This window comes from Yersinia sp. 2541 StPb PI (assembly GCF_052217145.1).
GTDB lineage: Bacteria > Pseudomonadota > Gammaproteobacteria > Enterobacterales > Enterobacteriaceae > Yersinia > Yersinia enterocolitica_E.
The window spans coordinates 3,978,216-4,035,886 of sequence record NZ_JAZGQB010000001.1; the positions used below are offsets into that span (position 1 = coordinate 3,978,216).

Below are 57,671 nucleotides of genomic sequence, written 5' to 3' on the forward strand. Positions count from 1 at the left end.
CCCAGACGATTTACCGCCTGTTGGAAACGCTCACGGTCTTCTGCACGGTCGATAGCATCCGGGCTGGTACCGATAACAGGAACACCGGCAGCTTCCAGTTCACGTGCTAATTTCAATGGAGTCTGACCACCGTACTGCACGATAACGCCTTGCGGCTTCTCAATACGCACGATTTCCAACACATCTTCCAGGGTGACAGATTCGAAATAGAGGCGATCAGAGGTATCGTAGTCGGTCGAAACCGTTTCAGGGTTACAGTTCACCATGATGGTCTCGTAACCGTCTTCACGCAGCGCCAGTGACGCATGTACACAACAGTAGTCGAATTCAATACCCTGGCCGATACGGTTCGGGCCGCCGCCCAGTACCATCACTTTCGGACGATCACTGGTTGGGTTGGATTCACACTCTTCCTCGTAGGTTGAGTACATGTAGGCGGTATCGGTAGAGAATTCAGCCGCACAGGTATCTACACGCTTGTAAACCGGATGCAAACCCTGCTTGTAACGCAGCTTACGCACTTCACTTTCCGCCGCGCCGACCAATTTTGCCAAACGGGCATCGGCAAAGCCTTTGCGCTTCAACTGGCGCATAAAATCAGCATTCAGGCCATTGATACCGCACTCTGCCACGCTCTCTTCCAGACGAACCAACTCTTCAATCTGCACCAGGAACCAGCGGTCAACGTTAGTCAGATTGAAAACGCCATCAACCGACATGCCTGCACGGAAAGCATCGGCGATATACCAGATACGATCAGATCCGGCCTCTTTCAATTCGCGGCGAATTTTTGTCAGTGCTTCTGGGTCATCCAAACTCACTTTCGGGTCAAAACCGGTCGCGCCCACTTCCAGACCGCGCAAGGCTTTTTGCAGCGATTCCTGCAAGGTGCGGCCAATTGCCATCACTTCGCCAACCGATTTCATCTGTGTGGTCAGACGGTCATTCGCACCGGCAAATTTTTCGAAGTTAAAACGTGGGATTTTGGTCACAACATAGTCGATAGATGGCTCAAAGGAGGCCGGCGTGCGACCACCAGTGATATCATTCATCAACTCATCCAGCGTGTAACCTACTGCCAGCTTGGCGGCAATTTTAGCAATCGGGAAGCCGGTTGCTTTAGAGGCCAGAGCGGAGGAACGGGACACTCGCGGGTTCATTTCAATAACGATTAAACGGCCATTTTTCGGGTTAACCGAGAATTGCACGTTGGAGCCACCGGTTTCTACGCCGATTTCACGCAGCACTGCCATCGAGGCATTACGCATGATTTGGTATTCTTTATCAGTCAGCGTCTGAGCTGGCGCAACAGTGATAGAGTCACCGGTGTGGATGCCCATCGCATCGAAGTTCTCGATGGAGCAGACGATGATGCAGTTGTCGTTTTTGTCACGCACAACTTCCATCTCATACTCTTTCCAACCAATCAGCGACTCATCGATCAACAGCTCTTTGGTTGGCGATAAATCCAGCCCACGTTCACAAATCTCTTCAAACTCTTCACGGTTATACGCGATACCGCCGCCGGTGCCGCCCATAGTAAAGGAAGGGCGGATAATACAAGGGAAGCCCACATCAGCCGCTACGGCCAGTGCTTCTTCCATATTGTGCGCGATACCAGAACGTGCAGTGTCCAAACCAATTTTCTTCATCGCGATATCAAAGCGACGGCGGTCTTCTGCTTTATCGATAGCATCGGCAGTGGCACCAATCATGGTGACACCAAACTCAGCCAGAACGCCCTTGCGTTCCAGCTCCAGCGCACAGTTCAGTGCGGTTTGGCCACCCATAGTGGGCAAAACGGCATCTGGACGCTCTTTTTCAATAATTTTGCGTACCACTTCCCAGTGGATTGGCTCGATATAAGTGGCGTCGGCCATTTCCGGGTCAGTCATGATGGTTGCCGGATTGGAGTTCACCAGAATGACACGGTAACCTTCTTCACGCAGTGCCTTACAAGCCTGAGCCCCTGAGTAGTCAAACTCACAGGCCTGGCCGATAACGATTGGGCCAGCGCCCAGAATCAGGATGCTTTTTATATCTGTACGTTTTGGCATGGTTTGAGGCTCCTGATTATTTATTGGTATGGCTACTGTTACGGCTTGCAGTTGTTGCGCGGTAAGCTTCAATCAGTTCGATAAAGTGATCAAACAATGGCGCTGCATCATGCGGACCTGGGCTGGCCTCTGGGTGCCCCTGGAAGCTAAATGCGGCTTTATCAGTGCGGTGAATCCCTTGCAGAGAACCATCGAATAAAGAAACATGTGTCGTTCGCAGGTTGGATGGCAATGTGGTTTCATCTACCGCAAAACCGTGGTTCTGTGCGGTGATCATCACGCAATCGGCATCTAAATCTTTCACCGGATGGTTGCCACCGTGGTGACCAAACTTCATTTTTACCGTTTTTGCACCACTGGCCAGCGCCAGTAATTGGTGGCCTAAACAGATGCCGAACACCGGAATGTCGGTTTCCAGAAAACGCTTAATGGCCGCGATAGCATAATCACATGGCTCTGGGTCACCTGGGCCGTTGGATAAGAAAATGCCATCTGGGTTCAGCTTCAGCACCTCTTCTGCCGGTGTCTGTGCCGGAACTACCGTCAGGCGACAGCCTCTATCCACCAGCATGCGCAGAATATTGCGCTTCACGCCGTAGTCGTATGCCACCACATGGAATGGCAAATCTTCTGGTGGCGTTGCCGCAGGTAAGTCACCTTCCAGAGTCCAGCTACCTTGCAACCAGTCATAACGCTCTTTCGTGCTCACTTCTTTTGCCAGATCCATCCCCTTCAGGCCCGGGAATGCTTTCGCCTTTTCTAGTGCTAAAGTGGCATCAGACAAGTCACCCACAATAATGCAGCCGTTTTGTGCCCCTTTCTCACGCAGCAAACGTGTCAGCTTACGCGTATCGATATCAGCAATCGCAACAATGTTGTGGCGCTTGAGATACTCAGCTAAGCCTTCTTCATTACGGTAGTTGCTGGCAATCAAAGGCAGGTCGCGAATAACAAGACCTTGGGCGTGTACTGCGGAGGATTCTTCGTCGGAAGCATTAGTGCCGACATTGCCGATATGAGGATAAGTAAGAGTAACGATCTGGCGGGAGTAGGAAGGATCAGTGAGGATTTCTTGATAACCGGTCATCGACGTATTGAAGACCACTTCCCCCACTGCCGTACCCTCTGCCCCGATGGCCCGACCGTGAAATTGGGTTCCGTCTTCGAGAACCAATAGCGCTGACTTAATCAAAACATCCTCCAAGGAATAAACAGTCACATTATTTGCATATTAATTCATATCTAGCGATCTAAATCAATGCAAAAACCGCCCTCAAAGCTAATTTTTGGCAAATTGGGCGCATTTTAATGATGAGTGACGCTTTTGTCTAGCCAAAGTGCCATTTTTTCTCTGTTTTTTACCGTCCTCATTAAAATGAGTGGATTATAGCGGTAAAAACACATGCTAACTTAACATAGTAAACGGTTGCGAGGTGTAGTGACTGAGAAATATCGTTCCAGAGCAGTAAAAATCAGAACCAATGACCAAGGAAGGGATTAAAAGATAAAAAAATAGACAAAAACATAGATAAATAAAGGTTATATCAATAATTATTGATGAAATAATTATTTATTAAAACAAATAAAAAAGGACAATAAAATATTGCCCTGTTATCAAACGATTATGATAAAAACAACCACATCACTGGCTGTGCTTTACACCTTTAAAGTTCATTCAAATTCAATACATCACGCATATCAAACAAGCCATTATCCCGCATTGACACCCAAATAGCCGATTTAACCGCACCATTGGCAAAAGTCATACGGCTGGTCGCTTTGTGTGTGATCTCAACGCGCTCGCCAATATCAGCAAACATAGCCGTATGCTCTCCAACAATATCGCCAGCACGCACGGTTGCGAAACCGATAGTGCCGGGTTTGCGTTCGCCGGTATGACCTTCACGGCTATAAACCGCGCAATCTTTCAGTGAACGCCCTAGTGAGTCAGCAATTGCCTCCCCCATCGCCAGCGCAGTACCTGAAGGTGCGTCAACTTTATGCCGATGATGTGCCTCGATTATTTCGATATCGGTATAGTCGCCCATCACTTTCGCTGCCTTTTCTAGCAGCTTTAGCACCACATTAACCCCAACACTGAAATTGGCAGCGAACACAATAGCAATGTCCGTTGCCGCAGCCCTGATGGCTTCTTTACCTGCATCATCAAAGCCAGTAGTGCCAATTATCATCGCCTTACTATATTGACGACAAATGGCTAAATGCTCCAGCGTGCCTTCAGGCCGGGTAAAATCGATCAACACATCAAAATGATCAACTACGTCAGATAAATCATCACTTACTGTGATGTTTAACAACCCCGCTCCGGCCAGTTCGCCGGCATCGCTCCCCACTAATGTGGATCCGACACGTTCAACAGCAGCCCCCAGCACCACACCTTCAGTGTGAGTAATTGCCTGGATAAGTTGTCGGCCCATACGGCCACCCGCGCCGACAACAGCGATACGAATTGTTGAATCAGTCATACTTCCTCTCATATTGTGTCATCTACCCTGACCAAGGTTCAGATTAGCCGCCCGCTATGGACTCTGCCAGCCTATTTAATCTGTATTAGAAAAAAATGATATACGCATGCTTTTATCAGTGAAACCACTTAATTCCTTACATACCCGTCATACTTCAAGCTGCATGTGCGTTGACTGCGTTCGTTACTCGGCCCACCCTTGGGCCTCGCCTCGTTAAGGCCGCCGCAAGCCGCCTTCCTGCAACTCGAATTATTTAGGGTAAAATACTCGGAAACACTTCATCTGACATAGTGCGGTTATTTCGCATATTCATGCAGTTATGGTGAAATACACCCATAAAAAAGCAGCCACTGAGGGCTGCTTTTTAACGCTGAAGCACGATATCAATCAGTCGATCTGTTTTACATCGACACGTAATTCTTTAGGTACTTCGAAGACGATACTCTCTTCACGGCCACTAAGTTCGATAGACCCACCAGCACCGAGAGCTTGCAAGCGCGCAATAACTTGCTGTACCAGAATATCGGGAGCAGATGCGCCAGCGGTAACACCGATACACGCAGCCCCCTGTAACCATAACTCTTGTATATCGGCCGCTGAATCAATGAGATAAGCAGGCTTACCCATCCGCTGTGCCAACTCAGCCAACCGATTAGAGTTAGAGGAGTTTTTCGAGCCAACCACTAAGACCACATCGGCATCATTAGCCAGATTGCGCACCGCCTCTTGCCGGTTGGTCGTGGCATAGCAGATATCATCTTTGCGTGGACCGACAATCTTCGGGAAACGCTGGTGTAAGGCATCGATAATTGCAGAGGTATCATCAACCGACAAGGTCGTCTGTGTCATAAAACACAGATTGTTCTCATCTTTAACCTGCAAAGCCCATACATCATCAGGTGATTCAACCAGATACATCCCCCCTTTCGGGTTGCTGTATTGCCCCATGGTACCCTCCACTTCCGGGTGACCGGCGTGGCCTATCAAGATGGCTTCTTTACCCTTGCGACTAGCACGTGCGACTTCCATATGAACTTTGGTCACCAATGGGCAGGTTGCGTCAAACAGCATAGTAAGCTTGCGCTCACGAGCTTCTGCTCGCACAGCCTGCGACACGCCATGGGCCGAGAAAATCAGAATAGAGCCATCTGGCACTTCTGAAATCTCCTCGATAAAGATAGCACCACGTTCACGCAAGCTATCAACCACATAACGGTTGTGTACCACTTCATGGCGCACATAAATTGGCGCGCCATACATTTCGATCGCGCGTTCAACAATACTGATAGCCCGATCAACTCCGGCACAAAAGCCGCGTGGATTAGCCAGCAATATCTGCATGCATTGCCTCCTGTTGCGGGTCAATCTCCAACACTTCAATTTCAAAGCTAATGGAATGCCCTGCCAACGGGTGATTAAAATCAACAGTAATAGACTCTTCCGCCACTTCCCGCACCACACCTGGCATTTCACTGCCATCACGGGAGGTAAATAGCATAATAGTACCGGCATCTGGCACGCCAGTTTGAGCAAAGTCACGCTGGGTGAAGTACTGAATCAAATCAGGGCTTTCCAAACCAAACGCATCTTCAGGTTGTAAAGTGAAAGCATGCTTATCACCTACTTTCAAACCAATTAACTGCTGCTCAAGTGCATCAGAAAGGCTGTCATCACCTAAACGAAACAGCGCAGGTTTACCGTGAATATGTGTTGATTCCGCCGTTGAACCATCTTCCAGTTTCAGAATGAAGTGCACCAATACGGCGCTTTTGTCTTGTATAACATGGTCTTGTACAAAATGGTCTTGTACTTGATTAGCTGGTACACGCTCGGACATCTCATTCACCTTTATTCATGGCCGTTTTTTCAGCAGGGCTTAAAAAACCCTCAAAGATAACCAACGCAGCACCGATACAGATAGCGGTATCGGCGATGTTAAAGGTTGGGAAATGCCAGTTATTGACGTGGAAATCGATAAAATCGATCACCGCACCATGCACCATGCGATCAAATAAGTTACCTAATGCCCCACCAATAATCAGAGCATAAGCACAATTGAGCAGGCGTTGTTTGGCAGTAGAGCGATACATCAGCACCATTAATACCACTGAAATACCGATAGCTATGCCCGCAAAGAACCAACGCTGCCAGCCACTTTTATCGGCAAGGAAGCTAAAGGCTGCGCCAAAATTCTGTGCGTAGGTCAGGTTAAAAAACGGGATCACCGGCACTGACTCATACAGGGCAAAGTGGGTCATGACCCACTGTTTGCTGCTGAGATCCAAAATAACCACCAATACCGCCAGCCATAACCAGCGCAATCCGGTCGAACAAATAGGTTTACTCATTAGGCGAACTTACGCTCTTCACCGTCTCCGGCAACGTTAGTGACACAGCGGCCGCACAATTCAGCATGTTCCGCTACCAAACCGACATCTTGAGTGTAATGCCAGCAACGCGGGCACTTCTCACCATCAGCCTTATTAAAGGTGATTTTCAGCCCGGCAATCAACTCACTTTGCAGCGCATCATCACCCGCATCAGCATAAGGGGCAACTTTCGCAGCTGAGGTCAACAGCACAAAACGCAATTCATCTTGCAAACTGTTCAATCGCGCAGCCAGTTCAGGTTCGGCGAACAAAGTAACTGCCGCCTCCAATGAACCACCGATACGCTTATCACTACGGGCCTGCTCTAACACCTTGTTGACTTCGCCACGGACTTTTAACAGCTCGGCCCAGAAAGTATCGTTCATACTTTCATCACCCGCCAACCCGAACAGACCGTCATACCACTCTTCGGTGAAGACATACTGTGGACGACTGCCTGGCAGTTGGTTCCAGATCTCATCTGCGGTAAAGGACATAATAGGTGCCATCCAGCGCACCAATGCTTCTGCGATATGGAACAACGCAGTCTGGCAACTGCGGCGGGCAACACTGTCGCCTTTCGCGGTGTACTGGCGGTCTTTAATGATATCCAAATAGAAGGATCCCATTTCAACCGAGCAGAACTGCATCAAGCGCTGCACCACCAAGTGGAAATCGTAACTTTCGTACGCTGCCATGATCTCAGCTTGAGCTGCCTGGGCACGGCCGACTGCCCAGCGGTCCACTACTACCATATCTTCCGGTTTCACCTGATGCAGCGCAGGATCAAACCCATTTAGATTCGCCAGCAAGAAGCGCGCAGTGTTACGGATACGGCGATAAGAGTCAGCAGAGCGTTTGAGGATTTCGTCAGAAACCGCGATCTCACCGGTGTAATCGGTTGATGCCACCCACAGACGCAGAATGTCACCACCCAGTTTGTTCATCACATCTTGCGGGCTGATCGTGTTACCGATGGATTTGGACATTTTGCGCCCTTGCCCATCAACGGTAAAACCATGGGTCAGCACTTGGCGATAAGGCGCTTTGCCTTTCATCGCGGTTGCTATCATCAGTGAAGACATAAACCAGCCACGGTGTTGATCAGAACCCTCCAGGTACATATCCGGGCTATGACCACCAAATTCAGGACGCACGTCAACCACCGACGAATGAGTTGAACCGGAGTCAAACCATACGTCCAAGGTGTCTGGCACTTTGGTGTAATCGGCGGCATCAGCACCGAGGATTTCCGCAGGATCCAGATCCCACCATGCCTGAATACCGTCTTGCTCAACGCGTTTGGCGACTTCTTCCATCAGCTCAGTGCTACGTGGATGTAGTGCTTCAGTCTCTTTGTGCACAAACAGGGACATCGGCACGCCCCAAGTACGCTGACGCGAGATACACCAATCAGGGCGGTTTGCCACCATGGTTTCGATACGCGCCTGACCCCAATCGGGGATCCATTGCACGCCTTTAATCTCTTCCAGCGACTGCTTACGCAGGCCTTTCTGATCCATGCTGATAAACCATTGTGGTGTAGCACGGAAGATAATAGGTGTTTTATGACGCCAGCAGCACGGGTAGCTGTGAACCAGTTTTTCAACTTTCAGCAGTGCGCCTTTTTCACGTAGCAGCTCAACAATCACATCGTTGGCTTTAAACACGAACATGCCGTCCAGAGTAGGATACGTCCCCGCCAAATAACAGCCATTCGGACCAACCGGGTTGGCAACTTCTAAACCGTATTTCTGACCGATAACAAAGTCATCCGGGCCGTGACCAGGTGCTGTGTGAACTGCACCAGTACCGGCATCCAGTGTAACGTGATCACCTAAAATTGCCGGCACATCAAAGCCCATAAACGGATGATTGAAACGCAGCAGTTCCAAATCAGAGCCTTTGCAGCTCCCCAATACCGCCCATTCAGCAATCCCTGCGCGCTTCATGACGCTTTCAACCAGCTCTTCTGCCAGAATCAGGCATTCGCCATTGACCTGGACAAGTTGGTAAATGTATTCAGCATTCAGTGAAATCGCACGGTTAGCGGGCAAGGTCCACGGAGTTGTCGTCCAGATAACCAGTGAAATCGGGCCGTTAATCGCCGAAACATTAAATTTGGCAGCAACAACCGCTACATCAACGGCATTAAAGCGCACATCAATAGAAGGTGAGGTTTTATCGTAATATTCAACTTCTGCTTCAGCCAGTGACGAGCCGCAATCGGTACACCAATGCACTGGCTTCGCGCCTTTGTGCAGGTGGCCGTTATCAATTATTTTGCTTAATGCACGAATGATATTGGCTTCAGTTTTGAAATCCATCGTCAGATAAGGATGGTCCCAATCGCCCAATACTCCCAAGCGGATGAAGTCTTTCTTCTGGCCTTCAACCTGCTCAGCCGCATATTTACGGCAGGCAGCACGGAACTCTGCGGCACTGACTTTCTCGCCCGGCTTACCAATTAACTGTTCAACTTTTAACTCGATCGGCAAACCATGGCAGTCCCACCCTGGAATATAAGGGGAGTCGTAACCCGCCATTCCTTTCGATTTAACAATAATGTCTTTGAGAATTTTGTTAACAGAGTGACCAATGTGAATGTTGCCGTTCGCATAAGGAGGGCCGTCGTGCAAAATAAAGGTTTTTTTACCTTTCTTGGCCGTACGAATAATCCCGTACAGATCCTGCTCATACCAACGTTTCAGCATGTCAGGTTCACGCTTAGCCAGATCGCCGCGCATCGGGAACCCTGTTTCAGGCAAGTTCAGGGTATTCTTGTAGTCACTCATTAGATTCTCGGTTCCGTTTCGGCTAGAAATATTAAACCGGTGTCTTTAGCCCGAAAAATGTTCGGGCCGTCACCACATCATGGGCGATTTGCTGCTTCAGGGCATCGAGCGAAGCAAAACGCTGTTCGTTGCGCAGTTTCGCGCGGAGCACCACGTCAATATGGCACCCATAAAGATCCATAGTTACATCCAGCAGATGAACCTCTAGTTGCTGGCGAACACCAGCAACGGTAGGCCGGGTACCAATATTGGCAACTCCGGGTAATGGCTTTGGACCCAAGCCATACACATCAACCGCATACACTCCTTTCACCGGAGCGACTAAACGTTTTAATGGCAAATTCGCCGTGGGGAAACCAATCGTACGCCCCAGTTCATCACCATGAACCACTCGGCCGGAAATGCTATAGGGGTGGCCAAGCAACGCCTCAGCCAACACCAAATCGTCATTATAAAGTGCCTGACGAATTGCGGTGCTGCTAATGCGTAACCCACCATCACAAAAGCTATCTGTGCTGATAACATCGAAACCAAATTCAGCACCGGCTTGCTGTAACAGTTGAAAATCCCCCTGACGCTCTGCGCCAAAGCGGAAGTCATCACCAACAGTTAAAAACTTAACACCCAACTTCTCTACCAGCAACTGAGCAACAAAAGCTTGCGCAGTATTAGCTGCAAAACGCGGATCAAATTTTACGCACAACAGATAATCAACGCCGGCCTCAGCCAGATATCTGGCTTTATCCCGCAGGCGCGTTAGCCTTGCTGGTGCTTTGTCCGCTGCAAACAATTCCAGTGGTTGCGGTTCAAATATCATAACCATTACGGGCAAACCCAAGCGCTGACCTTCACACTTTAGCTGCTCCAATAAGGCCTGATGTCCACGATGGACACCATCAAAGTTACCGATAGTTAGCACGCAACCATGGTGGCGTGCCCGGATATTATGTATACCGCGAATTAGCTCCATAGCTGGCTCAAAACAGTGGAAATCGCCGGATTATACCTTGTACAGCCGTTAAGGTTAACCCGCGATTGGCACCTTTAACCGAAAGTCATACCATTTTGCCAATATTGTGCAGGTAAAATCCCTTTTACTGACTTTATCCTGTAGAATGCGCACGGAGTTTGAATACAGAAGCAGGCTGAGATTTTTACAAGAACCACCGTCGAATCCCTTCAAGGCAGTGAACTGTGGATTTTTCTTTCGAAAGACTGTATTCCGCAGCGCGAAGCTGGTAAAATCCCGCTCCATCACAACGTAGCAAGTGCCGCCCGTACAAACGGCGCTTATTTGCACAAATCCATTGACAAACGAAGGCTGAAAGGGCATATTCCTTGGCCTTTGAATTGTCCTCAATAGAATATATTTGGGAGTTGGACCTTGGCTAATATCAAATCAGCTAAGAAACGCGCCGTACAGTCTGAGAAACGCCGCAAGCATAACGCTAGCCGTCGCTCAATGGTGCGTACCTTCATTAAGAAGGTGTATGCGGCAATCGCAGCTGGCGATAAAGACACAGCGCAAAAAGCATTTAATGAAATGCAACCAATCGTGGATCGTCAGTCCTGTAAAGGTCTGATCCACAAAAACAAAGCAGCACGTCATAAGTCTAACTTAGTCGCGCAAATCAACGCAATGCAGTAATTGCATTACGTCGACTGCTTAGTAAAAAGACCGGCCCAGGCCGGTTTTTTTATATCTATTTTTTGAATTGCTTATAATTTAGCCTATTCACGGCAAGACCCATTTATAGCCTATAGACTTCAAAACGCAGAAAGTCAGCCATCAAATGACAAATTGGTATAAGCCCGATGTAACAGCATTTATGTCAGCCCCTAGGGTGGCACTCATTAATCCCGATAAGCTGACATATTTATCAACGAGTGCAATCAACACAGCTGTAGTTTGCAAGGTAACGTGGCTATTTAGCCACTAAAGAGCGCGGAAAAATCTTTGTTACATACCCGCTGCACTGCCGGATGTTGGATCATACGCTCGGCAAAAATCACATAATATTCTTCCTGCACACTGTCTAAGCGGCCAATTTCGACTATCTGGTCATCTTTAGCGTAGGTATCAGCAGCGTACATTGTCGGTGCAACAAAAATAGCATTGTTATAAATAGCGAAAGCATTCATCAGGGCCGCGTCATCAAACTCACCCAAAATCTCTACCTGTAGCCCTTTACTGTTAATCCAGTTCAGCAATTTGCGCCCAAGCATGGAACGACGGCCCGGTATCAACAAACGCTTTTGCTGCAAACAAGCAGGGAAAGGTAAATCAGGGATGGGCTGACGACAATAAAAACTCACACTGCATTCGCCCAGTTTGACAGAGAACAACCCTTCTTGTTGGCTGGAGTCAACCGGACAATCGGACAGAATCATATCCAGTTTGTGCTGACTCAACTGCTCCAGCAGCATTTCGTGGGTCGATTCAAAACAGCGCAGATGAATCTTTTCGTTCTCAACGACAGCCGTTTCCAGAACCTGGCTCACCAAACGCTTGGATAATGCATCGGCAACACCAACATCGAAAAGTAGATTAGATTCTTTGCGATAATTAACGATATCCAGCATTTCATGGCTAAGCATGAACATTTTATCCGCATAACGAAAGACCAACTGCCCCAACTCTGATGGCACCAAGCCTCGCCCTTGTCGCTTAAATAACTTCCCCCCCAGACGCTCTTCCAACGCTTTAATTTGCCCGGTAATTGTTTGTGGCGTCAGGAATAATGCTTCTGCTGCACCGACGACTGAACCTTCTTTACAGACCTGCCAAAAGTAATAAAGATGATTGAAATTGATATGTGACATTCGCATGTTGTTATCCCCTTAACATATCGGCGAGCCAGATATACCCGTCCTACTTCAAGTTGCATGTGCATTGGCAGCGTTCAAAATGGTTTACAACCAATCTGCCTTTCACTTGCCGGCTTCCTGCAACTCGAATTATTTAGGGTGTATATAACCTCATGCACGACTAAACGTTCCCTGTTCTGACGGTAAGCCTAGAAATCCATCAGGTAGAACACCAGTACCTTTATGAGCGGCACTGGTCATTCAAATATTAATCAGCGAGTTATTTTTCTTGTTGCTGGCAAGGCCATACGCAACAAGCTATAACCCACAATGGCTGCGGTGGTGGAGCCTAATAATATGCCCAACTTAGAATAGGTAAGCAAAGCGAGATCGGCGCCATCAAATGCCAGCGACGCGATAAATATCGACATAGTAAAACCGATACCGCATAGCACCGACACCGCAAAAATCTGCTTAAAGTTTATCGCGTCAGGTAGTTTAGCCACCCCTAACTTAACCGCGAGCCAACTAAAGAGGAAAATCCCCAGTGGCTTACCAATAAACAGACCGCTCGCAATCCCCAGAGGCAATAGCGATGTCAATCCAGCGAGTGAAACGCCTTGCAGTGAAACCCCCGCATTGGCAAACGCAAACAGTGGCAAGATCAAATAAGCAACCCATGGGTGCAAACCATGTTCGAGCGATTCTGACGGTGAACGCTTATCTTTAGTGTGCAGCGGTATCATAAAGCCGACAATGACCCCGGCTAAGGTCGCATGCACACCTGATTTGAGGATGCAGACCCACAATACCAATCCCACCAGTAGATAGGCAGAGGTTTTCCCTACCCCACGCCAATTCATGTAAGCCAGTAGCGCAATAGCCGCAGCAGCTATGCCTAAGGCTTGCAGTGAAACCTCGTGGGTATAGAACAACGCAATAATGATGATGACACCCAAGTCATCAATAATGGCCAGTGCCAGTAAAAAGACTTTAAGACTGGTTGGAACCCGATTTCCCAACAGAGCCATCACCCCTAACGCAAAGGCGATATCAGTAGCCGCAGGAATTGCCCAGCCCTGGCGGGTAACCTCATCAGCACCGTTAAATAATAGATAAATCAAAGCCGGTGCCAGCATACCACCTAATGCTGCTATGGCCGGAAAAACCGCTTTATCGCGGCCAGCTAACGAACCTTCCATCAATTCGCGCTTAACCTCCAACCCAATCATCAGGAAGAATATCGCCATTAAACCGTCATTAATCCACAGTAATAGTGGCTTGCTGATATCCAGCGAGGCTATCTTTACCGATACCGGTACATCAAGAAATGATTGGTAAATGCTAAATAGGGGGCTGTTAGCCATAAATAAGGCGACGGTGGCAGCTAAAATTAGAATCAGCCCACCTGCGGCCTCTTGGCGTAAAAATTGACGGATCATGTTTGTCACAATGAATAACTCCTTACATCGGACAGTGAGCCTGTGCTCGGCGAATCAATGCATCAATTTTAAGATAGTCTTCAACTCGAAAAAAGTCGTTTTTATGGCATCAAATGATCGAAAAAACCGAGCTATTAATGATTTACTTCACATATATATTTAGTTGGCGATGAAAAAAATCCCCGACGTTAATCGAGGATTTTTCGTTTTCTTGCACGTTCTTAGCCGATTAACAACTCATTGGTCAGCGAGTCAAATCGTCAAAGAATTTCTTAACGCCATCTAAGAAGCTTTTAGATCGGGGACTATTTTTCTCACCCGCAGCACCGACGAAACTCTCTTCCAGTTCGCGCAGTAGCTGTTTCTGTTTTTCGCTCAGATGGACTGGTGTCTCAACCACAACACGACATAACAGGTCACCCTGACTTCCGCCACGCACAGATTTAACACCCTTGCCACGCATGCGGAACAGCTTGCCGGTTTGGGTCTCTGCTGGGACTTTCAGCTTAACCCGGCCATCCAGCGTTGGGACTTCAATCTCGCCGCCTAAGGCTGCCATAGCAAAGTTAATTGGCACTTCACAATACAGGTTATTGCCTTCACGTTCGAAGATTGGGTGCGCTTTAACTTGCACCTGAACATATAAATCACCTGCTGGCGCGCCATGTTCACCCGCTTCACCTTCGCCACTTAAGCGAATGCGGTCACCGGTATCAACACCGGCGGGGATCTTAACCGACAGTGTTTTGGATTTTTCAACACGGCCATGCCCATGGCACTTGTTGCAAGGATCTTTAATGATTTGACCATTACCCTGACAAGTAGGACATGCCTGCTGGACGGTAAAGAACCCTTGGCGCATATGTACCTGACCTGCACCACGGCAAGTCGAACAAGTGACTGGCGAACTTCCCGGCTTAGCGCCACTACCGTGGCAAACATCACACTCATTCAGCGTTGGGATGCGAATTTCTTTAGTCACGCCGCGTACGGCTTCTTCCAGTGTCAGATCCATGTTGTAGCGTAGATCGGAACCACGGGAAGCACGCTGACGGCGGCCACCACCAAAGATATCACCGAAAACATCACCAAAAATGTCGCTAAAATCAGCACCACCGCCACCACCAAAACCGCCGCCGCCCATGCCACCTTGTTCAAAGGCTGCATGACCATATTGATCATATGCTGCACGTTTTTGTGGGTCAGTCAGAATTTCGTAAGCTTCTTTAACTTCTTTAAAATTTTCACCGGTATCGTTCTCGTCCTGATTACGGTCCGGGTGATACTTTACTGCCAGGCGTTTATAGGCCTTTTTGATTTCACGTTCATCGGCGCCCTTACTGACGCCTAAAACCTCGTAATAATCTCTCTTCGCCATTCTCTTTTTTTCCTACCCTTAACATGCGTGCACGGGCGTAGAGTTTCCTCGACGCCCGTGCTGGTTTCCAGCAACAGTAAGGCCTACCACTGCTGTGCCCGCTTAAGGGCGATTATTTTTTGTCTTTCACTTCTTCGAATTCGGCGTCTACCACGTCGTCTTCTTTCTTGGCACTGGTGTCACCAGCATCGCCGCCTGCGGCTGCTTGCTGCTGCTGAGCCATTTCTAGCAATTTGCCAGAAACCTGCACCAGAGCCTGAGTTTTCGCTTCAATTTCAGCTTTGTCTTCGCCTTTCAGAGCAGCTTCCAGCGCTTTCAAAGCATCTTCGATCGCAGTTTTGTCTTCTGCTGGCAGTTTGTCGCCGGCTTCTTCCAACTGTTTACGGGTGCCGTGAATCAGATGGTCAGCCTGGTTGCGAGTCTGAACCAGTTCTTCAAACTTACGGTCTGCTTCTGCGTTAGCTTCTGCATCACGTACCATTTTCTGGATCTCTTCCTCGTTCAAACCAGAAGATGCCTTGATGGTTATCTTCTGCTCACGACCGGTATTCTTGTCTTTAGCAGACACATGCAGAATACCATCGGCGTCGATATCGAAAGTCACTTCGATTTGCGCCATACCGCGAGGAGCAGACTGGATACCGTCCAAATTGAACTGACCCAGAGACTTGTTATCCTGAGCACGTTTACGCTCCCCCTGAAGCACATGGATGGTTACCGCAGACTGGTTGTCTTCTGCAGTAGAGAACACCTGGCTGTGCTTAGTTGGGATAGTGGTGTTTTTAGTGATAAGTGGGGTCATCACACCACCCATGGTTTCAATACCCAGTGACAGTGGGGTAACGTCCAATAACAGAACGTCTTTCACTTCACCAGACAGAACACCACCCTGCACTGCCGCACCAATGGCTACAGCTTCATCTGGGTTAACGTCTTTGCGTGGTTCTTTACCGAAGAAATCAGCAACTTTCTTCTGAACCATTGGCATACGAGTCTGACCACCAACCAAGATAACGTCCTGGATATCGGAAACAGAAAGGCCAGCATCTTGTAAAGCCACTTTCAGTGGTTCAATAGAACGATTAACCAAATCTTCTACCAGTGACTCCAATTTAGCGCGGGTCACTTTGATGTTCATGTGTTTTGGACCGCTGCCATCAGCCGTGATATACGGCAGGTTAACGTCGGTCTGTTGAGCTGAAGACAGCTCGATTTTTGCTTTTTCAGCGGCTTCTTTCAGGCGCTGCATTGCCAGTGGATCGGTACGCAGATCCATACCCTGGTCTTTCTTGAATTCGTCAACCAGATAGTTGATCAGACGGCTATCAAAGTCTTCACCACCCAAGTGAGTATCACCATTGGTTGCCAGAACTTCGAAGGTTTTTTCACCGTCAACTTCGTCGATTTCGATGATAGAGATATCGAAAGTACCACCACCGAGGTCATAAACCGCGATAGTACGGTTGCCGACTTCTTTGTCCAAACCGTAGGCCAGTGCCGCTGCGGTTGGTTCGTTGATGATACGTTTTACTTCCAGACCGGCGATACGGCCAGCATCTTTCGTTGCCTGACGCTGAGCATCGTTGAAGTAAGCCGGTACAGTGATAACCGCTTCAGTTACTGGTTCACCCAGAAAATCTTCCGCTGTTTTCTTCATTTTCTTCAGAACTTCAGCAGAAATCTGTGGTGGTGCAACTTTCTGGCCTTTTACTTCAACCCAAGCATCACCATTGTCGGCTGCCACGATTTTGTACGGCATGATATCTTTATCACGCTGCGCTTCTTCATCCTGGAAACGACGGCCAATCAAACGTTTGATGGCAAACAGTGTGTTTTGTGGGTTAGTAATAGCCTGACGTTTAGCCGGTTGACCAACCAGAATCTCACCATCTTGGGTATAAGCGATGATAGAAGGCGTAGTACGGTCGCCTTCGCTGTTTTCCAGCACACGAGCTTTAGTGCCATCCATAATTGCTACACAAGAGTTGGTAGTACCCAAGTCGATACCAATAATTTTACCCATCTAAAACGCCTCCACTAAAAAGTCATATTCGGTCAAGTTACTAATCTATATGTGGGCGGATTGTTTGTTTTCAACTGCCCGTATTTTGTTAATCAATGTTTTCATGCCCAATATTTTACTGATGCATGTGTCCGCTGATCCACGATTAGTCCCTGCGGTTGGGAATAAGATGGGGCCACGAAACGCAGCATCAAGGGGGGAGATGAAAAAAAATTACTTTTTATCACCCTCGAGATCATTGTTTCCAACCGCGTGGATCATTATGATGCGGCGCGCACTGAGGGAATCGACGACTTTTTGGTCATTCAGGCGTTTGATACTTATTCGGATAACTATCCATTTTTTAGCATTCTGTTAATTGCAGAGGACTTATGAACACCACCAAGTTGGCAAATCCTGGCCCGTTAGGCCTGATGGGTTTTGGGATGACAACCGTCTTGCTCAACCTACACAATGCAGGTTTCTTCCCCCTGACCTCTGTTATTTTGAGTATGGGGATTTTTTACGGCGGTCTGGCACAAATTCTGGCGGGTATGCTGGAATATAAGAAGGGTAATACTTTCGCGGCCACTGCATTTACCTCCTATGGCGCATTTTGGCTGAGCCTGGTCGGTTTGCTGATGTTACCTAAGATGGGTATGGCTGACGCAACTGATGCACAATTCCTCGGCGTTTATTTAGGTTTATGGGGCATCTTCACACTGTTTATGTTCTTCGGGACTTTGCCCGCTAACCGTGCTTTGCAGTTTGTTTTCGGTAGCCTGACGCTGCTGTTTGCGCTGCTGGCCGTCGGTAACTTCACCGGCAACCATTCACTGCTGGTGTTCGCCGGTTTCGAAGGCATCATTTGTGGTGCAAGTGCAATTTACCTGGCAATGGCAGAAGTATTGAACGAACAATATGGCCGTACCGTATTGCCTATTGGTGAACCAAGCCCAACTTTACAAGCGCAACATGTAGTTTAATTAGGAAATTTAGATTTAAAGCCCCCTGGAGCATTCATGTTTCAGGGGCTTTTTTATGTTTACTTATTACGTCTAAAAAAATGGATTACTTGATTAAAATTAGCATTACAAAATAATTAAATAGAAGAATTAAAATAGATAGAGTAAAGAAAAAACAAATCATATAACATCAAGATGAGGTAAGTAACATGAAACATTCAAGTTAATAGACTTAAGGGCTAGCCTATGAGAATAGTCACAAAACTATTGATAAACGCTATATTAATAATATCAGAATCAGTCTATTCAAGTGAGGGGAAAGTCTGTTTTTATGAGCTAGCAGATTTTAGTGGGGAATCATTTTGCTCAGCAGAGAATGAATCAATGTCTGCTTATAATGATGCATTCAATAATAAAATAGAATCAATTTCGGTCCCGCTGGGCATGATTGTAACCCTTTATGATGATATTGATCTTTCTGGTAAAAAAATAACATTAAAGAATGATATTAATCTACGGCAACTAAAATCATCAGGGTTTTATAAAAGAATAAAATCATATCAAATAGCACCGGCAATCTGTTTTTATACAGAAGATCAGTTTCAGGGTGACACTACTTGTTTAGCATCCAATCAACAAATAGATTTTTATCACGATACAGAAAACATCCTTGAGTCGGACAGAGAAGTACTACCTATTCATAATGATAGTATTCAATCCATAACCATACCCCAAGGAATGATAGCAACAATCTACAAGAATGATAATTTCAATGCTCCTTTTTTTAAGTTAACAGAAAGCATTACTGATAATAGTTTAAAAGCACTGGAAATGAGTAATGCAATTACTAGCATCAAGGTAGAAGAAATAAAAGGCCTTAATTGTGATCAACAATGTGTCATTATAAATAGTTATACCATAAAAATCTCTAATGTATTTAAAAAATACTGGAATGATGAACGCTTGAAGAATAAGCAAATTTTATTGGTTTTTAATACTATGAATTTAGGCGAAGGTGATAATTATGTTCTATCGCTATTTAACGGCGCTAACATTAACATTAATAATAGTAGAATTGAATTCTACAACAAAAAAATGAACACTAAGTTTTATTTTGAACATTATAAACGCAGCGACAACCTATCTTTTATTATACAAATGAAAAAAGATATTGTACAAGTACAATATATTCAAACATTGCGAAATAATTTAGTAAATATATCCCCAATAATTTTATTTGATTGGGATAATGGCATTAGTGCAACTCCAGAGATAGTAATAACCAACTACAATAAAGATAAACCTTTAGTTATCGCAAAAACCATACTTACCGCAGATACAGGAGATAAAGATTGGGAAAAAAGAGATTTAGTACAAACAAGTAAAATACTCTGTGCTTTTACTCCTTTTTTAAATATTTATAATTATATTGTTCGAGGTAAATGCCAACAATTGAATAGCATTGTATTCAGTGCAGATGATTTTTTTAACCATAATACAAAAGGAAAAACATTACATATTGCCGGAAACAGTCCCCCACTAAAACCAAAGTCCGCCAAAGAAGAAGAGTTACAGATGCCTGATGATGTCGATAACTACATGACATTAACTTATATGGATAACAGCCAACGTAGACAATCTCTCAGTCTCCCAGCGGTAGCCAAAGCCTGCATGGTTTCGTTCCACTCGTTACTTAACTCTCGTCCAATACGTCAAATAAGGCCCCATTGTATTGATTGGACATTGGAAATTATGACTGACTTTACCTTGTTGTTTGGTAATAGCTTAGCAACCTGGAATACTGCATTTTTTGGCCAAATAGTAGATTCAATAATAAGAACAGGAAGTACCGGCGTCACCGTCGAACATGCAGCAGTAGAAAATAGGTTCATCCATGCTATAACAGAAAAAATAACCGATAGAACCACTAATAATGCCTTTGCCGATATTAAAACCGCTTTTGATTATGCTCAGCTTAGTTATATATCTTACAGTTCTGTTTCTTCATCTAATGAATCACCATCACAGGTGGAGCTCTTACCATTAGGCATTTATGAGTTGTTATTAGAGACTTTCGTCTTTAGACCGACGACTCCAATAATCATTTCACAAGGTGAACCCGTCGAGCAAACTGAATTGGAATTCGAAATAGAAGTGCTCCCAACACCAACCCCCGAGGAGGAGGAAAAACTTTCAGGTGTAGCAGTGAGTAATGCCCAAGCGATGCGGAAAAAGCTGAAAGAAACCATTACTCACTGGGAGCAGCAGTATGACCGAAGTTACCCCGACCTCGCTGCTAGTGCAGATGCAGCTACAGATGAAATGAATGATGCCCGCATAAAACTGCTTCGTGCAGGAAATATTGTGACGGGTATTATCAATCGAAGGCTCACTCTTCATCGCCCCAGTGAAATATATGTAATTGTTAAACTGCAGGGAAGAGTTATCGCGATAGTACTTGCTGACCGTTTTAATAACCTGGATGAAGTTGAACTGGTCGCATCTGCAACCCTGCCAGACTATGTCTTATTTCCCGGCCGAGAAGGAACCGTAAGAGGTGCTGGTACAGCGGCAGTCAGAGAACTGAGCCGATATTTACAACAACAGGGTGCTCGTACATTGTACTCTGAAGTCATTTCTCAACCTTCTGCTCGCGTCAAACAGAAGGTCGGCTTTAATTTTAAGAATGAATTTTAAATTGTATGGGCTATTTTTGAAGATGAGATCTATTTACCCGCTCTCTTACTCAACCAAAACCTTCTTTGGCAGATGCACTTTCACATCGCTATTAATATCATTACGCAGATAAATCCCCAGCAACAATCCTACCAGCGATAACAACAGCATGTAATAGGCCGGGGCCATCGGTGTCATTTTCATTAATAGGGTCACCACAATCGGTGTCAGACCACCAAAAATGGCATAGGCCACATTGTAAGAGAAGGATATCCCGGTAAAACGGACCTCTGCTGGGAATGCACGGACCATCACATAAGGTACCGCACCGACAATGCCGACACAAAATCCAGCCATCATATAATGCGTAATGAGTTGAGTTGGATCAGTTAAATTAGTGTGGTAGAACGACCATGTCGATGCCGCCAACATCAGGCTGCCAACGATAAAGGTTTTACTGGCACCAAAGCGGTCAATGACCAGCCCGGCAATCACGCAGCCACACACCAGTGCGACAATCGCCAAACTATTGGCCTGCAATGCCAGCGCGGGCAGTACACCGAACTGCTTTTGTAAATACGTCGGGGTCATCAGGATAACCACCACGATCCCGGCAGAGAGCAACCAGGTCAACAGCATGGAAACAAACACTTCTTTCTTATGGTTAACCACGACAGATTTCAGTGGCAACTCATCAGCTAAAGTTTTACGTGCCTGCATCTCTTTAAAAATAGGTGTTTCTTGCAACCAACGGCGCAGATACATCGCGAACAGACCAAAAATCCCCCCCAGGAAGAATGGCACGCGCCAGCCACCGTCTAAGATGGCTTGATGACTTAAGGCGGTATTCATAGCAGTAGCCACCAGCGACCCCAGCAAGATCCCCGCAGTCAGGCCCGCCGTTAACGTACCGCAGGCAATCCCAATGCGCCGACGCGGTACATGTTCAGCCACGAAAACCCATGCTCCGGGGACTTCACCGCCAATTGCCGCACCTTGTAACACACGCATCAAGAGCAGCAGTAATGGGGCCGCGATACCAATCGAAGCATAAGTCGGCAACATACCGATCGCCAGTGTAGGTAAAGCCATTAACAGAATACTGAGAGTAAACATTTTCTTACGGCCAACCAGGTCGCCAAAATGCGCCATGATGATACCGCCCAGTGGGCGGGCCAGATAACCGGCCGCAAAAATACCGAATGTCTGCACCTGGCGCAGCCACTCAGGCATATCTACCGGGAAGAAAAGATCGCCGATAACCGCAGCAAAGAAGACGAAAATAATGAAGTCATAAAATTCCAAAGCGCCCCCTAATGCAGCCAGAGTGAGCGTTTTATAATCTTGCTTATTCAATCGACGGTTAGGATTATGCTCTTGAGCAACATGAGGTTGCGATAAGTCGACTTGAGATGAATTGTGTTCTTGAGACATATGACACCGTAATAAACCAGAGTTGGGGAAGAAAAATATTTTCAGCTTTTTGTAAAGTTAATAGGACTATACCGTACAAAATTCCCCACACGGTTAGAATGGTGCCTTATGTTGTAAAAAATTTTAATTTAGTTTTTTATATCGATAATGGCATTCTTCGGGCGAAAAGCCGCTACCACTTCAGCATTGGTCTCTATATAAGGCCCGTCCAGTAGTTGAATGCAATAAGGCACACTGGCAAAGATACCGGGGACGACCACTTTCGATTCAGCATCTTTAACCCCTTCAAGGGTTTCTTTGATAGATTTAGGTTGCCCCGGTAAGTTGATAATCAATGCTTGCTTACGGATAACCCCTACCTGACGGGATAAAATAGCAGTGGGAACAAAATGTAAGCTAATTTGGCGCATTTGTTCGCCAAAACCAGGCATCTGCCGATCCGCGATTGCCAGCGTGGCATCAGGGGTAACATCACGTCTTGCCGGGCCGGTACCGCCAGTGGTCAGCACCAAGTGGCAGCCCATTTCATCGACTAACTCACACAATGTCTGCTCAATCAGAGTTTGCTCATCGGGGATAAGGCGAGTTTCTATTTCAAAAGGGGTGGTTAACGCACTTGCCAGCCACTCTTCCAGCGCCGGAATGCCTTTATCTTGATATACCCCACTCGACGCCCGATCAGAGACGGAGACTAAACCTATACGTAATGTATTCATGCGACTACCTCGACGAAATGCCTGTTATCCAGGGCGAATAATAGCATATCCAACGTAATTAGCGTGGGGGTAGGCGCGCAAACCTGTCTGGTTAACGGGCAATAAAAAAGGCGGCTTACGCCACCTTTTATCTGACACACAACTCGAATTACAGCAGATCAGAGATCATTTTCTCAAGCTTGCCTTGGTCGATAGCAAACTTACGGATACCGTCAGCCAGTTTATCGATAGCCATTGGATCCTGATTATGCTGCCAGTAGAACTCAGCTTCAGTCAGTGGTGCAGGCTTCGCCTGAACGTCACCGGTATAAGCGAGTTTACGCTCGATCGGGCCTTCGCTTTCTGCCAGTTCTTTCAGCAGAGAAGGTGCGATAGTCAGGCGATCACAACCCGCCAGCTCAATGATTTCGCCCAGATTACGGAAGCTTGCGCCCATCACCACAGTGCTATAACCGTGTTTTTTGTAATACTGATAAATCTCGGTTACTGAAACGACACCTGGATCTTCGTGTGGCGCGAACTCTTTTTTGTCGCCATTGGCTTTGTACCAGTCAAGAATACGGCCAACAAACGGTGAAATCAGGAACACACCCGCTTCAGCACAAGCACGCGCCTGAGCGAAGGAGAACAGCAGAGTCAGGTTACAGTTAATGCCTTCTTTTTCCAGTTGTTCCGCAGCACGGATACCCTGCCAGGTCGAGGCCAGTTTGATCAGAATACGATCATTGCTGATGCCAGCTTCGTTATACAGTTTAATCAGGCGCTTGGCTTTTGCCACGCTGGCAACGGTGTCATAGGAAAGACGAGCATCAACTTCGGTAGAAATGCGCCCTGGGATCAGTTTCAGAATTTCCAAACCGATATTCACAGCCAATTTGTCAGTGGCATCAACAATCTGCTGAGCATGGTCACTGCTTTGCTCGCGTGCCCAAGCAATGGCTTCATCGATCAGTTTGCGATATTCAGGAATTTGAGCCGCATTCAGGATAAGTGATGGGTTAGTGGTTGCATCTTGCGGCTGGTACAGCTTCATTGCCGCGATATCCCCGGTATCTGCTACTACTGTGGTAATTTGACGTAGGGAAGTAAGTTTATCGGTCATGTTGTCGTTTCTCGTCGTTTGTGCATGAACTTTTGGCATGTCAAAACTGTTCATTTCCTAAAGAACGCATGTTCTCAAGAATCTGTTTTCTCAAGCTGCTTTCTGCTCTTTCGAAATGTTAGCCATTTCGCAATAGTGGCTATCTGGACGCACTGCCTTGTCTTGATAATAACATGCGTAAGCCTTGGTGCAAGGCAGTTAAACTGATTAAAAAAAGCGCAAAGACACGCTTTTTGCTTAGCAACCGTTTTCGCCGTGCAAAACAGCCAGAAACCGGTTGGTTAATAGCAATTTCGTCCATTCTTATCGTGCTGAGACGATTTAGCCAAGCTCTATCATCGCTGACAACCCTACAACGTCATGTCCGATGGGGATACCTATCTTAGCAATCGCCCAATCTTTTTTTTGCTGACGTGCGCTTTTTGCTACAGTGTCTCATCTGGATTAACAGGATATCGTTATGCTTATTATTATCTCTCCGGCTAAAACCCTTGATTATCAAAGTCCATTAGCGACCAAGAAGTTTACTCAGCCTGAAATGTTGGATAAGTCACAAGCGCTTATTGAGATTTGTCGTGAGCTGACGCCAGCCCAAATCAGCAGTCTGATGGGGATTAGCGACAAGCTGGCCGGTTTAAATGCTGCCCGCTTTAGCGACTGGCAGCCTGATTTTACCCCAGACAATGCACGTCAGGCGATTTTGGCTTTTAAAGGTGATGTCTATACCGGCATGCAAGCACAGAATTTCAGCGCCGCCGATTTTGATTTTGCGCAAAAGCATTTGCGTATGCTTTCTGGCTTGTACGGCCTGTTACGCCCGCTGGATTTAATGCAACCTTACCGCCTGGAGATGGGGATTAAGTTGGCTAATCCCCACGGCAAAGATCTCTATTCGTTCTGGGGTGACCAGATAACTGAAAAACTGAATCAGGCATTGACGCAGCAAGGTGATAATGTGCTGATTAATCTGGCTTCTGATGAATATTTTAAAGCTGTTAAACCGGCCAGCCTGGCAGGTTCACTGATTAAACCGGTATTTTTAGATGAGAAAAACGGTAAATACAAAATCATCAGTTTCTATGCCAAGAAAGCCCGTGGCCTGATGAGCCGCTTTATCATCCAGAATAAGTTAACCAAACCAGAACAACTGGTTGATTTCAATCTGGAAGGCTATGAGTTTGATGCCGGGCTGTCGGCAAAAAATGAACTGGTGTTTAAGCGCGCTGAGCAGTTTTAACAACGTCAAGTAGAAAAAGCATTACCCTAAGTAATTGGTGTTGCAGCTAGGCAGCAAACGGGCACATCCCGAATCACTTACTCAAGTAAGTGATTCGGGTGAGTGAGAGCGGCTAACAACGCTGCAACACCAAGTAAGACGGGTAATTATTTTGGCAAAGCCATCAAGAAAGCCCGCAATTGCGCAAAATCGGCTGGTAAATCATGGGATAACAAAGGCAGTTGCGCCCGAACAGCCAGTGGTTTCGGCAACGGAAGTTCCTGGCCGAGGATCTCTTCCACGCTCTCTTTGAATTTCGCCGGATGAGCGGTACCGATGAACAACCCAAACTCGCCGTCCTGCAACTGATCACGCAAAACACGATACGCAATCGCCGCATGAGGTTCAGAGATATAACCCAGCTCCGCCAGCTCACGCATGGTCTCTTTGGTCACTTCATCACTCACCGCACCGTGGCCTAAATCCTTCAACTGCCAGATTTTACGGCGATATAACTCTTCAACACGTGGCCAGTTGTTCGGCTGGCTGACATCCATTGCATTCGAGAGTGTCGCAACAGTAGGTTTTGGCTGCCACTGGCCGTTAACCAAGAAGCGCGGCACTGTGTCGTTGGCGTTGGTGGCAGCAATAAAGCGCTTAACTGGCAAACCTAATGACTTCGCTAACAGCCCGGCGGTCAAATCACCAAAGTTACCACTGGGTACCGAGATAACCAGTTGATTACGTGCTTCTTGTGGCAACTGGGCTACCGCTTCAAAGTAATAGCAGATTTGTGCCAATAAGCGGCTGATGTTGATCGAGTTGGCGGAGTTAAGGCTCAGTTCCTGCTTCAGCTCTTCATCATCAAAGGCCTGTTTCACCAAGGCCTGGCAGGCATCAAAATCGCCCTCAATTGCCACGGTGTGGATATTGCCACCTAATGTACAGAACAGTTTTTCCTGCAATGGGCTGATTTTGCCACGTGGGTAGAGAATAACCACCCGCACGTTTTTCAGGCCATAGAATGCATGTGCTACCGCCGCCCCAGTGTCACCGGAAGTCGCCGTTAAGATTGTCACCGGCTGGTCACCCGCCACTTCAGCCAACATTTGCGCCATAAAACGCGCGCCGAAATCTTTAAACGCGAGTGTCGGGCCGTGGAACAGCTCCAGTGCGGCGATATCATTCTCAACCTGAGCCACGGGTGCTGGGAATTCAAATGCGGCCTGAACGCGTTTGGTTAAGGTTTCAGGGGCAATCTCACTGCCAATAAAAGCAGACAGAATACGGCTACTGCGGGTAACAAAATCCAGATCCAGCAGTTTATCAATTTCTGTCAGTTCAAATTCTGGCAATTCCAGTGGGAAGAACAACCCCTGATGCTTACCCAGGCCTTGTTTGATCGCTTGCGCGAAGCTGACCTGCTCGTTGTGATCTTTAAGGTTATACAGTTTCATGCGTTATCCCAGTAGTCGTGCGCCTGCGGTATCCAGACGGCAAATATGAACAAAACCTTCGTCGTTTTGCAGGTAATGATTTTGTAGCCATCCCGCCATGCGTTGTGCGGTTTCATGATCATTGCAGACAGCAAATAGCGTCGGGCCAGAGCCGGAAATACCACAAGCCAATGCACCAATATCATGGGCGGCTTGGCGGGCGGCAGCAAAGCCCGGCAACAGTTGGGTGCGGTAAGGTTCGGCGATAACATCTTTCATCATCTTAGCGGCCAAATCAGGTTGCTGAGTGTGACAAGCGTGAATGAATCCAGCCAAATTACGACCATGAGCGATACAATCCTGACGGCGATATTGCGCCGGTAAAATGGCGCGCGCTTCAGCGGTCGAGACCTTAATACCCGGATACGCCATGACCCACAGCCAATCATCAAAGCCGGGAACATTCTGGCTGATGTAACCTTCCTGTTCGAGGATCAACTGCATCCCACCCAGATAGCAAGGTGCAACATTATCATAATGCACACTGCCGGAAACACGCCCTTCCAACTCCCCCATCAGGCCGAGTAACGTGACTTTATCCAATGGATTGCCACAGAACTCGTTCATCGCCATTAACCCGGCAACCACCGAACAAGCACTGGAGCCTAGCCCAGAACCAATCGGCATATTCTTTTCCAGCACCATAGCCACCGGGATCTGTTTGCCCATTTCCTGACAAAAACGCTCCCAGCATTGATAAACAATATTCTCTTTCGGGTCATCAGGCAGTTTGCTGACAAAGCGGCCTTCATTGCGCAGACTGAAACGGTCTGCCGCCGTCACGCTGACACAATCGCCGAGTAAGGTGCCATCTAGCGGCGAAACCGCCGCACCCAACACATCAAATCCAACGCTGACATTGCCAATCGATGCCGGAGCATAGATCTTAACCATATTTAAACTCCCAACTTCCAGGATAATGTGCGTAAAAGATCGGCGAATACCCCGGCAGCAGTCACGTCATTACCCGCACCGTATCCGCGCAGCACCAACGGAATAGGCTGATAATAGTGGGTATAGAAAGCCAACGCATTCTCACCATTTTTAACTTTATACAGCGGGTCGTTACCGTCAACAGCATCCATTCTGACGATACAACGCCCTTCTTCGATAACCCCAACATAACGCAGCACTTTGCCCTGCTCCGCCGCATCTGCCACCAAACGGGTAAACTCGGCATCCAGTGACGGTAAACGCGCCAGGAAGCTATCTACATCACCAGAAGCATCAAAACTGGCTGGCAGAACAGATTCAACTTCAATATCCGTCAACTCAAGTTTGTAACCTGCTTCACGGGCCAAGATCAACAATTTACGCGCAACATCCATGCCAGAGAGGTCATCGCGTGGGTCAGGTTCAGTGTATCCCATCTCCCTGGCTTGCAAGGTTGCCTGTGACAATGTCATGCCTTCATCCAGCTTGCCGAAGATAAACGACAGCGACCCTGACAGAATGCCAGAAAAACGCATCAGTTCGTCACCAGCATTGAGCAGATTCTGTAAGTTTTCGATTACCGGTAAACCCGCACCCACGTTAGTGTCATACAGGAATTTGCGACAAGATTTCGCCGCCGCCGCACGCATCTGACGGTAGTAATTCATCGACGAGGTGTTGGCTTTCTTGTTTGGCGTCACAACATGGAAACCATCGGCCAGGAAATCAGCATATTGATCGGCAACAGCCTGACTGGAAGTACAATCGACAATCACCGGGTTGAGCAAGTGATACTCTTTTACCAACCGAATCAAGCGGCTTAAGTTAAATGGCTCCTTCACCTCAGCCAGTTCCTGACGCCAGTTATCCAACGCAATGCCATGGACATTGGTCAGCATGGCTTTGGAATTAGCAATACCACACACCCGCAGATCGATATGGCGCTGTTTCAACCACGGCTGCTGGCGATAGATTTGTTCGATTAATGCCCCACCGACACCGCCAACACCTATTACAAACACTTCAATCACCTGGTCAGTGTTAAACAGCATTTGATGGCAGACACGCACACCGGTGGTAACCGCATCATTACTCACCACCACCGAAATAGAGCGCTCAGACGAGCCTTGCGCAATCGCAATGATATTAATATTGGCACGCGCCAACGCCGAGAAGAAGCGAGCGGAGATGCCACGCAATGTGCGCATACCATCACCCACCACGGAGATAATCGCCAGATGCTCCATCACATCCAGAGGTTCCAAGAGGCCATCTTTCAATTCCAGATAGAACTCGTCTTCCAATGCTCTACGGGCACGCTCTAGCTCCCCCTGCGGCACACAGAAGCTAATGCTGTATTCAGAAGAAGACTGGGTGATAAGTACCACTGAAATGCCACTGCGTGACATCACCGCAAAGACACGGGCAGCCATACCGACCATGCCTTTCATCCCCGGACCTGAGACGTTAATCATCGCCATGTTATTCAGGTTGGTGATACCTTTAACTGGGAAGCCATCATCACTGCTTTCCCCGCCAATTAGGGTGCCAGGTGCCTGTGGATTAGAGGTGTTTTTAATCAGGCAAGGGATCTGGAACTGGGCAATGGGGGCGATAGTGCGGGGGTGAAGAACTGAAGCGCCAAAATAGGACAGCTCCATCGCCTCTTGGTATGACATCGATTTCAGTAAACGGGCATCGGGTACAGTACGCGGGTCACAGGTATAAACCCCATCAACATCCGTCCAGATCTCACAACAATCAGCGCGTAAACAAGCAGCCAGCACCGCGGCTGAATAGTCGGAGCCATTACGCCCCAGCACCACTAACTCACCTTTGTCGTTACCGGCCGTGAAACCTGCCATCAAGATGATGTGGTTGGCCGGAATGCTGCTGGACCCGATACGGCGGGTAGATTCCGTGATATCAACAGTGGATTCGAGGTAATGGCCTTGAGCCAGCAACTTCTCGACCGGATTAATCACAGTAACTGGATAACCTTTGGCCTGAAATAGCGCCTCCATGATGGCAATGGAGAGTTTTTCGCCACGGCAAATGATTGACGCATTGATGCTATCCGGGCACTGGCCAAGCAATGAGATACCATGCAGGACATGTTTGAGTTGCGCAAACTCATGCGCCACCAGCGCTTTCAAGCGTTCATAGTCAAACCCGGGTTGAGTGTCGGCCAACCCACGCAACAGCTCGGAAAAAATCCGCTCCGCATCGCTGATATTCGGCGAGATATCTTGCCCTGCGACCATTTTGTCGATCATCGCAACCAGATGATTGGTAATTTTAGCGGGAGCGGATAACACGGTAGCCACTTGTCCCTGACGTGCATTACTTTCGATGATATCGGCAACACGCATAAAGCGTTCTGCATTTGCTACTGATGTCCCGCCAAATTTCAACACTCGCATTTCTGATTCTCTCCCGCTTTCGCGCTTTTTTATCGCAAACTTTTTTTGCAAAGATTTGATTGAAAAAAAAAGCCCGCACTGTCTAGGTGCGGGCTTTTTTCTGTTGTTTCCTGTACGCGTCAGCCCGCCCCGTAACCAGTGGTTTCGGTGGTGGTAATAATTGTTGTGTTCAGGCTGATATATCGCATGTCGTCTGTCTGTCTCATAAATGAAGCTGTCCCTCTATTGGTTAAAGCAATCGCCCCCTCAAGTCAAATTTTTTCATCCAATTTCCTGAAGAAACGCCCCCACCCACAATGGGGAATCAACTAATTCAATAGGGGTAATCAGCAGATACAAATAAAAAATCCCGCGATAAACCAGATAATAAATCTGTAATATTAATTTTAATCACTACTATCCACTGTAAGATTTTTTTCGACTAAATGACAGAAAACACGCCAACGAACAATTGATAGGATCGCGATAGCAAAATCCAATTGAAGCCATAAAATGGCAAATTAATCATCATTGATTTGCATAAGTGACTTAAAAAACAACAAATATGAAAAGTTTCCTCTATTACTTTACATTTAACTAACATTGACGATAATTCTTCTTATGCTTTTAGGCGAAATAGGACGCTGACAAGAAAAATCCCTTGATGGCTGTAATGCTGAAAGAATATTGATTTTAAACAATAAAAATCAATAGATTAGAAAAATCATTTTTTTGTTACGTTTGACATTCAATTTTTAATATTAATAACACTGAATCGATCACATAATTTAACCAACTCGCGCATAAGCTGGTATTCTTGTAAGTCTTTTTCACAAAAGTGTTAACGTGCTACAATTGAATTTGATATATGTCAACAAAGCGTAGTTTTGTTGGGTGGTAGATTCGGCTCACACTGTTATATTGCTGTTAATAGGGTTAGGATATGCGCCGCTTTTGTCACCTTTGGGGCTGTAGGGAGTAACACCCCGACCAAGCTAGTGATGTTGTTGACCTTGATGGAAAGTGCATCAAGAACGCGTTTACGTACTTTAGTCATGTGATGAACGGGATGACGAGTAACAAGTCAATAAAAATCCTAATATAACAAAGACTTCTGTACTTCCTATTTCTATTTTGTTGGCAATTTTAGGTAGCAAACATGCAGACCCCGCACATTCTGATCGTAGAAGACGAGATAGTTACTCGTAACACCCTGAAGAGCATTTTCGAGGCGGAAGGCTATGTAGTTCATGAGGCCAATGATGGCGCAGAAATGCACCACATTCTGTCTGAGAATGATATCAACTTAGTTATCATGGACATCAATCTGCCGGGCAAGAATGGCCTGTTGCTAGCACGAGAACTTCGTGAACAAGCAAGTGTTGCCCTAATGTTCCTGACAGGTCGTGATAACGAAGTAGATAAGATCCTTGGCTTGGAAATTGGCGCTGATGATTACATCACCAAACCTTTCAATCCGCGCGAATTAACCATTCGGGCACGTAACTTACTGTCACGTACCATGAATTTGGGTAGCGTGGGTGAAGAGCGCCGCTTGGTTGAAAGTTACAAATTTAATGGCTGGGAGCTGGATATCAATAGCCGCTCACTGATAAGCCCTGCTGGCGAGCATTATAAGCTGCCACGTAGTGAGTTCCGCGCCATGCTGCACTTCTGTGAAAACCCAGGCAAGATTCAATCTCGTGGCGAATTGTTGAAGAAAATGACCGGCCGTGAGCTGAAGCCTCATGACCGTACTGTTGACGTGACTATCCGCCGCATTCGTAAACATTTTGAATCCACGCCGGACACACCAGAAATCATCGCCACTATCCATGGTGAAGGTTACCGTTTCTGTGGTGACCTGGAAGAGTAAACCTCTGGCTGCTATCCACAGTAAAAAGCCAGCATTCTATGCTGGCTTTTTTATATCTATCCAATTTTTACCACGGCATAATCGGAACGGCGCTGATCGCATTTTTCGGCGAGCCGTCGACAACGCGATCGGAATAGGTCAGATAGATTAAGGCATTACGCTTTTGATCATAGAAACGCACTACCTGTAACTTTTTAAACACCAAAGAAGTCCGTTTCTGGAAAACCACTGTACCTTCAGATTTTTTATTCTTAATTTTGTCACTCAGCTCAATCGGCCCCACTTGCTGACAGGAAATTGCTGCATCAGACGTATCCTCTGCCAACCCCAATCCACCTTTGATGCCCCCGGTTTTAGCGCGGCTGATATAACAAGTTACATTTTTAACATCGGGGTCGTCGAAGGCCTCAACCACTATTTTATGATCTGGCCCGAGCAGTTTAAAGACTGTATCGACGGAGCCAATTTCCTCTGCATGAGCAGTTATGGCCCCAAATGAAAGCAGACAACCAAGGAATATCCAATTCTTTTTCATACACTTACTCCATTCCGCTGAATAACGTTACTCAGCGTTAACTATTTGTACTAAAAATAAAATATTCGTTAAAAAGATATTTTATAAATCTTAGGTTCTTTTTTAACACACTATGCCACAAAATTCTTAAGCAGTCGGGAACATAAAAAGTTGCTACTATTCGCCAGAGCTATTCTTTTCATATGACTAACACCCTAAATTTAGGCCGCTTTACGAGGAAGATCTATGGATCAAGCCAGTATCATTCGTGATTTGCTTAGCTGGCTAGAAAGTCATTTAGACCAGCCTTTAGCACTGGACAATGTTGCTGCCAAAGCCGGCTATTCTAAATGGCATTTGCAGCGAATGTTCAAGGATGTCACCGGGAATGCTATCGGTGCCTATATCCGTGCCAGAAGGTTATCTAAAGCCGCTGTAGCGTTACGATTAACCAGCCGTCCTATTCTGGACATTGCCCTACAATATCGCTTTGATTCGCAGCAAACCTTTACCCGGGCATTTAAAAAGCAGTTTGCACAAACACCGGCGCTGTACCGACGGGCAGAAGATTGGCACTCGGCTGGGATTTGCCCACCGATTCGGCTGGGGGAATATACGCTACCTCAACCTGAATTCATCACTTTGCCTGAACAGCACCTGATTGGTCTGACACAAAGCTACTCTTGTACGCTTGAACAGATATCAACTTATCGTACTGAACTACGCTCGCATTTTTGGCAACAATATCTCGGTGATGCCGATCACTTGCCGCCAGTGCTCTATGGTTTACATCACTCCCGCCCTAATCAGGAGAAAGATGATGAGCAGGAGATTTTCTATACCACCGCCATTGAGCCACAACATGTTCCGGGCAATGTGCCGGAAGGGCAACCGGTTATCTTGCAAGGTGGCGAGTACGTGCAGTTCAGCTATGAGGGGCCGCTGGAGGGATTGCAAAACTTCATTCTGACACTCTATGGCACCAGTCTGCCGCAATTAGGGCTAACCCGCCGGCGAGGGTACGATATAGAGCGCTTCTTCCCGCAGGGGAGGCCGAAAGATCAGCCTCCAACCTCGTTGAAATGTGAATATCTCATTCCTATCCGTCGTTAACGCTGTAGCTCATCAAGTGCTGGCATATCCAAGTGAGCGGTATCGCCAGCACTTTCAATGACCCAGCCAGAGGCCAGCCAAGGGCTTTCTTGATAATCAACCCGAGATAACGAACAGTTGCGCAAACGTAGACGCCGTTCGGCATGCGCGGGCAGACCCAGTAATGTACTCAACAAACATCCCAGCGCCATACCATGGCTAACTAACAGCGGCTTGCTGCCAGCAGGTAACTTCAGACAGCTATCCAGCGCTGCATGCATACGGCTACCCAGTTCAGTCATCGACTCACCTTCAGGAATACGCCCGCCCTCGGTACCATTAACCATCTGCTTACGCCACTGCTCTTCTTCCACCGATAAGCTTTCAATGGGGCGCGCCTCCAACACGCCCATATTCAGCTCACGCAGGCGTGAGTCTGTCACCATGGTTAGGCCGCAAGCATCAGCAATAATTTTAGCTGTCTGCTGTGTGCGGCCAAGGTCGCTGGTAATAATATGGGTGATGCCCTGGCTACTAACCCGTTGCGCAACCAAGTTGGCCTGACGGATACCGATGTCGGTCAGAGGACTGTCTGATTGGCCCTGAATGCGGCGTGAGGCGTTCCAGAGGGTTTCACCATGACGCACGAGATATACCTGTAACATGTCGTTTTTCCGTTATACTGCGTAAAATAGGCACAAAAACCATTACTTTAGATAAACCCAAAGACGTTGGCGTGGCAGATAGACAGCTAACAGCCCTGCTGCTTCAAGTCCCAAGGGAATAGGATACTAGACTCATTATGTACCATGTTGTTGCCGCAACTACCAACCCTGCAAAGATTAAGGCTATCACCCTCGCCTTCGATGATGTTTATGGCCCCGGCCAGTATCGTATTGAAGGTGTCAATGTCGATAGCGGTGTTCCCCTGCAACCCATCGGCAGTCTTGAGACACACAGTGGCGCCAGACAGCGTGTGAGTAACGCACGTAAGATTCGCCCTGAGGCTGATTTTTGGGTTGGGGTTGAAGCCGGTATTGAAGATAATATGACCTTTGCCTGGATGGTAATTGAACACTTACAGTTACGGGGAGAATCCCGTTCTGCCAGCTTAATGCTGCCCGATATTATATTGCATGGGATTCGCCAAGGCCGTGAGCTGGGCGACGAAATGGCAGTTTTAACCGGTATATCGAATGTAAAACATCAGGGTGGTGCCATCGGTATCTTTACCGACGGTAAATTGACCCGCACCAGTGTTTATCACCAGGCACTGCTGTTAGCGCTGGTACCATTTCACAACGAAATATATCAACGCCCGGCACCGTGATACTAAACTCAGGAAGGCTTTACATCATTTGTCAGTAATTGGGTCTCAAGCCAGCTTTTGAGCTGTGGCGGGGCCGTTTTCAAGCTGTTAGAGCCACGGGTAATGGTCGCGATACCTGCACCTAACTGGGTTTTCAATTCACGCTGACTTAATTCCCCGCGCATTAACTCCTCAATGATACGTACCCGGGTGCCCAGAGCCGTACGCTCATCCGGTGTCAGCATCAATTGCAGCAAGGGCAAATGCAGGTCTTGCGCAATCGCGTTTTCCAACAGCGCAACAAAGCTCAGCCAGTGCTGATTATCTGCAGGGGATAACGCCGGATCTGGCGCGAAAGCAGTATTAACCGGGCTGTGGATATTAGGCATGTTTATTTCGTCAGCCGACAAATCATCGGTCAATCGTAGTTTTGTCATGATAGATACCCAAGGTACTATTTAACTAGTACGAGAGCATACCATAACGTGAGATATAGCCAAAGAACTTGGCGTTGTAGGGCTGCCAGTAAACAGCCTGCAACGCCAAGGTCGTAAGCGCCGCTAACACCGCCGCAGCGCCCAGAACAAAGGAATATCCTCAACGCCATTGGCGTCGCAGGTAGGCAGCAAGCAAACGCATCCCGATGAGCTTACACCAGTAAGTGATTCGGGTAAGTGCGCGTAGCTAACACCCCTGCGGCTTCAAGTACAAAGGGGGATCAGTAACGCCGCTGCCACTCGGCATCACTCAACACCTTCGCTGGGCGATTCATAAAGTGCCGATAAAAGGCATCGTATGCCAACACATTTTTCACATAGCCACGGGTTTCTGAGAAAGGAATACTCTCGATGAATGCCACTGCATCCACTTGCCCGCCACTGTTACCCAACCAGGTATTCACCCGCGATGGGCCGGCGTTATAGGCGGCACTGGATAAGATACGGTTGCGCCCGAACTGCTGGTAAACCTCTTCCAGATAGCTGGTACCGATCTCAATGTTTGTAAGCGGATCCAGTAATTGGCTGCTATTGACATAACCACTGATATTATTGAGTTTTACCGTATGTTCAGCGGTACGCGGCATCACCTGCATTAACCCCGTCGCCCCTACTGGTGACTGTGCTTTCGGGTTCCAGGCACTTTCCTGACGGGCAATAGCCATGGCATAACTTGGGGTTATCCCTTTGCCTTCTGTCGCCTGACGGAACTCCTTTGGCCATGCCAGCGGGAAGCGCTCTTCCAGATGGTCCCACAATTTGGCAACGATGGTAGCCTGTACGCTTAAGTCCGCCCACTTCTGGTTAAAAGCGTAGCGCGCCAGTGCTTCCTGCTCCGGCTTACTGCGGCTGGCGACCAGATAGCTCCACTCGTTACGGGCCAGATTGTCCATATTCCAGTACATCAATTCACGCACCCGGATAATTTCCGGCCGCTGTGCTAACGATGCATCCGGTTTGGTCGCTACCTCAACATTAATAGGGTAAGGAACGCCCAACTTTTGAGCTGCAACCATCGGGTAAAAGCCACGTTCCTGCATCAGGCTGCGCAGGATAGCTTCACCCTCGGTTTTTTTACCTTGTTCCAATAACAGCGATGCACGCCAGTAGCGCCATTCATCTTTATCTTGCGCATCGGCCGGTAAGCGTGCCAGCCAGGTCGCTAACCCCTGACGATCGCCACTGCCCAGAGACATGCGAATACGCCGCTCCAGCAATGACGTTGAATGGCTACGCAAGGTGACTTGATCTCGCCATTTAGCCTGATCGTAAGTCGCATCGGTCCCCATCAAACGCCAGGCCACCGCCTCTTCCAGCTCCAGCTTTTCGCTATCACTCATTTTTTGTAGCCGGGCCAAGGTCGGGATCATCGCTCGCGCGTTCTCCACGTCTTGACGAGCCAAACGGGTAAAAGCAATGATAGTGGCAGAACGGGTAAAATCTGTCGGTCCGACCGTACGGGCGAAGCTTTCAACACTGGCCGGGTCACTTTGCAGTTTCGCCAGTGCAGTACCCATGGTCTGATAATCCGCTGGCAGTTGTTTAAGTAAATAACTCACTAAACTGGCATTGCCCTCTTTCAAGGCTAACTTCATCCGCGCCAGTGTTGCCAGTGGGGTTTGATGCCCGGCTTGTTGCCAGACACTGAATAATTTAGTGCAACTGCCCGGGAGTGTCTGGCCGTTCAGCCAAATTTCACTCGCACCATCCCAGGCCACCTGCTGTTCGCCAGTGGCCCATTTGGCATAGTAATAGTTACAACGGGCTGCAACCGGCTTCGGTGCTGTCGGGCTGAATGCCAATAATCCCCGCCAATCTTCCCGGCGAGCCAGTTCATTAACAAAACGGGATGACAGTGAACGTGCTGGCGGCAAGGTTGGATTACGGCTAAGGAAATCGTTCACTTGCACCGCGCTCACCTGGCTCAGGTCTTGCGTTAACTGGCGGTACTCCAGATATGGGTACAGGGGATAATCACGCAACGTGGGCATCAGTTGTGTCACGGTGTCCATCTGATTGCTGTCCCAGGCCAGTTTAACTTGCTGATAGCGTTGCCGTTGGGCATCAATGGAGTCAGCGAATGCCACTCCTGAAGTCGTCACCAGACACACGCCAATCGCCAGATATCGCCACTTGTCCATACTTACTATTTCCTCACTGGTTGTTGGCTACTGCACTTTACTTATCGCCACATCATTATATCGCTTACCGCAACCTCTGATTAGCATATGCCCGATTAGTTCCGGCAGCAGAACATACTAACGAAGAGTTTCACCTGATAGCCAGTAATAACATAAAGCAATAGGAGCTGAAGATTAATCACTTTGTGTTATCACTTAATACCCGCGAAACATTCAACACCAGCAAGAAGATCAACAGCAGAATAGTTCAGCCTGTAACTACTTACTATTCACAAGGTTACCAACCATATGTTGCTAAATGTTTCTTGTTTATTATCTAAGATCAAGGCGCTGCTTTGATAAAAATCGACTATCCTTGCTTAATATAACTATGTTGTTGTAAATATATCCTTCAAAATATTTTTTTGCTTTTTAATCAAAATCAAACCATTAAGGAATTGGCACTGTTCACGGAAGAAATGATAAAAACTTTCTCTGCCCCGTCCCACCATGAAACGAATAGATAGATTTTAGATTTATTAATTTTTAAGAAGGTTCTTTCAATGCAAAACTCATCAGACCATAAATCCGCCTCCCCGCCCCCAGAGGGTAAGGCCTGGTATCAACTTACTGCGGAAGAGTCTTTGCAGCATTTAAATAGCCGCGAAGAAGGGTTAACGCCACAAGAGGCGGAGGAACGCCTTAAACAGTACGGTCCCAATGCGTTACCGGCCAAAAAAAGCAAACATCCCCTGCTACAGTTTTTAGCCCACTTTAATGATGTTCTGATTTACATTTTATTAGCGGCGGCATTGGTCAAGGGACTGATGGGTCACTCGGTTGACACTATTATTATCCTTTGTGTGGCGGTTATTAACGCCTTAATTGGTTATGTTCAGGAAAATAAAGCCGAGAAATCTCTGAAAAGCATACAGAATATGCTTTCCAGTAAAGCGGTGGTCATTCGTGATGGTAGCGCCCAGATTATTGATGCTCAGGATCTGGTCCCTGGTGATATCGTCACCTTGAAACCAGGAGATAAAATCCCCGCAGACCTGCGGTTGCTGGAAGCCCACAATCTTCAGATTGAAGAAGCTATCCTGACCGGTGAGTCAACGGTAGTCGAGAAGCAAATCGGCGTGATTGAGAACGAGTCGGTGATTGGCGATCGCAAAAACCTACTATTCTCAGGGACGACCATTAGTGCCGGTACCGCGAAAGGTTTGGTGATTGCCAGCGGCGGTGATACCGAACTGGGCCATATCAACCAAATGATGTCGACGGTTGAATCAACCCGTACCCCGCTACTGCAACAGATGGATCGTTTAGGCAAAGCCATTTTCATCCTGATCCTGGTCATGATGGCATTCCTGTTCGTCTTCGCCTTTATCCTGCGCGACCTCCCGGTCGATGAGCTGTTACTGGCGTTGATAAGTCTGGCAGTGGCCTCGGTTCCCGAGGGCTTACCGGCGATTATTTCGATCATCCTCTCCCTTGGTGTACAAGCGATGGCGCGCAACCGCGCGATTATCCGCAAGCTGCCAACGGTAGAAACCTTAGGTGCTATGACTGTCGTCTGTTCCGATAAAACCGGCACACTGACGATGAACGAAATGACCGTTAAAGCAGTGATTCTGGCAGACCACTGCTATCGCGTAGAAGGTGAAAGCTACGAACCGGTTGGCAACATTTACCCGGAAGGGAGTGACCAGCAAGCCTCGCTCGATACCAACGGCACGTTAAAGACATTTATCACTGCGGTGAATTTGTGTAATGACAGCCAGATTCAGAAGAACGACCAAGGTCATTGGGCCATTACTGGCGGCCCGACAGAAGGCGCACTGAAAGTATTAGCCGCCAAATCCGGTATTGAGCTGGGTCAAGTGACTCAGCACGGTAAAATTCCTTTTGATTCTGCCTATAAATACATGGCTACCAGCCATCAGGTTCAAGCAGAAAATAGTATCTTCCTGACCGGCGCACCTGATGTGTTGTTTACGTTCTGCCAACAAGAACTGACCGACCAGGGTGTTGCACCGTTCCGCCGCGATTACTGGGAAGCCGAGATGGCGCGTTATGCCAAGCAAGGTCTACGCATGGTAGCAGCAGCCTTCCGCCCAACAGAACAACCTGTCAGTGAGTTGGACCACAGTGATATCCAGCAGGGCATGGTGTTTGTTGGTATCGCTGGCATGATGGACCCACCACGTCCTGAAGCCATCGACGCCATAGCGACCTGCCAGCAGGCTGGTATTCGCGTGAAAATGATCACCGGCGACCATCAGGAAACCGCGATGGCGATTGGTGCCATGCTGGGAATTGGCAATGGTAAAGACTCCATTACCGGTGGCCAACTGGAGCATATGGACGATAAAGAACTGGCACAAGCTGCCGTTCATTATGATATTTTCGCCCGTACCAGCCCGGAACATAAACTGCGTTTGGTTAAAGCTTTACAAGAGAAAGGCGAAATTGTCGGCATGACCGGTGATGGTGTGAATGATGCGCCAGCGCTGAAACAGGCCGATGTGGGTATCGCCATGGGTATCAAAGGCACCGAGGTGACAAAAGAAGCCGCCGATATGGTGCTGTCAGACGATAACTTCGCGACCATTGCCAGTGCGGTTGAAGAAGGCCGTCGTGTCTACGATAACCTGAAGAAAACCATTCTGTTTGTATTGCCCACCAACCTGGCGCAAGGGTTGCTCATTATCTTTGCCATCCTCGCGGGGGCTGTTATTCCATTAACGCCATTGCAAATCCTCTGGATAAACATGGCAACTTCTACCACGCTCTCTTTCGGTTTAGCATTTGAACCGGCAGAAAGAGGCATTATGCGCCGCAATCCACGTGACCCATCAAAACATGTGTTAGATGGCCATGCCATCTGGCGTATCGCGTTTGTTGGTACCTTGATTGCCTTAAGTGCTTTTGCCTTGGAAGCCTACATGGAGCCACGCGGTTACAGCACTGAATTTATCCGTACAGTATTGATGCAAACACTGGTTACCGCGCAGTGGATTTATATGTTTAACTGCCGAGTGATGGACCGCTTCCCACTGAACAAAGAAGTCTTTGTTAACAAAGGGCTGTGGTTAGTGTCAGGTGTATTGATCGTATTGCAGTTAGCCATCATCTACCTGCCATTCATGAATACTGCTTTCGGTACCGAACCATTGCCGGCCTATTACTGGGGCTTAACACTGTTGGTTTCTATCGCCATCTTCTTGGTAGTAGAGATCGAAAAGTGGGTTATCGGTCGCTTTAAGCGCGGATCGAATCCGGTCTGATATCAATACGTTGCGATACATAAAACCCGGCTAATTAGCCGGGTTTTTTTATCGCCCATAAATATGATTTAAGATAAATCGCATATTGCCGATAGCATGACTATTATTGCATCAATTAAATCTTATAATAGAATGGCGGCGATTTATTATGCGATCGCTGCAATGAACATGTGAACCATGCCGCCCTACAGGAAGCGCAAAAATGAACACCGCAACTTGCGCAATTAACGGCGTCAGCAATTATGAACGCTACTATCCGCTAAAACTAATGACGCTATGGCGTGTCTGGCGGGCCTGTGCTTCTATTTTATTACTTCTCTCTGGCTTACTTGCCCCCTTACCATCAATGGCTGCGGATAACATCAATGAAGCCCTTATCCATGAACGCAGTAATGCCGCCACCAAAATGGTGTTGGGTATTATCAGCTATGCACGCTGGCCCGTGGCCCCCGTCGTAACTCGCTTGTGTGTGGTGGCCCCGACAATTTATGCAGAAGAGCTGTTTAATCCCGCGTTTATGGAAACCACACATCCCATTAAAACTCAGCGCTATTCCCTCTCGGATAGCTCGATTGCAACCAATTGCGATGTCGTTTATCTGGGGCGTACCGAGCTACAACAGCGTCAGGAGTTGACAGCCCGACTGTCGGGATATCCGATTCTTACCATCAGTGAAGATTATGACGAATGTACATTTGGCAGTGCATTTTGTTTGTTACTGGAAGGTAAGCAGGCTTCTTTCAAAGTCAATATGGATGCATTGGCACGCGGTGGGGTAAAGGTTCATCCCAGTGTGTTGCAACTTGCGCGTAAAAAGACAGACGCATTATGAATTCAACACAGAATAAGTCAGTCAAACAGACAAAAAATCGGCCAAACATCGCGAAGCTCCCCACACTGGGACGGGTACTCGGTCGCATACATCTGACGGTGGCATTGGTCTCGGTCGCAACGGCAGGTATTTTTCTCACACTGGCGGCACTGTTTGCCTTGCGGGTGTATGCCGACCATAACCTACATTTAATTGCCCGTTCAATCAGTTACACCACTGAAGCTGCCGTGGTGTTTGGTGATAGCGTGGCCGCTAACGAGGCGCTGTCCTTGATTGCGGCAAATGAAGAAGTTGCCCAAGCTAAAATTCTCGATGTGAATGGCCGAGAAATAGCTAACTGGACGCTACCAAACGATAGTCCAATGTATGATATGGAACAAAAAGTCGCCCGTTGGGCTTTGCCTGAGCCGGTGGTACTCCCCATGATGCATGCCGGTAATGAAGTCGGCAGCATCGTGATTATTGGTCATGGTGGTAGTCTGCTACGTTTTCTGTTGCAAGGGTTGATGGGCTTATTCGTCTGCCTAATTCTCAGCACGTTAGTGGCACTATTCCTGTCGCGCCGGATGCTGTTTGGCATTATCGAGTCATTGAACAAAATCACCGAAGTTGCTCATAGTGTTAGCCGCCACCGCAGTTTTGGTCAGCGAGTGCCGTCAGCGAAAATTGCCGAACTTAACGAGTTAAGCAATGACTTCAATGGCTTGCTGGAAGAACTGGAGGTTTGGCAAGACCATTTAACGCAAGAAAATGACTTCCTCGCACACCGTGCTGCCCATGATAGCCTGACTGGATTGGCTAACCGTGCTTTCTTTGAGGGCCGGCTAAGCCGCACGTTGAGTGATTGCGCCGATGATGAACAACTGGCCGTGTTATTTATTGATGGTGATCACTTCAAAGAAATCAATGATAACTATGGTCATGCAGCGGGAGATCTGGTGCTGACCTCGATTGCCGATCGTATCCGCGCACTGTTACGTGAAACCGATTTGGTGGCACGTTTGGGCGGCGATGAATTCGCCGTATTACTGGCACCGATCCACGACACCGATGATGTTGTAACCATCGCTAATAATATTATCGACAGTATGAATCAACCTATTGATTTGGTAGATGGTAGTGAGATAACCGCCTCTATCAGCATCGGTATTGCGATTTACCCAGATCATGCGCTGACCCCCGAAGAGCTATTACAACGGGCCGACGAAGCCATGTATCAAGCAAAGAAACGTTTCCAGTTCGGTGGCAGCGTCATTGCCTACCAATCGGATATTACTCTTACTGAAAGCTTAGGATAGGTGACATGCAGGTATTGAAAAACAACAGTCTGATAAGCCATATCTGGATGAGTTTTTTCGCCATGAGTTTATTGATATTGGCGGGGTGTCAGGCAACCAAACCACCAGGATTAACACCCGAGCAGATTGCAGCCTTACAGGAACAAGGATTTAAATTAACTGAAAATGGCTGGGAATTTGGTCTGGCAAACAAAGTGTTATTCGATAGTGACGTGAAAAAATTGAATCCGTCTGGCGGGCAGACAGTACAAAACATTGGCCGTGCGCTATTGAGTGTGGGCATTACTCATCTGCGGGTTGATGGGCATACTGATTCCATCGGTAAAGATGAGTATAACCAACAGTTATCGCTGCAACGTGCCTCTGCAGTAGCGGATGCACTGGCAACCATAGGTATTCCACGAGCCAATATTGAGGTACGAGGTCGCGGTAAGTTAGAGCCGGTCGCCGATAACCGTACCCCTAAAGGACGAGCAGAAAACCGCCGAGTAGCCATGATAGTCACCGCACCCTAACCTTGTTGCGTTCCCGACTAGTGCGACAGGGAGATATAAAACGACTCTCACCGAATCACTTAAGTGATTCGGGCTAGCGACAGCAGCGAACACGCCTGCGACTTGAAAGATGACGGGTATAGTAAAACGGGCTACACTCCGCACCAGATATCCTAATAAAAACTGATCTAGAGAGGCAGACGCAACGTGGCTCAATACGTCTATTCTATGCATCGTGTCGGCAAAGTCGTTCCGCCGAAACGTCATATTCTGAAAAACATCTCCTTGAGTTTCTTCCCTGGGGCCAAAATTGGTGTGCTGGGCCTTAACGGCTCGGGTAAATCTACCCTACTGCGTATCATGGCTGGCATTGACACTGATATTGAAGGCGAAGCCCGCCCGCAGCCTGGTATCAAAATTGGTTACCTACCGCAGGAACCTAAGCTAAATCTTGAGCAAACCGTGCGTGAGTCGGTTGAAGAGGCGGTGGGTGACGTTAAACGCGCGCTGACCCGTCTGGATGAGGTTTATGCACTGTACGCCGATCCTGATGCTGATTTTGATAAGTTGGCGAAGGAACAAGGCGAGCTGGAAGCGATTATCCAGTCTCATGATGGCCATAACCTGGATAACCAGTTAGAGCGTGCTGCCGATGCTCTGCGCCTGCCACCGTGGGAGGCCAAAATTGCCAATCTGTCCGGTGGTGAACGTCGTCGCGTGGCAATTTGCCGCCTGCTGCTGGAAAAACCCGATATGTTGTTGCTGGATGAACCCACTAACCACTTGGATGCCGAATCCGTGGCTTGGCTGGAGCGCTTCTTGCACGACTATGAGGGCACTGTTGTCGCCATTACCCATGACCGTTACTTCCTTGATAATGTGGCGGGTTGGATTCTGGAACTGGACCGTGGCGAAGGCATTCCGTGGGAAGGCAATTACTCTTCATGGCTGGAGCAGAAAGATGCTCGTCTGGCACTGGAAGCCTCTTCTGAAGCCGCACGTCGCAAGTCTATTGAGAAAGAGCTGGAGTGGGTTCGTCAGAATCCAAAAGGCCGTCAGGCGAAAGGTAAAGCACGTCTGGCCCGCTTTGAAGAACTTAACAGCGTTGAGTATCAAAAACGTAATGAAACCAGTGAATTGTTCATTCCACCGGGTCCACGGTTGGGCGACAAAGTGCTGGAAGTTGAGCACCTGAGCAAGTCTTACGGTGACCGTCTGCTGATTGATGATCTGACCTTTGCGCTGCCGAAAGGGGCGATTGTGGGGATCATCGGGCCAAACGGGGCCGGTAAATCAACCCTGTTCCGCATGTTATCTGGGCAGGAACAACCTGATTCTGGCACGATTTCACTGGGCGATACCGTGCAATTGGCATCGGTTGATCAGTTCCGTGACAACATGGACGACAGCAAAACCGTATGGGAAGAAGTCTCCGGCGGTCAGGACATCATGAAGATTGGTAACTTTGAAATTCCAAGCCGTGCTTATGTAGGCCGCTTTAACTTTAAAGGGATTGATCAGGGCAAGCGTGTGGGTGAGCTGTCTGGTGGTGAGCGCGGCCGTATCCATTTGGCCAAACTGCTACAGGTTGGCGGTAACATGTTGCTACTCGATGAACCGACTAACGACCTGGATATCGAAACGCTGCGCGCGCTGGAAAACGCCTTACTGGAATTCCCAGGTTGCGCGATGGTTATTTCCCATGACCGTTGGTTCCTTGACCGAATTGCTACCCATATCATCGACTATCAGGATGAGGGCAAAGTGGCATTCTTCGAAGGTAACTTTACTGAATACGAAGAGTGGAAGAAACGCACTCTGGGTGCCGAAGCACTGGAACCACACCGTATCAAGTATAAGAAGATGACCAAGTAATATGACATCGGCTCATCACGTGAGCCGATTAAAGCCGCTATTCGGCTCATCAAATGAGCCGAATACTCCGGCGATTCTCTCCCCCCAACAAGCCGCCAACCACCAGAATTCCATTCTGTGATCGTTATCATTCTTACCCACTGAATTTTGCCAGTATTCCTTGTCCTAAGGCAGTCAGCCGAAGGTGACAAGACTGCACACTATTTAGACTCCTTCGTCATCAGCGGTTTATGCGCCCTTCTGGTTCTGCGCCTACCCGCACCATCACAACGAAGGATAATAAGATGAACAATGCGATTATATTGGGGATAATTTGGCATCTGGTGGGCGCTGCCAGTGCGGCGTGTTTCTACGCGCCGTTTAAGCAAGTTAAAAAGTGGTCATGGGAGACCATGTGGTCGATTGGTGGCCTGGTGTCATGGCTTATCCTACCGTGGACGGTCAGCTATTTGTTATTGCCTGATTTTTGGCAATATTACGGCTCCTTCAGTATAGCAACCCTACTGCCAGTATTTCTGTTCGGTGCCATGTGGGGGATTGGTAATATCAACTACGGCCTGACCATGCGTTACCTCGGCATGTCGATGGGGATTGGGATTGCCATCGGTATCACCCTGATTATCGGCACATTAATGACCCCCATACTGCAAGGGCGCTTTGATGTACTACTCGGCACTGCTGGCGGCCGAATGACCCTGCTGGGTGTCGTCGTGGCACTGATCGGGGTAGCTATTGTCAGTTACGCTGGATTACTGAAAGAACGCGCCATGGGCATTCAGGCGGAAGAGTTCAACCTGAAGAAAGGGCTTATTCTGGCGGTGATGTGCGGTATTTTCTCAGCCGGTATGTCATTTGCCATGGATGCCGCGAAACCGATGCATGAAGCCGCCAGCGCATTAGGGATTAACCCTCTGTATGTAGCGTTACCAAGTTACGTCATCATCATGGGCGGTGGGGCCATCATCAACCTGAGTTACTGTTTTATTCGTTTAGCCAGCCTCAAGAATTTGTCGGTCAAAGCCGATTTTTCTATCGCCAAGCCGCTGTTGATCACTAATATTTTGTTCTCAGCCTTGGGGGGATTGATGTGGTATCTGCAATTCTTCTTCTATGCCTGGGGTCACGCCAAAATCCCACCACAGTATGACTATATGAGCTGGATGCTGCACATGAGTTTCTATGTGTTGTGTGGTGGTATTGTGGGTCTGTTACTCAAAGAGTGGAAATGCTCAAGCAAGAAACCAGTGACGGTGCTGTGTATTGGTTGTCTGGTGATCATTCTGGCAGCAAATATAGTCGGTTTGGGTATGGCAGCATAATCGCAAAACTAAAGATAAAATGGTATTGGCGGGTGACGTTAAGCAACGTCCTCGCCAATTGGCATCGCTAAATGATGGTTGTACCCTGAGGCTGTTCTGCTTCCCGCCTATTCTTACCCGCGAATAACGGTGCTCGAACAAAACGCTGGCGATAGTCGCGTGGTGTCATGCCAGCTTCACGCGTAAAAACGGCAGAGAAATAATTACTGTCCTCAAACCCGCAACGTGCAGCAATATCACTGATGCGATGCTCACTTCCCCGCAGCAAACATTTGGCATGACAAAGGCGAATTTGGCGTAAATAATGGCTGATACTCATTCCGGTCTGTTGGCGAAACAGTTGTTTAAGTGAACGTTCAACTAACTGATTTTTATGGCAGAACTCCGCCATATCAAAATGCGTTGCCAGGCTTTGTTGTACGGCAGACATCACGAGATCTAGCTGTTCACCATCGGGCAATAGATGTGCCTGTTCAGCTCGGTAGCGATGGCGTTTTAGTACGATGGCGAGTTGCAATAATAGCGCTTCCGTCAGTTGTATCGACCAGGAATCTGTCTTACGTGACTCCTGTGCCAACTGATGAATAATCGGCCGAGCCTGTGCCATGCCCTGCGTGGTTAACCGCCAGTATCCTTGATTCTGCTCATGCCCAAATAGAGGTAATAACTTATGCCACTGTGCATTTAGGTGTAACCGTTCCGGGCAATAAATAATGTTATCTAATACCAAGTCATGCACGGATTCGTAGCTATGATGATCTGTGGCTTGAATATAAAAAACGTCGCCACAGGTAATGCGGTAAGGATGATCATTTAGGACATGTAACCCGTTACCCCGCCAGACAATCACAATCTCGCAGAATTGATGGGTATGCTCTGCGAAGACTTCCTGCGGGTATCGGTTGGTTACCGCCACCGGCATCTGCTCCGATGGCAAATAATCCCGGCTTTCTAACCGCAGTGGTATCCGCATGTTTATCGCCCTATATTTACAGGTCAATTAATAAGCAGCTCATTATCATGAAACTACCGATTTTTACCGTGATGCTATTCACGCCTCCACGGGTTGCACTACAGTTGACTGCGCAAATCACGGGGAGACTGAGAAAACTCCCGCTTAAACAGCGTTGAAAAATGATTGCTGTCACCAAAACCACATTGGTAGGCAATCTCGGTAACGCTATTATCGCTGTAATACAATTGATGACGCGCCTGTAGCAAACGCAAACGCGTCAGATAACGTTGTGGGGTCATGCCGGTCTGGTTTTTTAACTGCCGATGGAGGGTGCGTAATGGTAAAGCAAAGCGATCAGCCAGTTCCGGCCACTCAATTACCTCACTGTAGTGGTTCTGTAGCCAGTCTAATAATTGGCATAACCGCCCTTCCTGATCCTCACCCACCTGCGCCCGACACCCTTGCCACAGTTGCACCAACAACTGCATAAACACACTTTCATGTAGTGCGATATCTTCAGCTTGCTCGCTGTGAGGCGAGTGCTCAAGGCAGCGAATCAAGTGTTTTACTTGCTGTAAAACCTGTCCATTAATCCGCCAATGAGAGGGGTAAACCCCTTCAGTTTCACGTGGCAGAAAATGTTCTACGCCAGACAAGAAACGAAAAGCATCGGGCGCACGGAATAAGACGTTGGTGAGGAACAAACCGTCGGTTGACTCAAACAGGTGACGATCATGGTCACGGACAAAACAAACACACCCTCCGCTTAAGGTGTAGGGGTTGCCATTAAACACATGGACCCCGGCCCCCTGCTCAACAATAATAATTTCATAAAAATCATGATGATGCTCAGGAAATGCGGGTTGTGGCTCCCGGGCTTCAATTGCGACCGATGCAGAACTTGAAGAGAAAAAATCAATACTGTGCAAGACAGTCATCTTTTGCCCTCTTTCAACAGGCATGGCGAAATCGCCCTGCTTCAGCTCTCGATAGTAAAAGCAGCAGCGGTAATGAAACCTTCAATTTTTGACGTTAAAAGCGACTTTGGTGGTGATTTTTTTTAGATAAGTGCAGCAATGTTGAAAAGTATGCGCAGGGTCACAGGCGAGCGATGCCCTGCTTAAATACGAAACTGTGAGCTGTTTCACTTTCACTTTCGTCATTTTGCCAGCAAGCCATAGCGGCTGGCAGTGATGAGAAGGTGGTAGGTAAGGCAAGTTTCTACACTGTGGGCATTGAGAAATGACAGGCCGCTAATCATGCCCACACAATCAGCAGTAACACCATCTATCAGCCCCCGGCACATAGTCGCCATTGACCTTGGCGCATCCAGCGGGCGCGTGATGCTGGCGAGTTATCATCCCAGCCAACCGCAACTTGAGCTGCGAGAAGTTTGCCGCTTTGCTAATCAGATTAAATCTATTGATGGTACCGATGTCTGGGATATCGATGCTATTGAACAATCAATCCGTCAGGGCCTGAATCAGCTCGATAGCGAAGGGATTCAGCTCGACAGCATTGGAATTGATAGCTGGGGTGTTGATTTTGTTTTGCTTGATAAGCAAGGGAAACGGGTCGGACAGCCAGTCTCCTACCGCGACAGTCGTACGCAGGGTGTGATGGAGCAAGCGCAACAAACGCTGGGAAGCAGTGCCATTTATCGCCGTACCGGTATTCAATTTTTACCGTTCAATACCTTGTATCAATTACGGGCATTAAGTGAACAGCAACCGTATTTGTTGGCCGATGTCGCCCATCTGTTACTGATCCCGGACTATTTGCACTATCGCCTTACTGGCCAGCTTAACTGGGAATACACCAATGCCACTACCACCCAGTTACTTAATATTGAAACCAATGATTGGGATAGCGATCTATTAGCCTATGCCGGGGTACCGGCCCATTGGTTTGCCAAACCCACTAAACCTGGCAATACCATCGGCTATTGGCCAGGCGCCAGCGGCCAGCAGGTGCCGGTCATTGCCGTTGCCAGCCACGATACTGCCAGCGCGGTACTTGCCGCACCCTTGATTGATGCGGATGCTGCCTATCTTAGCTCTGGTACTTGGTCATTGATGGGGTTTGAAAGCCTCACCCCCATAACCCATGGGCAGGCGCTGGCCAGCAATATCACCAATGAAGGTGGCGCTGAAAGCCGCTACCGGGTACTGAAAAATATTATGGGTTTGTGGTTACTGCAACGGGCCACTGATGAGTTGCAGATTAAAGACCTGCCGCAGTTGATCGAACAGGCGGCACGCCAACCAGCTTGCCGCTCGCTGATTAACCCCAATGACAGCCGCTTTATTAATCCAGCCAATATGTGCGGCGAGATTCAGAACGCCTGCCGCGAATATGGTATGCCAATCCCCACCACCGCAGCCCAACTGGCTCGTTGTATCTTTGATAGCCTCGCCATGTTGTACCGGCAAGTTGCCCAAGAACTGGCAGAGTTACGCGGGCGTCCAATCAGCCATTTGCATATCGTCGGTGGCGGCTGCCAAAACCAATTCCTTAATCAGCTCTGTGCTGATGCCTGTGGCCTGAATGTCACTATGGGGCCGGTTGAAGCCTCGACACTGGGCAATATTGGCAGCCAATTAATTGCACTGGGAGAGGTGAGCGATGTTGCTCACTACCGCCGCATCGTGGCGAATAACTTCCCACTCCACCCTTTATCCCCTCACGACAACACTGACTTTGCAGCCCATTGGCCGCAATTCCAGTCACTGAGTCAATTACCTAAGGAACTTTGCATATGACGAACTCTATTGAACAGGCCTGGGATCTGGCTAAACAGCGCTTCGCCGCCGTCGGCGTGGATGTTGATGCCGCACTTGCCCGCCTTGATACCCTGCCGGTCTCCATGCACTGCTGGCAAGGTGATGACGTCACCGGTTTTGAAAACCCGGATGGTGTACTGACCGGCGGGATTCAGGCCACCGGTAACTACCCCGGTAAAGCGCGTAATGCTACTGAGTTACGTTCTGACCTCGAACTGGCCCTAACATTGATTCCCGGCCCTAAACGACTCAATTTACATGCTATTTATCTCGAATCGGATACCCCCGTGGCGCGTAATAAAATTGAGCCACGCCACTTTAGCCGCTGGGTTGAGTGGGCTAAAAAACATCATCTGGGATTGGACTTCAACCCATCCTGCTTCTCTCATCCACTGAGTGCCGATGGTTTTACCCTGTCTCATGCTAACCCTGAAATTCGCCAATTCTGGATTGAACATTGTCAGGCCAGCCGCCGGGTCTCTGCCTATTTTGGTGAGCAACTAGGGACACCATCGGTGATGAATATCTGGATCCCCGATGGCATGAAGGATACCCCCATCGACCGTTTGGCACCCCGCCAACGGCTGCTATCAGCACTGGATGAGGTTATCAGTGAAAAGTTAAACCCAAACCATCACATTGATGCCGTCGAAAGCAAATTGTTTGGTATTGGGGCTGAAAGCTACACCGTCGGTTCTAACGAGTTTTACATGGGATATGCCGCCAGCCGCCAAACCGCACTGTGTCTGGACGCCGGTCACTTCCATCCGACCGAAGTGATTTCCGACAAGATCTCTAGTGCCATGCTGTATGTTCCGCGCCTGCTACTGCATGTCAGCCGTCCGGTGCGTTGGGACAGCGACCATGTGGTCTTGCTCGATGATGAAACACAAGCTATCGCCAGCGAAATTATCCGCCACGACCTGTTCGACAGGGTGCATATCGGTCTCGACTTCTTCGATGCCTCCATCAACCGTATCGCCGCCTGGGTCATTGGCACTCGCAACATGAAGAAAGCCTTGCTGCGTGCCTTATTGGAACCGACTGAGATGCTACGCCAATTGGAACTGCGCGGTGACTACACCGCACGTCTGGCGCTGCTGGAAGAACAGAAATCCCTGCCATGGCAAGCCATCTGGGAAGGGTATTGTCAGCGCAACGATGTGCCGGTCGATGCCCGCTGGCTCAATGCCGTACGTGATTACGAACAACAGACTCTCAGCCAACGTTAAGGACTCATGATTATGCAAGCTATTCAATCTTCCTGGTTTATTCAGGGAATGATTAAAGCCACCAGCGATATGTGGCGCAAAGGGTGGGATGAACGTAACGGTGGCAATATCAGCCTGCGCTTATTGGCTGAAGAGGTTGAACCGTATCGTGGTGATTTCGCTGCGCAACCACGTAACGTAGAACTCACTCAACCCGCCCCTGAACTGGCGAACAGTTGGTTCTTAGTCACCGGCTCTGGCAAATTTTTCCGCAATGTTGAATTAAACCCAGAAGACAATCTGGTACTACTGCAAATCAGCAATGATGGCATGGCTTATCACATTCACTGGGGCCTGCCGCAAGGAGGGCTGCCAACCTCGGAGCTTGCCGCGCACTTCCAATCTCATATTGTTCGCATGCAAGTTAGTGGTGGCAGCAACCGAGTAATCATGCATTGCCATGCTACCAATCTGATTGCTCTGAGTTATGTACAAAAACTGGATAATGCCAGCTTCACTCGGTTGTTATGGGAGGGCAGCACCGAGTGTCTGGTGGTGTTCCCCGACGGTATCGGTATCGTGCCGTGGATGGTGCCGGGAACCGACGGTATTGGTAGCCAAACCGCCGAGCAGATGCGTGAACACAGCCTAGTGCTGTGGCCGTTCCACGGTATTTTCGGCAGTGGGCCAACACTGGATGATGCCTTTGGTCTGATTGATACCGCCGAGAAATCCGCCGAAATCATGGTGAAAGTCCTGTCGATGGGTGGCAAGCAGCAAACCATTTCTCGTGAACAACTGATAGCACTCGCGGCTCGTTTTGACGTGACCCCATTAGCCGCTGCACTGGACGTTTAACCCCTTCGACCAACGCTCCGGTTCAGGCCGGGGCTGGTCATTATCTGGTCTGCTTTCTTTGAGGAGCACAGCATGAGCTTTATGTTGGCACTACCAAAAATCAGCTTGCACGGCACAGGTGCAATCGAGGATATGGTTAAATTACTCGGTGACAAACAGTGGGGCAAAGCCCTGATTGTCACTGATGGGCAGTTGGTCGAGCTAGGCCTACTCGACGGTCTGTTCGCTGCGATGCAACAGCATCAGTTACCTTATGCCTTGTTTGGCGAGGTATTTCCTAACCCTACCGAAGCGTTAGTACAGGCAGGATTAGCCGCTTTCAGGCAGCATCAGTGTGACTATCTGATAGCTTTTGGTGGCGGTAGCCCAATCGATACAGCCAAAGCCGTTAAGATTTTGACCGCCAATCCGGGGCCATCCACGGCATACTCTGGTGTCGGTAAAGTAAAACAGAGTGGTGTCCCGCTGGTCGCCATCAATACCACCGCCGGAACAGCCGCAGAACTGACCAGTAATGCAGTGATTATTGATAGCCAGCGGCAAGTAAAAGAAGTCATTATCGATACCAATATCATTCCTGATATCGCCGTCGATGACCCCTCTGTCATGTTGAATATTCCTGCCAGTGTGACTGCTGCAACCGGAATGGATGCCCTCACCCACGCTATCGAAGCCTATGTATCGCTGGGCGCACACACCCTAACCGACCATTCAGCGCTTGAATCTATCCGCCTGATCAGCCAATGGTTACCTCTGGCAGTCGATGACGGTAAGAATCTGCACGCACGTGAAATGATGGCGTGCGGCCAGTATCTGGCGGGGATGGCATTTAACAGCGCCGGGCTAGGTTTAGTGCATGCACTGGCCCATCAGCCGGGTGCGACCCATAACCTTCCACACGGGGTGTGCAATGCTATTTTACTGCCAATTATTGAAGAGTATAACCGCCCACAGGCAGTCAGCCGTTTTGCCCGCATAGCACAAGCCATGGGGGTAAATACTCAGCAGTTGACTGATGAGCAAGCCAGCCATCAAGCGATAAGCGCCATTCGGCAGTTGTCGCAACGTGTTGGCATTCCTGTTGGCTTCTCAGCATTAGGTATTCAGGAAAGTGATATCGAAGGCTGGTTAGATAAAGCGCTGGCGGATCCTTGTGCTCCTTGTAACCCACGTACTGCGGACAGAGATCAAGTCCGCGCACTGTACTTACAGGCACTTTGATCGGAGTAATATCATGATACGCAAAGCCTTTGTAATGCAGGTTAACCCTGATGCCCATGCAGAATATCAGCGGCGGCACTCACCCATCTGGCCTGAACTGGAAGCGGTACTGAAAGCCCATGGCGCTCACCACTATTCAATTTTTCTTGATGACACGCGCAATTTGCTATTTGGTTTTGTCGAAATTGAATCAGAAGAGCGCTGGAATGCCGTGGCCCAAACCGCCATTTGCCAGCGCTGGTGGCAACATATGGCCGATGTGATGCCAGCCAACCCTGATAACAGCCCGGTAAGCCAGGCACTACGAGAAGTGTTCTATTTGGCATAGCTCGCCCGATGTGGAGCCTGGCTCCACATCTTTCAGGACGTTGCCAGCCCCTGCACATAATCTTCAAATACCGGATGGCCTATCACCACATCAATAAAACAGCTCAATGCCGGTGAGTTCAACTTACGACTCGGATACACCAGATACAGCTCATTACCTTCAGCCTGCCATTGTGGTAACACTTCCACTAATTGACGGTTTGCCACCACTTCACGGCTTAAAAATGCCGGTAATAGGGTGATACCACCACCCGCCAGGCCACATTCACGGGCATACAGCAGATTATCAGTGACATGCAGCGCAGGTACCTGCCAGCGGTAAAACTCATCTTCACGGCGTAAAATCAGCGCCTGCCAGGCACGGTGGGCAATGCAGCGGTGAGTATCCAGTTGCCTTGGATGAGTGAGTGGCGGATGCTGTGCCAGATAGGCGGGTGACGCCAACAGATAGCGTGGCGCATAGCCCAATCGGCGGCCAATCAGTGACGAGTCCTGCGGCTTACCGGTGCGCAATGCCACATCAAAGCCCTCTTCAACCAAATCTACCATGGTGTCCGAGACTAACACTTCCAACAGCACATCCGGGTATTGCCGCTGGAAATCTGTTGCCAACCGCGCCAGTAAAGTCGCCCCCAGCCCTGCTGGAGTTGAGATGCGCAAGCGGCCACTGGGGTTATCTTTCAGGCGTTGCAGCGCCAGATCAGCGCGCTCTGCGGCTTGTAGCATCTCCTGACAATGCACTAGATAGCGCTCACCGGCAAAGGTCAGGTTCAGCTGACGGGTGGTTCGATTGAGTAAACGGATACCTAAGTTTTGTTCTAACTGACTGATGCGCTGGCTGACACTGGATTTCGGTAAACCCGCCATTTCAGCGGCACGGGTAAAGCTGCCACACTCCGCGACTCGTGCAAACAGCGCCATATCCTGAAGTTGTTTAAACATGATTGTTTATCTTAGACGAACACTGCGTTAGTGATTGTCCATCTTATCACCACCACCAAGAAGGTCTAGACTCAATCCATACGCTAAACAGGAGTATTACCATGTCAGTTAAAGCCATTGCGGTGAACCCGCAACAACCCACCGATTTTATTGAAGTCGCTCTGGACCCACTCACTCCCGGTCCGTTTGATTTGCTGGTTGAGGTTAAAGCCGCGTCCATCAATCCGGTTGATACCAAAGTACATGCTGGCCTGAAGAAGAATGGCCTGCAACAGCCGCGAATTCTGGGTTGGGATGCCGCTGGAGTGGTCATCAGCGTCGGTGCGAACGTCACCGAGTTCCGTGCAGGTGATGAAGTGTGGTATGCCGGCGATATCACCCGCCCCGGTAGCAATGCTAACCAACAGTTGGTTGATGCTCGCATCGTGGCCCACAAACCCCGTTCATTCAACTGGGCGCAGGCCGCTGCATTGCCATTAACCGCAATAACTGCGTGGGAAGCGCTGTTTGAACATCTAAAAATTCAGCAAGCCAGTGCCGGACAAAGTTTATTGATCATCGGGGGAGCGGGCGGGGTTGGCTCATTAGCTATTCCCCTGGCGGCATTACGTAGCCCGCTAAAAGTGATAGCAACAGCATCACGGCCAGCATCAGCCGCCTGGTGTCGTGAACGTGGAGCGGACTTGACCGTTGATTATCACCATCTGAAAGCTGAGCTGGCAAAAGAAGGTATTGATAAAGTTGATTATATTCTTTGCCTGAATGACACCGACGGCCATTGGCCCGCCATCAGTGAGCTCATCGCACCATTGGGGCAAATCTGTACCATCGTTGAGAATGAAGAACCGTTGGATCAGAATCAGTTAAAACTAAAAAGTGCCGCCCTGCATTGGGAATTTATGTTCACCCGCAGTATGTTCTCTACCCCGGATATCACCCAACAAGGGCAAATTTTAAAACAGGTAAGCCAGTTGGTGGATGAGGGCAAACTGCCAGGCACCTTAAGCGAAACCCTGCACGGCCTGACAGTGGAAAACCTGCATGCCGCCCACGCGCAAGTTGCAGGCGGACATATGCAGGGTAAAGTCGTTATTGCTTACTAAATATATTATTAAAAGGGCTATTTTATTTGCCATTTTACATTTGGGCAGTGCTCGAAATCCTCACGTAGCCATGATTTACAACGTCATGGTGTACGCTCCGGTTTCTGTGCGCTGTCCGCATGCAAACTGACTGCAACAATCACGCCCTCAGATATCAAATTTTCATCAACTCTATTGTTGCACATCACTCAATAATGAAGGGCGGGCAAGGCGTTGCAGGTCCGCGGCCAGTAACTGCTGCACCAGTTCGACGCAGCGCAGAAAGCGTTCATCATAGTCTGCCGATTCGACGTGAACATATTCGATATTGTTACTGCGCAACATCTGCTCCAGTAAGTTCTGGAAGGATTTGCGGTCACGATCGCTCCCCAGACTGCGCAAACCATCGGCAACCCACGGCGTATTATTTTCCAACAAAATAACCAGATCAAAACGGTATTCGTCAATCAGCGCCTGCACGAAGGGGTGCTCTTTGCCTTCATACTTTTTGCAGAAGGCCTGCGTGGTAACAAAGTCAGTATCGATAAATGCCACTTTGTTGGCGTATTTCACTGCAAAATCCACATACTGTGCCTGCCCCAGCGCGATTTTGTCGTAATCAGAATATTGCAACGCCATCTCATCGCCGCCAAGATGGGAGAAGACATAATCCCGGCCATATTCCCACGCACTGGTAGTATTGAAGATATTGGCTAACTTATTGACCAAAGTGGATTTCCCACTGGATTCACCGCCCAGTATCGCCACAGTACGGACAAAAAATGGCTTCACTTCAGTCGGGATATAGTCCCAGTAACGGAAAGGGTCACGGCGGATCTGGCGACCACTGATATTCATAAATGAACGCTGTGGATCAATCAGGATGGTTTCGATGCCAAATTGCTCGTTGTAATGCGGCGCATCCTGGCTTTCGCTGGAGTAAATAAAGTTCGGAACAATGCCTTTTTCATTCATAAAGCTCTTTACGCCATGGCTCCACACATCCCAGCCATGGGGGTACGGCTCGATACCGTGCTCATCAAACGAATGAATATGGATATTTTTCTGGTATTTAAAGGTTTGTAACAACCAGCGCAAACGGTCGCTGACCGTCGGTTGCTGTGACATCGAACTGTTTTCAAACAGCTCACGATCGCGTGGCTCATCGAAACAAAGAATGATGTGCAACTCGTCAACCTGGCTACAGGCGCGCTGGATTAAATAGATATGGCCGGTATGCAGCGGGTAAAATTTACCAAACACCACGCCGACTTTTTTCTCACGGCGGGGAAACTCCAGCCCGAGGAAACGGTGCAGAGCTTCAAGCTTTTGCGCACTGGGGCTTTTGATTTTGTCGTTGAGTAGCTGGCTTAAATAACCTTTGGTCATGCCGTTGCATTCGGCCACCTGCTGTAAGGTGCAACCCTTTTGCTTAATTGCCGTTTTGAGATAGTCGAATTGCAGCATACCGCCTCCTTGTTTAGTGCGCTAAACAAAAA

General features: G+C 48.3%; 47 protein-coding genes and 1 other annotated feature (1 of these 48 only partly in view). Of the genes, 19 read left to right on the forward strand and 28 right to left on the reverse strand.

What is annotated here, in order from left to right; translation table 11 throughout:
• The 8 genes from carB to ribF form a co-directional block, all read right to left on the reverse strand.
• Positions 1–2,057, reverse strand: partial view of a carbamoyl-phosphate synthase large subunit gene (carB, locus tag V1953_RS17845; protein ID WP_372568657.1) — the 5' portion only. The gene continues 1,177 nt to the left of window position 1, outside the view; 2,057 of the gene's 3,234 nt are visible here — the first part of the coding sequence; it begins with the start codon at positions 2,055–2,057; the stop codon falls past the left edge of the window.
• A 16-nt stretch (positions 2,058–2,073) separates the two neighbouring features.
• The gene (gene carA / locus V1953_RS17850) at positions 2,074–3,249 is read right to left on the reverse strand and encodes a glutamine-hydrolyzing carbamoyl-phosphate synthase small subunit (protein WP_083160602.1); all 1,176 of its coding nucleotides are present in this window, start codon (positions 3,247–3,249) and stop codon (positions 2,074–2,076) included.
• Between the two features lie 472 nt (positions 3,250–3,721).
• Entirely contained in the window at positions 3,722–4,543 is an 822-nt protein-coding gene (gene dapB / locus V1953_RS17855) for a 4-hydroxy-tetrahydrodipicolinate reductase (RefSeq protein ID WP_442851179.1), read from the reverse strand.
• A gap of 387 nt (positions 4,544–4,930) precedes the next feature.
• Positions 4,931–5,884 carry a 4-hydroxy-3-methylbut-2-enyl diphosphate reductase gene (ispH, locus tag V1953_RS17860; RefSeq protein ID WP_372557977.1) on the reverse strand — a complete coding sequence of 318 codons (954 nt, stop codon included), beginning with the start codon at positions 5,882–5,884 and terminating at the stop codon, positions 4,931–4,933.
• Positions 5,865–6,380: an FKBP-type peptidyl-prolyl cis-trans isomerase gene (gene fkpB / locus V1953_RS17865; protein ID WP_193784729.1), complete on the reverse strand. Its 516-nt coding sequence runs from the start codon at positions 6,378–6,380 to the stop codon at positions 5,865–5,867. The genes ispH and fkpB overlap by 20 nt, the downstream gene beginning before the upstream one ends.
• Position 6,381: 1 nt before the next feature.
• The gene (gene lspA, locus V1953_RS17870) at positions 6,382–6,891 is read right to left on the reverse strand and encodes a signal peptidase II (RefSeq protein ID WP_083160608.1); all 510 of its coding nucleotides are present in this window, start codon (positions 6,889–6,891) and stop codon (positions 6,382–6,384) included.
• Positions 6,891–9,707, reverse strand: coding sequence for an isoleucine--tRNA ligase (gene ileS / locus V1953_RS17875; RefSeq protein ID WP_442851180.1), 2,817 nt, complete (start codon positions 9,705–9,707; stop codon positions 6,891–6,893). Before ileS ends, lspA begins: the two co-directional genes overlap by 1 nt.
• Before the next feature lie 31 nt (positions 9,708–9,738).
• Positions 9,739–10,677 (reverse strand): bifunctional riboflavin kinase/FAD synthetase, encoded by a 939-nt coding sequence (gene ribF, locus V1953_RS17880; RefSeq protein WP_083160612.1) that lies wholly within the window; start codon positions 10,675–10,677, stop codon positions 9,739–9,741.
• A gap of 414 nt (positions 10,678–11,091) precedes the next feature.
• Between ribF and rpsT the strand changes: the two genes are divergently transcribed.
• The gene (gene rpsT / locus V1953_RS17885) at positions 11,092–11,355 is read left to right on the forward strand and encodes a 30S ribosomal protein S20 (protein ID WP_050086134.1); all 264 of its coding nucleotides are present in this window, start codon (positions 11,092–11,094) and stop codon (positions 11,353–11,355) included.
• Between the two features lie 281 nt (positions 11,356–11,636).
• On the opposite strand, the gene nhaR is transcribed toward rpsT, so the two are convergent.
• From nhaR to dnaK, 4 genes are all read right to left on the reverse strand, one after another.
• On the reverse strand, positions 11,637–12,536 hold the full coding sequence (gene nhaR, locus V1953_RS17890; protein ID WP_083160614.1) for a transcriptional activator NhaR: 900 nt from the start codon (positions 12,534–12,536) through the stop codon (positions 11,637–11,639).
• A gap of 251 nt (positions 12,537–12,787) precedes the next feature.
• Positions 12,788–13,966: a Na+/H+ antiporter NhaA gene (nhaA, locus tag V1953_RS17895; protein ID WP_083160617.1), complete on the reverse strand. Its 1,179-nt coding sequence runs from the start codon at positions 13,964–13,966 to the stop codon at positions 12,788–12,790.
• Positions 13,967–14,201: 235 nt separating this feature from the next.
• Positions 14,202–15,335, reverse strand: a complete 1,134-nt coding sequence (gene dnaJ / locus V1953_RS17900) for a molecular chaperone DnaJ (RefSeq protein WP_083160619.1) — start codon at positions 15,333–15,335, stop codon at positions 14,202–14,204.
• A gap of 112 nt (positions 15,336–15,447) precedes the next feature.
• A complete protein-coding gene (dnaK, locus tag V1953_RS17905) occupies positions 15,448–17,358 on the reverse strand; it encodes a molecular chaperone DnaK (protein ID WP_083160621.1) in 1,911 nt (636 codons plus the stop codon).
• A gap of 371 nt (positions 17,359–17,729) precedes the next feature.
• Between dnaK and satP the strand changes: the two genes are divergently transcribed.
• Together satP and V1953_RS17915 are read left to right on the forward strand one after the other, a co-directional pair.
• The gene (gene satP, locus V1953_RS17910) at positions 17,730–18,323 is read left to right on the forward strand and encodes an acetate uptake transporter (protein WP_083160623.1); all 594 of its coding nucleotides are present in this window, start codon (positions 17,730–17,732) and stop codon (positions 18,321–18,323) included.
• Positions 18,324–18,548: 225 nt separating this feature from the next.
• Positions 18,549–20,999 (forward strand): peptidase inhibitor family I36 protein, encoded by a 2,451-nt coding sequence (locus V1953_RS17915; protein WP_442851181.1) that lies wholly within the window; start codon positions 18,549–18,551, stop codon positions 20,997–20,999.
• A gap of 45 nt (positions 21,000–21,044) precedes the next feature.
• Here the strand turns inward: V1953_RS17915 and V1953_RS17920 are convergent, their stop codons facing one another.
• From V1953_RS17920 to tal, 3 genes are all read right to left on the reverse strand, one after another.
• Positions 21,045–22,412 carry an MFS transporter gene (locus V1953_RS17920; RefSeq protein WP_083160627.1) on the reverse strand — a complete coding sequence of 456 codons (1,368 nt, stop codon included), beginning with the start codon at positions 22,410–22,412 and terminating at the stop codon, positions 21,045–21,047.
• Positions 22,413–22,540: 128 nt separating this feature from the next.
• On the reverse strand, positions 22,541–23,128 hold the full coding sequence (mog, locus tag V1953_RS17925; RefSeq protein WP_083160629.1) for a molybdopterin adenylyltransferase: 588 nt from the start codon (positions 23,126–23,128) through the stop codon (positions 22,541–22,543).
• Between the two features lie 148 nt (positions 23,129–23,276).
• Positions 23,277–24,230, reverse strand: coding sequence for a transaldolase (gene tal / locus V1953_RS17930; RefSeq protein WP_083160631.1), 954 nt, complete (start codon positions 24,228–24,230; stop codon positions 23,277–23,279).
• Between the two features lie 460 nt (positions 24,231–24,690).
• On the opposite strand from tal, the gene yaaA reads away from it, so the two are divergent.
• Entirely contained in the window at positions 24,691–25,467 is a 777-nt protein-coding gene (gene yaaA, locus V1953_RS17935) for a peroxide stress protein YaaA (RefSeq protein WP_420073659.1), read from the forward strand.
• Positions 25,468–25,613: 146 nt separating this feature from the next.
• Here the strand turns inward: yaaA and thrC are convergent, their stop codons facing one another.
• The 4 genes from thrC to thrL form a co-directional block, all read right to left on the reverse strand.
• The gene (gene thrC, locus V1953_RS17940; RefSeq protein ID WP_083160635.1) at positions 25,614–26,903 is read right to left on the reverse strand and encodes a threonine synthase; all 1,290 of its coding nucleotides are present in this window, start codon (positions 26,901–26,903) and stop codon (positions 25,614–25,616) included.
• Positions 26,904–26,906: 3 nt separating this feature from the next.
• Positions 26,907–27,836: a homoserine kinase gene (gene thrB / locus V1953_RS17945; RefSeq protein ID WP_083160637.1), complete on the reverse strand. Its 930-nt coding sequence runs from the start codon at positions 27,834–27,836 to the stop codon at positions 26,907–26,909.
• Between the two features lie 2 nt (positions 27,837–27,838).
• Positions 27,839–30,298 carry a bifunctional aspartate kinase/homoserine dehydrogenase I gene (gene thrA / locus V1953_RS17950; protein WP_083160639.1) on the reverse strand — a complete coding sequence of 820 codons (2,460 nt, stop codon included), beginning with the start codon at positions 30,296–30,298 and terminating at the stop codon, positions 27,839–27,841.
• Between the two features lie 62 nt (positions 30,299–30,360).
• Positions 30,361–30,479 (reverse strand) — a sequence feature (Thr leader region).
• Entirely contained in the window at positions 30,418–30,504 is an 87-nt protein-coding gene (gene thrL, locus V1953_RS17955; RefSeq protein WP_071598596.1) for a thr operon leader peptide, read from the reverse strand. Its footprint overlaps the feature before it by 62 nt.
• Positions 30,505–31,436: 932 nt before the next feature.
• On the opposite strand from thrL, the gene arcA reads away from it, so the two are divergent.
• Positions 31,437–32,153 carry a two-component system response regulator ArcA gene (gene arcA / locus V1953_RS17960; protein ID WP_004706052.1) on the forward strand — a complete coding sequence of 239 codons (717 nt, stop codon included), beginning with the start codon at positions 31,437–31,439 and terminating at the stop codon, positions 32,151–32,153.
• Between the two features lie 67 nt (positions 32,154–32,220).
• Here arcA and creA read toward each other — a convergent pair whose 3' ends face one another.
• Positions 32,221–32,688 carry a protein CreA gene (gene creA, locus V1953_RS17965; RefSeq protein ID WP_083160643.1) on the reverse strand — a complete coding sequence of 156 codons (468 nt, stop codon included), beginning with the start codon at positions 32,686–32,688 and terminating at the stop codon, positions 32,221–32,223.
• A gap of 225 nt (positions 32,689–32,913) precedes the next feature.
• Between creA and robA the strand changes: the two genes are divergently transcribed.
• Positions 32,914–33,780 carry an MDR efflux pump AcrAB transcriptional activator RobA gene (gene robA, locus V1953_RS17970; RefSeq protein ID WP_083160645.1) on the forward strand — a complete coding sequence of 289 codons (867 nt, stop codon included), beginning with the start codon at positions 32,914–32,916 and terminating at the stop codon, positions 33,778–33,780.
• Here robA and gpmB read toward each other — a convergent pair.
• A complete protein-coding gene (gene gpmB, locus V1953_RS17975; protein WP_372557963.1) occupies positions 33,777–34,424 on the reverse strand; it encodes a 2,3-diphosphoglycerate-dependent phosphoglycerate mutase GpmB in 648 nt (215 codons plus the stop codon). The two genes, robA and gpmB, sit on opposite strands and share 4 nt — an antisense overlap.
• A 137-nt stretch (positions 34,425–34,561) precedes the next feature.
• Between gpmB and yjjX the strand changes: the two genes are divergently transcribed.
• A complete protein-coding gene (gene yjjX / locus V1953_RS17980; protein ID WP_083160649.1) occupies positions 34,562–35,089 on the forward strand; it encodes an inosine/xanthosine triphosphatase in 528 nt (175 codons plus the stop codon).
• An 8-nt stretch (positions 35,090–35,097) separates the two neighbouring features.
• Here the strand turns inward: yjjX and trpR are convergent, their stop codons facing one another.
• Positions 35,098–35,505, reverse strand: coding sequence for a trp operon repressor (gene trpR, locus V1953_RS17985; RefSeq protein WP_193784730.1), 408 nt, complete (start codon positions 35,503–35,505; stop codon positions 35,098–35,100).
• Between the two features lie 281 nt (positions 35,506–35,786).
• Positions 35,787–37,706, reverse strand: a complete 1,920-nt coding sequence (sltY, locus tag V1953_RS17990) for a murein transglycosylase (protein ID WP_083160651.1) — start codon at positions 37,704–37,706, stop codon at positions 35,787–35,789.
• A gap of 542 nt (positions 37,707–38,248) precedes the next feature.
• On the opposite strand from sltY, the gene V1953_RS17995 reads away from it, so the two are divergent.
• The 6 genes from V1953_RS17995 to rhaT all read left to right on the forward strand — a co-directional run bounded on the left by V1953_RS17995 (position 38,249) and on the right by rhaT (position 46,793).
• On the forward strand, positions 38,249–40,975 hold the full coding sequence (locus tag V1953_RS17995; protein ID WP_372557962.1) for a cation-transporting P-type ATPase: 2,727 nt from the start codon (positions 38,249–38,251) through the stop codon (positions 40,973–40,975).
• 202 nt (positions 40,976–41,177) lie between these two features.
• Positions 41,178–41,807 carry a YfiR family protein gene (locus tag V1953_RS18000; protein ID WP_442848142.1) on the forward strand — a complete coding sequence of 210 codons (630 nt, stop codon included), beginning with the start codon at positions 41,178–41,180 and terminating at the stop codon, positions 41,805–41,807.
• Positions 41,804–43,105 (forward strand): diguanylate cyclase domain-containing protein, encoded by a 1,302-nt coding sequence (locus V1953_RS18005; RefSeq protein ID WP_420073444.1) that lies wholly within the window; start codon positions 41,804–41,806, stop codon positions 43,103–43,105. Before V1953_RS18000 ends, V1953_RS18005 begins: the two co-directional genes overlap by 4 nt.
• A gap of 5 nt (positions 43,106–43,110) precedes the next feature.
• Positions 43,111–43,620 (forward strand): OmpA family protein, encoded by a 510-nt coding sequence (locus V1953_RS18010; RefSeq protein ID WP_083160657.1) that lies wholly within the window; start codon positions 43,111–43,113, stop codon positions 43,618–43,620.
• Positions 43,621–43,806: 186 nt separating this feature from the next.
• On the forward strand, positions 43,807–45,474 hold the full coding sequence (gene ettA / locus V1953_RS18015; protein ID WP_083160659.1) for an energy-dependent translational throttle protein EttA: 1,668 nt from the start codon (positions 43,807–43,809) through the stop codon (positions 45,472–45,474).
• 284 nt (positions 45,475–45,758) lie between these two features.
• Positions 45,759–46,793 (forward strand): L-rhamnose/proton symporter RhaT, encoded by a 1,035-nt coding sequence (gene rhaT, locus V1953_RS18020; RefSeq protein ID WP_372568648.1) that lies wholly within the window; start codon positions 45,759–45,761, stop codon positions 46,791–46,793.
• Between the two features lie 67 nt (positions 46,794–46,860).
• Here the strand turns inward: rhaT and rhaR are convergent, their stop codons facing one another.
• The 3 genes from rhaR to V1953_RS18035 all read right to left on the reverse strand — a co-directional run bounded on the left by rhaR (position 46,861) and on the right by V1953_RS18035 (position 49,063).
• Positions 46,861–47,766 carry an HTH-type transcriptional activator RhaR gene (rhaR, locus tag V1953_RS18025; protein ID WP_083160663.1) on the reverse strand — a complete coding sequence of 302 codons (906 nt, stop codon included), beginning with the start codon at positions 47,764–47,766 and terminating at the stop codon, positions 46,861–46,863.
• A gap of 98 nt (positions 47,767–47,864) precedes the next feature.
• The gene (gene rhaS, locus V1953_RS18030; RefSeq protein WP_083160665.1) at positions 47,865–48,686 is read right to left on the reverse strand and encodes an HTH-type transcriptional activator RhaS; all 822 of its coding nucleotides are present in this window, start codon (positions 48,684–48,686) and stop codon (positions 47,865–47,867) included.
• Positions 48,687–48,907: 221 nt separating this feature from the next.
• On the reverse strand, positions 48,908–49,063 hold the full coding sequence (locus V1953_RS18035; RefSeq protein WP_102970476.1) for a phosphoribosylaminoimidazole synthetase: 156 nt from the start codon (positions 49,061–49,063) through the stop codon (positions 48,908–48,910).
• Here V1953_RS18035 and rhaB point away from each other — a divergent pair.
• The 5 genes from rhaB (at position 49,053) to rhaM (ending at position 54,149) form a co-directional block, all read left to right on the forward strand.
• On the forward strand, positions 49,053–50,510 hold the full coding sequence (rhaB, locus tag V1953_RS18040) for a rhamnulokinase (protein ID WP_442851339.1): 1,458 nt from the start codon (positions 49,053–49,055) through the stop codon (positions 50,508–50,510). The two genes, V1953_RS18035 and rhaB, sit on opposite strands and share 11 nt — an antisense overlap.
• Positions 50,507–51,763 carry an L-rhamnose isomerase gene (locus V1953_RS18045; protein ID WP_050312485.1) on the forward strand — a complete coding sequence of 419 codons (1,257 nt, stop codon included), beginning with the start codon at positions 50,507–50,509 and terminating at the stop codon, positions 51,761–51,763. Before rhaB ends, V1953_RS18045 begins: the two co-directional genes overlap by 4 nt.
• Positions 51,764–51,775: 12 nt before the next feature.
• Positions 51,776–52,600 carry a rhamnulose-1-phosphate aldolase gene (rhaD, locus tag V1953_RS18050; protein WP_050072501.1) on the forward strand — a complete coding sequence of 275 codons (825 nt, stop codon included), beginning with the start codon at positions 51,776–51,778 and terminating at the stop codon, positions 52,598–52,600.
• A gap of 72 nt (positions 52,601–52,672) precedes the next feature.
• Positions 52,673–53,821: a lactaldehyde reductase gene (gene fucO / locus V1953_RS18055; protein ID WP_372568646.1), complete on the forward strand. Its 1,149-nt coding sequence runs from the start codon at positions 52,673–52,675 to the stop codon at positions 53,819–53,821.
• 13 nt (positions 53,822–53,834) lie between these two features.
• Positions 53,835–54,149 carry an L-rhamnose mutarotase gene (rhaM, locus tag V1953_RS18060; protein WP_083160673.1) on the forward strand — a complete coding sequence of 105 codons (315 nt, stop codon included), beginning with the start codon at positions 53,835–53,837 and terminating at the stop codon, positions 54,147–54,149.
• Positions 54,150–54,181: 32 nt separating this feature from the next.
• Here rhaM and V1953_RS18065 read toward each other — a convergent pair whose 3' ends face one another.
• On the reverse strand, positions 54,182–55,090 hold the full coding sequence (locus V1953_RS18065) for a LysR family transcriptional regulator (RefSeq protein WP_372568645.1): 909 nt from the start codon (positions 55,088–55,090) through the stop codon (positions 54,182–54,184).
• Positions 55,091–55,191: 101 nt separating this feature from the next.
• Here V1953_RS18065 and V1953_RS18070 point away from each other — a divergent pair, with 101 nt between their 5' ends.
• Positions 55,192–56,193, forward strand: coding sequence for a zinc-binding alcohol dehydrogenase family protein (locus tag V1953_RS18070; RefSeq protein WP_442851182.1), 1,002 nt, complete (start codon positions 55,192–55,194; stop codon positions 56,191–56,193).
• Between the two features lie 171 nt (positions 56,194–56,364).
• On the opposite strand, the gene nadR is transcribed toward V1953_RS18070, so the two are convergent.
• Entirely contained in the window at positions 56,365–57,639 is a 1,275-nt protein-coding gene (gene nadR / locus V1953_RS18075; protein WP_420070888.1) for a multifunctional transcriptional regulator/nicotinamide-nucleotide adenylyltransferase/ribosylnicotinamide kinase NadR, read from the reverse strand.
• Positions 57,640–57,671 lie beyond the last annotated feature (32 nt).

Excerpts from the sequence above, each read along its gene's own strand:
- dapB (WP_442851179.1), bottom strand. The coding sequence starts at position 4,543 with ATGACTGATTCAACAATTCGTATCGCTGTTGTCGGCGCGGGTGGCCGT.
- ispH (WP_372557977.1), bottom strand. The coding sequence starts at position 5,884 with ATGCAGATATTGCTGGCTAATCCACGCGGCTTTTGTGCCGGAGTTGAT.
- fkpB (WP_193784729.1), bottom strand. The coding sequence starts at position 6,380 with ATGTCCGAGCGTGTACCAGCTAATCAAGTACAAGACCATTTTGTACAA.
- lspA (WP_083160608.1), bottom strand. The coding sequence starts at position 6,891 with ATGAGTAAACCTATTTGTTCGACCGGATTGCGCTGGTTATGGCTGGCG.
- ileS (WP_442851180.1), bottom strand. The coding sequence starts at position 9,707 with ATGAGTGACTACAAGAATACCCTGAACTTGCCTGAAACAGGGTTCCCG.
- ribF (WP_083160612.1), bottom strand. The coding sequence starts at position 10,677 with ATGGAGCTAATTCGCGGTATACATAATATCCGGGCACGCCACCATGGT.
- nhaR (WP_083160614.1), bottom strand. The coding sequence starts at position 12,536 with ATGCGAATGTCACATATCAATTTCAATCATCTTTATTACTTTTGGCAG.
- dnaJ (WP_083160619.1), bottom strand. The coding sequence starts at position 15,335 with ATGGCGAAGAGAGATTATTACGAGGTTTTAGGCGTCAGTAAGGGCGCC.
- dnaK (WP_083160621.1), bottom strand. The coding sequence starts at position 17,358 with ATGGGTAAAATTATTGGTATCGACTTGGGTACTACCAACTCTTGTGTA.
- satP (WP_083160623.1), top strand. The coding sequence starts at position 17,730 with ATGAACACCACCAAGTTGGCAAATCCTGGCCCGTTAGGCCTGATGGGT.
- V1953_RS17915 (WP_442851181.1), top strand. The coding sequence starts at position 18,549 with ATGAGAATAGTCACAAAACTATTGATAAACGCTATATTAATAATATCA.
- V1953_RS17920 (WP_083160627.1), bottom strand. The coding sequence starts at position 22,412 with ATGTCTCAAGAACACAATTCATCTCAAGTCGACTTATCGCAACCTCAT.
- mog (WP_083160629.1), bottom strand. The coding sequence starts at position 23,128 with ATGAATACATTACGTATAGGTTTAGTCTCCGTCTCTGATCGGGCGTCG.
- tal (WP_083160631.1), bottom strand. The coding sequence starts at position 24,230 with ATGACCGATAAACTTACTTCCCTACGTCAAATTACCACAGTAGTAGCA.
- yaaA (WP_420073659.1), top strand. The coding sequence starts at position 24,691 with ATGCTTATTATTATCTCTCCGGCTAAAACCCTTGATTATCAAAGTCCA.
- thrC (WP_083160635.1), bottom strand. The coding sequence starts at position 26,903 with ATGAAACTGTATAACCTTAAAGATCACAACGAGCAGGTCAGCTTCGCG.
- thrB (WP_083160637.1), bottom strand. The coding sequence starts at position 27,836 with ATGGTTAAGATCTATGCTCCGGCATCGATTGGCAATGTCAGCGTTGGA.
- thrA (WP_083160639.1), bottom strand. The coding sequence starts at position 30,298 with ATGCGAGTGTTGAAATTTGGCGGGACATCAGTAGCAAATGCAGAACGC.
- thrL (WP_071598596.1), bottom strand. The coding sequence starts at position 30,504 with ATGAGACAGACAGACGACATGCGATATATCAGCCTGAACACAACAATT.
- arcA (WP_004706052.1), top strand. The coding sequence starts at position 31,437 with ATGCAGACCCCGCACATTCTGATCGTAGAAGACGAGATAGTTACTCGT.
- creA (WP_083160643.1), bottom strand. The coding sequence starts at position 32,688 with ATGAAAAAGAATTGGATATTCCTTGGTTGTCTGCTTTCATTTGGGGCC.
- robA (WP_083160645.1), top strand. The coding sequence starts at position 32,914 with ATGGATCAAGCCAGTATCATTCGTGATTTGCTTAGCTGGCTAGAAAGT.
- gpmB (WP_372557963.1), bottom strand. The coding sequence starts at position 34,424 with ATGTTACAGGTATATCTCGTGCGTCATGGTGAAACCCTCTGGAACGCC.
- yjjX (WP_083160649.1), top strand. The coding sequence starts at position 34,562 with ATGTACCATGTTGTTGCCGCAACTACCAACCCTGCAAAGATTAAGGCT.
- trpR (WP_193784730.1), bottom strand. The coding sequence starts at position 35,505 with ATGACAAAACTACGATTGACCGATGATTTGTCGGCTGACGAAATAAAC.
- sltY (WP_083160651.1), bottom strand. The coding sequence starts at position 37,706 with ATGGACAAGTGGCGATATCTGGCGATTGGCGTGTGTCTGGTGACGACT.
- V1953_RS17995 (WP_372557962.1), top strand. The coding sequence starts at position 38,249 with ATGCAAAACTCATCAGACCATAAATCCGCCTCCCCGCCCCCAGAGGGT.
- V1953_RS18000 (WP_442848142.1), top strand. The coding sequence starts at position 41,178 with ATGAACACCGCAACTTGCGCAATTAACGGCGTCAGCAATTATGAACGC.
- V1953_RS18005 (WP_420073444.1), top strand. The coding sequence starts at position 41,804 with ATGAATTCAACACAGAATAAGTCAGTCAAACAGACAAAAAATCGGCCA.
- V1953_RS18010 (WP_083160657.1), top strand. The coding sequence starts at position 43,111 with ATGCAGGTATTGAAAAACAACAGTCTGATAAGCCATATCTGGATGAGT.
- rhaT (WP_372568648.1), top strand. The coding sequence starts at position 45,759 with ATGAACAATGCGATTATATTGGGGATAATTTGGCATCTGGTGGGCGCT.
- rhaR (WP_083160663.1), bottom strand. The coding sequence starts at position 47,766 with ATGCGGATACCACTGCGGTTAGAAAGCCGGGATTATTTGCCATCGGAG.
- rhaS (WP_083160665.1), bottom strand. The coding sequence starts at position 48,686 with ATGACTGTCTTGCACAGTATTGATTTTTTCTCTTCAAGTTCTGCATCG.
- V1953_RS18035 (WP_102970476.1), bottom strand. The coding sequence starts at position 49,063 with ATGGCGACTATGTGCCGGGGGCTGATAGATGGTGTTACTGCTGATTGT.
- V1953_RS18045 (WP_050312485.1), top strand. The coding sequence starts at position 50,507 with ATGACGAACTCTATTGAACAGGCCTGGGATCTGGCTAAACAGCGCTTC.
- rhaD (WP_050072501.1), top strand. The coding sequence starts at position 51,776 with ATGCAAGCTATTCAATCTTCCTGGTTTATTCAGGGAATGATTAAAGCC.
- fucO (WP_372568646.1), top strand. The coding sequence starts at position 52,673 with ATGAGCTTTATGTTGGCACTACCAAAAATCAGCTTGCACGGCACAGGT.
- rhaM (WP_083160673.1), top strand. The coding sequence starts at position 53,835 with ATGATACGCAAAGCCTTTGTAATGCAGGTTAACCCTGATGCCCATGCA.
- V1953_RS18065 (WP_372568645.1), bottom strand. The coding sequence starts at position 55,090 with ATGTTTAAACAACTTCAGGATATGGCGCTGTTTGCACGAGTCGCGGAG.
- V1953_RS18070 (WP_442851182.1), top strand. The coding sequence starts at position 55,192 with ATGTCAGTTAAAGCCATTGCGGTGAACCCGCAACAACCCACCGATTTT.
- nadR (WP_420070888.1), bottom strand. The coding sequence starts at position 57,639 with ATGCTGCAATTCGACTATCTCAAAACGGCAATTAAGCAAAAGGGTTGC.